Genomic DNA, 41671 nt, shown 5'->3' with positions numbered 1-41671 from the left:
TTTTCAAAGTAAAGCTGCCCGCTGCTTCTATGGCTGAAGAACCTCCAATAAAAAATTCAAATTCTCCTGGCTCAGCAACAAATTCCAATTGGGCATTATAAAATTTCAAATCCTCTTCTGTAATCTTAAAAGTGACAGTTTTTGACTCACCCTTTTTCAAAGCGATCTTCTGAAAACCTTTTAGTTCTTTGACCGGTGGAGTTACGCTTCGAACTTTGTCATGTAAATAAAGTTGCACCACTTCCTCCCCATCAAAACCTCCGGTATTGGTGATCCTCGCACTTAATTCTATGGAACCATTTGAAGTGAGTTCGTTACTATTTGCCTTTATATTTTCATATTTAAAAGTCGTATAACTAAGCCCATGGCCAAATGGTATCAATGCTGAATTTTTCGTATCCAGGTAGTTGGTCTTGAATTTTGCAAAATCTTCAGAAGGTGCTGGTCTACCCGTCGTTTTTACTGAATAGTATACAGGAATCTGTCCTACATTTCGAGGCCAGGAAGCTGTGATCTTTCCGGATGGATTATAATCACCAAAGACAACATCGGCAATAGCATTTCCAGCTTCCACTCCTGGATGCCATACCTGCAAAATACTTACTGGTAATTCCATTTCTTCTGAAATATCCAGAGGTCTACCACTCATTAGCACTAAAACCATTGGCTTACCAATCTTAGCCAACTCACGGATCATTCTTTTCTGACTTTCAGGAATCTTAATATCTGTTCTGCTAGCAGCTTCTCCACTCATTTCTGTGGCTTCCCCGACAGCAGCTACGATCACATCTGCATTCCTGGCAGCATCCAGCGCTTCCTTCAGCATAGCTTCCGAAGACTTTTCTGAAATCATAATTCGTGGTCCAAAGACATTCACTTTTTTGGCAAAACTGGTATCATTTGAAATATTAGCCGCTTTTGCATACGAAATTGTAGCCTCTGGAGCTACATTTTTAAAGCCTTCTAATATTGAAACTGATAAGGAAGGATCTCCGGTTGGAGCCCAGGTTCCCAGCATATTATTTTTATTGTCTGCGAGTGGTCCCACCAGAGCGATCTTTGCCGATTTTGAAATTGGTAAAACATCCTCATGCTTTTTCAGTAGAACAAAAGAGCCTTTAGCAGCTTCTCTTGCCAGCGTTCGGTGTTCTTTAGTCAGAATATCGGTAGCCGGTCTGTTGCTGTCCAGATATTTGTAAGGATCTTCAAAAAGTCCCAGTTTATGTTTTGCTTCCAGGATCCTTCTGGCAGCGATGGTAATCTCTTCTTCGGATACTTTTCCTTCTGCAACAGATTTTCCGAGTGTAGTCAGAAATCCTTCTCCAACCATATCCATATCAAGACCTGCTTTTAAAGATAGGGCTGAAACGGCCTGCAGATCACCTAATCCATGAGCGATCATTTCGTTCACTGAAGTATAATCTGAAACCACAAATCCATCAAATCCCCATTTTTCTCTGAGTAGCTCGGTAAGCAACCACTTGTTCCCTGATGCCGGGATTCCGTCCACATCATTGAACGAACTCATAACACTGGCTGCTCCTGCATCTAGAGCGGCTTTATATGGTGCCAGGTATTCATTGAACATTCTAAGTCTGCTCATGTCCACCGTATTATAATCTCTTCCAGCTTCCGCAGCACCATAAAGTGCAAAATGTTTGACAGTAGAGATCATGGTATTTGGCAGAGCAAGATCTTCTCCCTGATAACCTTCTACCATCGCTTTCGCGATCTGGCTACCCAAGTAAGGATCTTCTCCTGCGCCTTCAGCAATTCTACCCCATCTTGGATCACGGGCTATATCCACCATTGGTGAAAAGTTCCAGTTGATCCCGTCTGCAGTAGCTTCTTTAGCTGCAACCTCGGCTGTCCTTTTAATTAATTCCATATCCCAGCTGGAAGCAGTTCCCAGCGGAATTGGAAAAGTCGTTTTATATCCATGGATGACATCTGAACCAATTAGCAGCGGGATCCCCAATCGTGTATCATTAACAGCATATTCCTGCGCCATTCTAATTTTATCTGGACCAGATACCCCAAAAAGACCTCCTACTTTTCCTTGCTTTATCTTATCCTCAACATTCTTACTAACTACGGCTCCTGTAGCTACTCCACCACCGGGTGTTACCAGGTTCAACTGACCAATTTTTTCCTCCAGGGTCATTTTTGCCAGAATCTCTTCCACTTCCGGGATTCTATCCTGTGCCTGCATGGATATTCCAAAAATGGCTACACATAATATGGATAAATAAGTTCTCTTCATTTCTTCTGATTTTCTAATTTGAATTCGGTTATTCTACAGTTATAAAATGGGTCTTTTCTGAAATTCCATTTTCATTGAAGGATTCAATAGAGAAGAAGTATTTTGTATCTCTATCCAGATTTCTCATAAAATGATCTGTTTTGCCATACACCAGCCAGGAATGATACAATTTATCTGGAGCTATTCCCCACCTGATATTGTATCCCTGAGCACCAACAACTTTCTTCCAGCTTAAACTGGCGTTACGTCTGTCATCCTCTCTATCAACTTTAAAATCCTTTACTTTTTTTGGTGCAGCTCCATAGCCTTTTCCAAATACTCTTATTTCTGAAAGTGCCAGGTTATTTCCCGGTACTTTGACATTTCGATATCTCACGTACTTCGCCTTCACGGGTTTATCTAAACGCAGGTACGCATTAGGAGCATCTTTCTGACTATTACTGCGATCTACGATCAGTTCCCAATTCTTTCCATCTTCGGAAGTTTCTATCGTAAACTGATGTTTTAATCCTTCAGTTCTGGTATAAATCCCTGACTCGTGATCATGAAAATTTAGCTGAAGTGCATAGATATCTCCGGGAGATTTCATTTCTAATTCTACCCATTGTTCCGCGTTATTACTTTCAGCAACCCAGTAAGATTTGGGACTTTCATCTGTAAGCAATTCCGTGGTAATTCTATTATTAGCATCCCTGCCTGCTTCGATTTCTTCAATATCAAACTCCCCGTCTGTAGACGTACTTTTTCGCACCTGTACCTTAGATGTTGAAACCGTGGTTTTGGCCTGGTAAGAAAGCAGCATCCATCCCGTATGTTCTCCTGGCTTTGTTGGATGATCTGGCGCTAAGAGGGGATAATCACCATAACTGGTATTGGAATGCATCAGTCCTTCTTTATCAAAATAGGTAGGAAACATCGCGAGTCTTCTTTCCCAGTGAGAATTGGACGCCAGCGCCATGGTAGAAAAATGCCAGTATTGTCCATTTGTCTGCTGCACTGTAATCCCATGTCCTGCGCCGTTGGTAAAACCTCCCGGTTTAAAACTCATAGGATTATTTTTCATGTATTTGAAGGGTCCTAATGGCGTTTCACCAACATAAGCTCCATCTGCATATACATTGAACTGCGTGCCGGGTGCAGCATATTGCAGGTAATATTTACCATTATGTTTGGTCATAGAAGCTCCTTCCATATAACCTTCTTTCAAAGTAGGATGAAAGTTATTCTCGCCAAACCGCTCCCATCCATGCTCCTCTTCTACCAGATTAAAAAGTTCCTTCTGATTGCCGATCTCCAGGAACCGATCGTTTTTATCCAGCATTTTAACCTTTAGAGGATGAACGTTCGAAGATCCCCAATACAGGTAGGTTTTGCCATCATCATCAATGAATAATTCTGAATCCTGAATATTATTAGAAATTGAAGCAACCGGTTCCCACTCACCTTTCTTAGGATCATCTGTATAAATAATGCTTCCGTAGCCTGCAGGATCACCAGCAAAATAGACCAGCGAATCTTTATAGTTGAAAGCCGTAGGAGCATTCGAACCTTCAAAATACCATTGCTTAGGTTTTATAAATTCCCAGTTTACCAGGTCTGTAGAATGCCAGTAGCCAAAAGAACGGGTTACGAACATAAAATATTCACCACGGTATTCGATCACCGCGGGATCTGCCCCAGAGCGATAAGAAATATTCTTACTGGAATTATAAACCATATAGGTATAATCGATATCTAATGGATTACAGTAGGTTTCAGGCATACTCTCCTGTGCTGTCAGAACACCTGAACACATTAGGATTGCACCTAAGATATATTGTTTAATTCCAATCATATTATTCATCAAATGAGGATGACTATTTTTTTTGATTCTGACTATGTGAGAATAGCCACTTCAGTAGATAGGGCTCTGAAAAGGCTGAATCCCAGCTATTATGATTATCCTCAGGATACAGGGAAAGTTTAGCATTCCCTCCATGATGATTTATCGCACGTGCCATCGCTTTGGAGTATTTTGGTAACACTACATCATCCTGTTCTCCATGGAAGATCCAGATATTAAAGTTTTCAGGATACTCAGCTGCGATCTCGGTATTTGCACCACCGCAAATGGCAAATGCTGCCGCGAACATTTCAGGTTTTTTAAATATGATCTCAAACGTCCCCATTCCACCCATACTCAATCCACCCACGTAGAAGCGATCACTATCTACGAATGATTTCTGCGCCATTTCATCCATTAATTCCATGACCATTTGCAAAGACGAGGTGCTTTCAACTTTATTTTTAAAATCGAATTCGAAGGGTTTAATATCTCTATTCACTTCAACTTTTGCCCAGTAATCATCTTTTGGTGCCTGCGGAAAGATGACAATAGCGGGAAATTGCTCTCTCACCGAATCTTTCAGAAAAAGATCACCGCCATGAACTAATTGGGATTTATTATCATCGCCGCGTTCTCCCGCACCGTGAAGCACTAAAACGACCGGATACTTTTCAGTTTCACTGAAGTCCTTCGGAAAAAGGATTCGGTAATTCAAAGTATCAGTTTCCGAAACAAACTGCTCTTTTTTATAATCTGAATCTTCCTGAGCAAAGCCTATCAAACTGAAAAAGCATACTAAAAGTGTTAATCTAAATTTCATATCTTCTATTTAGTAAATTGAAAATCAAGCTTTTTTAATCCTTCCTGAACTTCCGGAGCCTGCATGAAAAGATCCCAGATAAGTCCGCTTCGATAATTTTCGATCATTACTACCATTGGACCCTGATCTATGGCAAGGTATCTCTGGCTTACCCATGGCTCACCCTCCAGGCTATAAGCATCATAGAAACCAGCAGGCCCCCAGAGCAGGTCATTTTGATCCTCAAAGAAAAACCTCATCGCTGCCAGAGATTTTTCAGGAGTGTATGGAATAGAACTAATCGCTGCTGTAGGTGAAACCACATCACGATCATTATCTGGTGAATGTGCTGTGTAACCAGTAGAATTATCCTGATTTCGGGTATAACTTGCGGTTAATCCCCAGGAATTTTCAGCGTAAGTTTTAGAGCTATCAGCTTTTGAAAGAGCATACTCGTAGTTGATGAGTGTATGATTTACATTAAGATCCCAGTAATTTGCATACCTGTCGCTTAGACCTTTTGGATTCAGCCCCAAATACGAATAATGAGCCCAAAACAATGGACCTCCCATATTGCCACGAGTATTATGTTTTAAAATAAGAGGATAAGAGAAGGCTTCAACTCCTGTAGTGATCTTACCGCTTCGTGCCCAGCCATCGTGGTATGAACTGGCTTTAATCGCATGATCCGGACTGGACGCGGCCAGGATATAGGTGATAAGACATTCATTATAACCTTCGATCATAAAATCCATCTCCCATCCGTATTCTGGTGACCAATGCCAGTAAATACCATCCTTATCATTTGTATACCAGTTCCATTCGATACCTTTCCAGAGTTTATCAAATTTTGCCGCTACTGCTTTCTCCTCTGTAGTTCCATTTTTATAATACTCGCGCACCACGATAAAGCCCTGTGCTAAAAAAGAAGTTTCAACAATATCTCCACCATTATCTTTTTCCCCAAACGCCTGAATTTCTCCAGTTTCACCATTTAGCCAGTGAGACCAGGCACCATGAAATCTGGGAGTACTATCCAGGAAATCTGCGATCTTATTAAACCGTATCAATGCTGAATCCTTCGGAATAAAACCTCGTTCTACTCCGGCAACAAGCGCCATGAGTCCGAAACCAGTTCCACCCGTTGTAACCACATGCCTATCATCTTTTGGATAATTACCATCTGGATGAAAGCGTTCCCGGGCCATTCCACTATTTGGTTCTGCGAAATCCCAGAAATACTTCAGGGTCTGCTCTTGAACCGTGTCTAATAATTCAGCTTCTGTTAGTTTCGGCGAATTATTGCTTGCTTCCTCTGAAGTTTCAGTCTTATTCGTTACGTCCTTACAACCTATTAATAGAAAAAGGCTGAGACTTAGAATATATAAAGATCTATACAACATTCAATTACTTTAAAAATGATTCAGGATCTAGTAACTAAAACCCAGTTTATCCAGTCCTGCAGATATTTCAGGATTAGACATAAAAAGATCCCATAATAGTTGTGTTCTGTGGTTTTCTATCATCGCAATGACAGGCCCCTGGTCGATGGCCAGATAACCATCGGCATACCAGTCATATTCTTCAGAAAAAGCATCATAAAAGCCCATATTTCCCCAAAGATCATCTCTCAGTTCTTCGTAGAAGTATCGTAATGCTGCCATTGACTTTTCAGGAGTATAAGGAAAAGAGGATAATGCCGCAGTGGGAGTGATCACTCCCAGATCATTCGTAGGGCTATGAGCGGCATATCCATCTTTAGAATCTGAGGCTGTAAGGCCCCACGAATTCTGTCCGTAGCCTTCAAAATCCTTCGGATTCGTAACGGCATACTCGTAATTTATTAATGTATGTGCGGTATTCTGTTCCCAGTAATTAGCGTATTGATCTTCCAGGTTTCTTGGATCCAGACCAATAAAGGAATAATGACTGAAAAATAAAGGTCCGCCATAGGAAGGTCCAAGTGGCAGTCCAATGGAATAATGCTCACGGTTATTCACCATGTTCCCATTAGAAGCCCAGCCATTGGTATAAACTTCTTTATCTATAGAATGGGTAGGTGACGAGGCTGCAAGCACATATACGATTAAAGATTCATTCCAGCCGTTGATCTGCAGATCCTTTTGGAAAGCGAAATTTGGAGACCAGTGCCAGTACAGTGTATTTTCTTCTTTAGTATACCAATCCCATTCCACTGCTTCCCATAAACTTGTAATTCTAGCATCGATCTCATCGTTATCAAAATATTCACGACAAATAAGCAAACCCTGTATTAAGAATGCTGTTTCAACCAGATCTCCTCCATCATCAAATTCACCAAATGTTCTTGTTTGAGCGGTGTTTCCCATGTACCAGTGAGAAAATGCACCATGATACGTTGGCACCGTTTCCAGAAAATCAAGAATCTTTACTATACGATCCTGAGCTTCAGTCTTACTAATCCAGCCACGTTCAACTGCGACAGGAAAAGAGGCTAATCCAAATCCTGTACCACCAGTAGTTACGATATTAGGTGAATCACCACCATAAGCCTCATCCTGGGAACGCTCTCTTGCCATCCCGCTATTAGGTTCAGCAAAATCCCAGAAATATGTAAAGGTTTGTTCCTGAACTTTATCAAGAAGCTCCTCATCTGTGATCGAAGGAACTTCAGCCACGTCATCATCTGTTGGGTCTGGGTTATATGGTTCCTGATAACCTGGACCAGAGTCATCTGAACAAGCTGATATAAGCAGGATATTCAGAAAAAGAAAAACCGACGGAATTTTGATTTTGAGCATAATAAAGCTTTGATCTGGTTCAAAATTTTGAAATTTTAAATCAGAAATTAATGATTATGTGGATTTAAAGAAAGGCTTCGGAGTGGTACTCCGAAGCCTGTACACAAATTATTCCTGAGCCATCATGGATTCGATTTCACCTTCAGTAAGTACTTTATTGAAGAAGGTTAACTCGTCCATATAGCTGGTGTCGGCAAGGTGACCCCAGCCAGTAAATCTTGGAGCTCCAGACATGATAGAAAGAAAATCTGCTCCCGTCCAGTCGATTGGTGAAGCAAGGGTACCTGTATTTACGGCTTCACCGTTAAGATAGATCACGCTTTCCGTTTCTGAAATAGTGAAAGCTACATGCACCCACTCTCCAGCGGTTACGTCTACTACTCCACCATCATTCCAGCTTTCTCCTTCGCCGGTTCCAACGTTTAGTTTGATACGTTGCTCTTCAGCATTTCCTTCTCGAAATAATCTAAAACCTTTGGTACGGTTGTTCTGAGCATCAGGATTTTCTGAGTCTGCAGCAGCCATCGTTAAAATTCCAGCACGGTCGTTCGTTGCGTCTGCCTTGTACCAGAAAGTGGCACTAAACTGCGAGGATGTAAGTCCTTCCGTAGAAGCAGTTAAATAAGAGTCTGCGGCACCAGCATATGCATTCGATCCTACGGCAGCTTCACCGGCATAGCCTGGATTTCCTACCGTAGCGATATCACGATTACTCGCAGCATCCTGGTAAGAACCATCGAATGAAATTTTCAAAGTTTCAGAAGAAGCATTAATAAGGTTTGATATCTCATCCTGACTAAGCGCTTTGTCAAAAATCCTTAATTCATCAATTGCGCTGCTGTCATGCTTATGATCCCAGTAACTAAAGGTTTCGCCACCAGCACCAATAGTAAGTTGCTCAACTCCTGTCCAGTCGATTGGCGCAGCAAGATTCCCGGTATTCATTGCAACTCCGTTTAGATAAATGGTTGATTGAGACTCGGTCACCGTAAAGGCTACATGCACCCATTCTCCGGCATTTACATCAATAACTCCACCGTCATTCCAGCTTTCTGCTGCTCCGGTTCCTATATTCAGTTTAATTCTTTGCTCATCAGCACTTCCTTCTCTGAATAATCTGAATCCCTGAGTACGGTTTTCATCTGCTCCAGCTACAAGAATCCCTGCTCTGGATGGATCTCCACTAACTTTGTAATAAAAAGAAGCAGTAAACTCTGTTCCAACAGATCCATTAAATGGGAATTCCAACCATGAATCTGGTGATCCTGTGAAAGAATTGGAACCTCCAAAAGACTCTCCGGCAAAGCTAAGATTGCCAGTTACTTCTGAGCTTCTAAGCGTAATTAGGTCTACGTAATCACCATCGAAAGGCATATATAAATGCTCATTTTCGAATTTTGGTGTATACGGTGGTTCCTTACTAAAGTTCACCGTTTTAGATGTTACATTACCTTCAAGGTCTGTTGCTCTAACTGTGACAGTATGTTCTCCATTGGTTACATTATCAAATATAACTTCCCTGTTAACGATCCTGTAATCCATGAATTCACTCATGGTTGCGATCACATTGTCATTCACCAAGACTTCTACCATGGCTACTTCAATATCATCCTCAACTCCAAATTTGATAACGATACTGGAAACTTCATCCAGTACCTTGATCACATTACCATCTGCCGGAGATGATATAGTTACCTCTGGAGCTCCCTGATCTGGACCAGGATCAACTTCTGTGATTGGATCGATTCCATCATACTCACAAGATGTGATCGTGAAGAAAAATGATAGCAACCCAAGAAAATATATGCTGAATTTTTTCATTTTTAGACTAGTTTAATTGGTTCAAAATATCATTCATCACTGTATTCCTGTCAACTGCCGTAGCGTTTAGAGGTAAAGCGTCAACCTGAGCCTGTGGATAAGGCAAATATTCGTTTGCTGCAGAAAAGTTTCTGCCATCATAGCTCAGCTCATCATACTGGTCTAATCTAATAAGGTCATAATAACGTTTTCCCCATTCCATTGCCAGTTCAGCAAATTTCTCATCTAGTACATCCTGAGTTGTTACGCCGGAAATTGATGATATTCCTGCTCTTTCTCTTACCATGTTGACCGCTTCATCTGCTGAGATAGCTGAGGCTGAAGCACCCTGAGTTACGGCTTCCGCATACATTAATAAGATCTCAGCATAACGAATTACAATATTATTCTTCCCTGCACCATAGTCATTTCTACCATCAGTCAATTGTACTGAAGGTAGATAATGCTTTCCGCTGGCAAATAGTGCACGTGCGTAATCGTTGATCACATCACCAGATTCTGTAGTATTATCTATAAAACCTGGTACTCTTACACCGTTTGCCTCTAATGCAGCAATACCCCTGTCTGTAAATAGAACCGAAGTTTCGAGACGTCTTTCTTCTCCTCTGTTAATCATAAACTCGATCCACTTCATACTTGGCTCATAGAATCCCCAACCACTACTAGCATTTTCTCTTGCAGGTGTCCAGTTGGAAGGACCGAATGGTGCGTATAGATGATAAACTTCTCCTCCACTCTCCTGTCCAAAATCTGAATACTGCATCTCCAAAAGACTTTCATCACTCAGCTCTCCTGGTTTTTTGAATAGCTGATAGAAATCATTGTAAAGAGAGAATCCGCCGTTAGTGATGATCTCTCCTGTTGAAGTTGCGACTCCCTGGTAATCTTCCAATTCCTGGTAAGCCAATGCCTGTATAGCTAAGGCAGTATATCTGGTTACTCCACCAGGAATATCTGTTCTCTGGTTAGGTCTCATATCCGGCAGGTTTGGAATTGCTTCATCCATCTGGTCAACGATCCACTGCATAACTTCAGCTTTAGAAGCTGGTCCAGCTTCTACTTCACTAGCCGGTTGATTTGAAGTAATGATGAACACATCTTCCCAGGTTCTAGCCAGGTTCAAATGAAACCAGGCTCTTAGAACGCTGATCTCTGCGATATACTGATCTGCTTTTGCTCTATCATTACCTTCAGCAAATTCTTTAAACGATTCTACCTGAAGGATCGCAGTATTCATATTAACGATATCATTATAATGTACATTCCACAGAGAATTGTACATCCAGTAATCTTTATCGTACGTAAATTGATCTGTCGCAGAAAATGGCTGTTGATCACCTTCTCCTCCAGCATTCACATCATCTCCTCTCACTCCCAAAAGCAAAGGTTCTTCCCATCCCCTCGTTGAAAACTCATAATAAGCTCCAATCACGGGCTGGATCATATCACTGGTATTTGTATAATCTATATCGCCAGTATTTAGCTGACCTTCCCGCGTATCCAGCTTATCGCTACACGAAATTGCAGTAGCAAGGAAAAGCATAGAGAATACGCCAAGAATTACTGTTCTATCAATTCTTTTCATATCGTGTTTTTTAAATTTTAATGTTTAGTCCAATAGTATATACTGAAGGTATTGGATAGGTTTGTCTGTCTACTCCATTTGATACTTCAGGATCAAAACCATTGTAATCAAAGAAAGTGAAAGGTCTTTCTGCTGTAAAATACAACCTGGTTTCAGGTAATGATGGACTTTCAATAGTATATCCAAACTGGATATTCTGTATTCTGAAGAAATCTCCCTCTTCTACCCAGAAGTCGCTCAATTTCTGGTTCCACACCTTACGCAATCCTGCAGATGATGGATACGTATTACTTGTTCCTTCACCATGCCATCTGTTAATTGCAAGATCTGCATCCATGTTCGTATCATTTGTGAAGATGATCTCCCCTCGCTTACGGTTTAAGATCTCGTTCCCAACCTGTCCATAAAAACTTGTAGAGAAGTCCCAGTTCTTATAGTTGAATCCTATATTTCCACCAAATGTGAAATCTGGTAGAAACGATCCAAGAATAACTCTATCGGCATCATCAATGACCCCATCACCATTCTGATCCTTAAAAATAAGGTCTCCGGGAACAAGACCATTGTTCACAGCAATTGGATCTGCATCAATCTGGGCCTGATTCTGGTAAACCCCTGTTCTCTCATAACCATAAAAGGCGAAAAGAGGACCACCTTCCTGTGTTCTTTGACGAAATTCAGCTGAACCTGAATCAATATAACCACTTTCATTGGCAATTTCTAAAGCCTCATTGTTGATAGTGGTAAAGTTTGCACCAATCCTATAGCTAAAGTCATCGTTCACAGACTGGTTCCAGTTTACGGCCAATTCCAGACCTTCATTCCTGATAGTTCCTGAATTTTGATTCACACTTCGGTTAATGATAGGAATAAAAACCGGCAGTATGGCATCTTTAGTATCTCTAATGTAGTAATCTGCATCTATAGACAACCTGTTATCTAAAGCTTCAATATTAAGACCGAAGTTCTTTTCTTCGATTATTTCCCAGGTATTGTTAGAGAATACACTGGTAGAAGTTATTCCTGAAACCGGTTGTTCACCAAGGGCAGCAGTAATTACGGCAATGGTATTTGATCCATCACTGGCAGCAACATTATCATTACCCAGTTTCCCCCAGCTCGCTCTAAGCTTCAGAAAATCTACAACTCCGTTATCCTGCATAAATTCTTCTTCAGAAATTACCCAACCAGCTCCAACTGAAGGGAAATAACCCCATGGATCTTTGGTGAATTTCGAAGAACCATCTGCTCTAAAAGTTCCATATAGAAGATACTTATCATCAAAATTGTAGGCAATCCTTCCGAAGTAAGAGATCCCGTAATATCTTCTTCCAATTTCACTTACGTTATTATTGAAAGACTCATTATCTGCAAAATCCAGATACCAGCTTGACTCAAGTTTAATACCTGCGATATCGGTTCCTGTTGCAGAAAAACCATTACTAGCCTCATCACGATAAGAAGCACCAGCCATCACGGTAAGATCATGATCGCCAAACTCATTTTGATAAGTTAGGATATTATCCCAGTATTGATTTGAAAAAGTATTGTTTACTCTTGTAATACTTGATCTTCTTTCTACATTATTTCCTAAAGTATATGGAAGATCTACATAACGCTCTTCCAGTGCTGAATAGTTGTGACTATAGGTCGTTTTGAAATCAAGTAATTCAGGAATCACCTCATATTGAAAATATACACTGGCTAAAATCTTTCTAATCTTAAGCCTATTCTCATTAAAAGTAAGATCTGTAAATGGATTCTGCGTTCCACGGTAACCCAGGTTTTGAGCATTTGAATATGGAATTGGCTGCGCATCTGTATTCGTAGGATCAAGTACCGGCATAATTGGTACCGCGAAATATGATTTAAACCACGCTGCATTTTCGGGATCATATTTTGTAGCATTACTGAAAACCGTATTCACCCCGGCTTTAAAACGATCTGTAACGTCTACATCAATTTTAGATCTAAGGTTGAATCTCTCATATTCGTTTTTCATATCAAGAATCCCTTCCTGTCCGAAATAGTTGGCTCCCAAGGAGTAGGTTACTTTATCTGCTCCACCGGTGATTCCAATACTATGGTTTTGGATGATCCCATCACGAAGTACTTCTTCATACCAATCTGTATTTACGGCAGGTACATTAGGATTGATCCTGCTACGGCCATAACGTTCCATGGCATTTAATACAAATTGCACATCTGGAGCAGAGCCAGATTCGTACGCCATCGTAGTAAACTGCTCGGCATTTGCCATTTTCAGAACATTCTGAGCTCTTTGTATCCCGGTATAGCCATCGTACGCTATTTGTGGCTTTTGATTCTTCTTACCAGACTTGGTTTCAATGATTACTACCCCGTTAGCCGCTCTTACTCCATATATAGCGGAAGACGAAGCATCTTTTAGAATGTTTATTGACTTGATATCCTTTGTATTCAGGAAGTCGATATTGTCATATAGCGTACCGTCTACTACATAAAGTACATTCGTTGCATCCTGGTAAGTACCAAGACCTCTAATTCTTACTGTAGGTGAATCTCCCGGAGAGCCGGCACTTACTATTTGCACCCCAGAAACTTTACCTTGTAATGACTGCATCACGTTGGAAGTAGGAGTCTTTTCAATTTCTTCGGAATCTACTGAAACGATCGCTCCCGTAAGGTCTCTTTTCTTCTGAGTACCATATCCAACTACTACAACCTCGTCTAATTGACCAGCATCTTCTTCAAGATAGATATTATAATCATTACTAGAAGTGACCTGAACGGTTTGCTGTTTAAATCCTAAGAAAGTTACTCTGAATGTATCACCTTCTTCTACACCTTCGAGGCTGAAGTTACCATCGAAGTCTGTAACATCAAAAATATCTTTGTCTGTTACTTTAATTTCTGCACCTGGTAATGGAACACCACCTGTGTCTGTAATGATACCAGAAATGGTTTTTGTTTGCTGTGCGTGAGCGAGTATAGAACATACTCCAAAAATCACACAGGCTAATAGTAATTTTACCTTCATACTTGTTGGGTGTTTATGCTTATTTGAAGTCACAATATACATCCAAGCTCAAATTTTACGCAAACGTTATAGTACACATCTACTACTTCAAGTATGTTCTCAGTGCAACTATCTTGTTATCAATACTCTATAATAGTTTTGAAGTAATATGAAAGTAAATATTTTTCGTGTTGATGTAGTATTGTAGTACTTAAATTTTGTAATATTTATGACTATTTACTGATAATTTAGAAATTCTTTATCAGGAATTTTGTCAAATTCACATCACTTTCGAGCGCCATTTTCTTCCTTAAACGATACCTGTGAACCTCAACACCCCTGACAGAAATTCCCATTAACGGAGCAATTTCTTTTGAACTCAAGTTCATTTTTAAATATGAACATAACTTTAGATCCTTCCCAGATAATTTTGGATACTCCGAAAGTATATCCTTAAAGAAATCTTCATGAACTTCATTAAAGTTAGTTTCAAAGACTTTCCATTCATCTTTACTCTTAACCGCCGCATTGATTTTGTTCATAATATGTTTCATCCTGTACTGGTTGGAGAAGGAATTTTTATCCTTGGAAAGTTCATTTTGTATCTCCATAAGAACTTCATTCTTCTTTGCAGCCATCATGGTAGTATTAGCCAGTTCTTTTCTTTTCAGGTCAATTTCATGAACCAGGCGATCGTGTTCTATTCTAGCTAATCTTTCCTGGTGCTCATCTTCAAATTTTTCTTCCAGCTTCTGCTGATGTTTTCTCAGTTTTCTCTTGTTAATTAGAAAGACCACGGCGATAAGGGCCATAAACAGTAATACGTACAATGCTTTCATCCAGGCAGACAAATACCATGGAGGAGCGATTCCAAAGGAGTATTTCGCCAGAACCTTCTTGTTATCCTGCTCCCTTTCATGGATGATATCTAGCGCGTAATCACCATAGGAAAGATTTCTAAGATTCAACCAGCCGTCGCTACCTATTCTACCGCTATATTCTTCATCTCCCTTTAGTTTATAGGATAGCTCGTTCAAATTAAGATTTGGAGCTCCAACCTGTACGCTAATATTTCCTGATGTTCTGTACTTCAAGGTAGGTGAAGAACTAAGGTCGTAGTAACCATTATTGTCACCGAACTTTTTTATGAATGCCATCGATTCCCATTCTTCAGAATCAGTCCTTTTAAAGGCTGCAAAATCCAGCTTAGCGAAGCCATCATTTAGGGTTATATAATAAGTGGAGTCATTCAGTCTGGTCAAATTTTCATTAGCCTTTACCAGCCTGTTATCCAGCACACTTGCAGAAAGCCCGAGTGTATTCTTGTCGAAATCTGTAAATAGTATACTACCATTTTCTTCATTATTGAAGACGAAAAAATCGCTTGTATCCTGAAGCAACCTCAAACCTCTAAAGTCTTCGAATTCTTCAAATTCTTCAAAAGTCTCCTTGAATGGATTATACCTGTACCAGTTCTCGTTGACAAAGCAAATGATCTGGCCATTCAGTTTGAATAAGTTTACTCTGTAGTTATCAGTTTCCCCTAGTGCAGGAAGTTTCTGGACTTCTGTTTGTTGCAAATTATTATGTGTAATTCTGTACAAACCTTCGTAAGGATGGGCAGCCCATAGTACCTGATCATTCTCAAATACAATTTGCTTCACTGGAAAGTTCACTCCTTCCACTTCGCTTACTTCTCCAGTATTCTGATCGTAAATACTAATTCCCGTATACTCTCCCAGCAAATAAAGATTTTCACTACCGGGCACTTTCTCTATACAGAAACTACCCGTTCTTTTCTTAACCGGAATGAACTGATCCTTTTGTACCTGATAGATGCCTGTATTGTGATTCACAAAAAGTTGATCATCCAGAACTTCAAGATTCCAGACATGGTCCTGACTTCCTTCCAATAAACTCATCTTTCCATTCTGAAAAGTGTGTACACCGGTATTACTAGCCAGATATGTTTTGCCCTCAAACTCTTCAATATCATAAACAGCGCCTAGTTCACCAGAATGATCTGTAAAGAATTTTAAAGGTGAATCAAGATCAAGTTTATCTATTCCTTTGTCCAATGCCAGCCATAAATTCCCCTGATGATAGCTCATCCCTAAGACCGTGTTGTTTTGTAAACCTTCAATACGATTGTAAAACCGAAGTTCTTTAGTATCAAGATCGTATTCCGCTACGCCATTTTTGATTGTTCCAATAAGAACTTTTTCTTCTGAAACGCTCAGAATATGGTTAAGCTCAGATTCTGAAAGAAATTCATTCAGTTCTATGTCCTCGATCTTTGATAATTCCCCTTCAGAATAAATAAAAAGAGAATTTTTACTTCCTATATATAAGGTATTGTTTAGAGCGAATAATTCTACAATATTTAATCCTTCCAGGGCTGAAAGATCTCCTTCCAGTTCCAGCCTGGTATTATCATTCGTTAAATAAAATATTCCTTTGCTTCTTTCGGCAATTACCAACCGACCTTGAAAAACCTCCATTGCCGTGGAAATATGGTTCTGAACTTTTAAGATCTCATTATTCTCATATTTGAAAACACCTCCAAAAGATCTGAAGTAAATAGCTTCACCCAGGGATTCGATGCTCCAGAATTCATCACTCTGCAATTCCAGTCCGGTCATTAGTTTACTCAACGAGTGATAAACCATTTTACCCTTTTCATCGGTCTGCCAGTAACCAAATTCCCTGAAAGATCCTGTATATATTCTATCTCCTTTTGGAAATACCGATCGAATGATGGAGCCACTTTCAAGTTTATGTAATTCCCAGCTTAATCCATCAAATTCTAAGAGGCCCTGATTATTTGCAGCAAATACTACCCCGCGATCATCCACAGCAATATCCCAATTCTGGCTGGCAGCATCATATAAAGCAGGATTATAGTTTTGTATAGGTGGCAGTAATTCCTGAGAATAAGTAGCATTCAGAGTTAAACATATAATAATCAGTATTTTAAATATTTTATAAATCATTTCGTACAGGTAAATGTGCATGCTATGAGCAGGTGAAAATTAAACAATTCCTATAAAACTTTTGTATTTTTCCTCTATACAAAATCTATCTCAATGCTACATCGAAGCTTGCCTATTTACTTTCTAACTCTTTTAATCTCTATCTTTTTACAATCCTGCCAGGAAAAAACTTCTGAAGATGTGACTGCAGATAAAAAACCCAATATCATCTTTATCATGACAGATGATCACGCTGCTCAGGCTATAAGTGCCTATGGACATCCAGTAAGTCAATTGGCTCCCACTCCAAATATTGACCGGATTGCCAATAACGGAGCTCGCTTTTTGAATAATTTCTGCACGAATTCTATTTGTGGACCCAGCAGGGCTGTGATCCTAACTGGAAAATTTAGTCACATAAATGGTTTCAGAATGAATGGGGACATCTTCGATGGTTCTCAACCTACATTGCCAAAATATTTGAAAGGTGCAGGATATAATACTTCTATAGTCGGAAAATGGCATTTGCATGGTAAGCCAGAGGGTTTCGATCACTGGCAAATCCTCAATGACCAGGGAAATTATTACAACCCCGAGTTTATTACCAAAAATGACACCAGCGTTGTTGAAGGATATGCAACAGACCTCATTACCAATATGAGTATAGAGTGGTTACAGAACCGTGATTCCGAAGAGAAGAAAAAACCATTCTTCCTGATGGTTCATCATAAGGCTCCACATAGAAACTGGATGCCACCAATAAGGCACATCAATACCTACGATTCTACTCAATTTCCACTTCCAGAAAGTTTTTACAGTAAACATCAAAATCAGCTTGCCGCAAAGCACCAGTTACAAACTATTTATAATGACATGTATGAAGGGCATGATCTCAAAATGACCATTGAGAAAGGCAGTGATTCATTAAGACATAATCCGTGGAAAACAGATTTTGATAGAATGACAAAAGCTCAGCGTGCCGATTGGGATAAAGCCTACCGACCTAAAAATGACGCCTTTCATGAAGCTGATCTTAAAGGAAAGGATCTTGCGGAATGGAAAGGGCAAAGATATATGCGGGATTATATGGGAACTGTACAGGCAGTCGATGAAGGCGTTGGAAAAATCCTCGATTACCTGGATGCAGAAGGACTTACCGAGAACACCATTATCGTTTATACTACAGACCAGGGATTCTATTTGGGAGAGAAAGGTTTTTTTGATAAGCGTTTCATGTATGAAGAGTCATTAGCCATGCCTTTGCTTATACAATACCCTAAGGCGATTTCAAAAGGAACTGTCATCGACGCACTGACTCAAAATCTCGATTTCGCTCCAACCTTTTTGGATTACGCCGGCGCTGAAATTCCTGAAAAAATGCAGGGTAAATCTCTTATGCCTCTACTTTCAAATTCTGAAGAAAATAAGACCTTCAGAAATGCCATTTACTATCACTATTACGATTTCCCCGCTTTTCATATGGTTAAAAGGCACTACGGAATAAGAACGGACCGATATAAGCTGATCCATTTTTACGATGATATTGACGAATGGGAACTTTACGATCTTGAGACAGATCCAAAAGAGATGGAAAATCTATATGGTGATCAAAAGTATGCTGACATTCAGAAGAAACTACACTTAGAGTTAGAAAAACTTCAGAAGAATTACGAGGTGACCAAAGAGGAGTTCGCCACTACGCCAAATGCTCAGGTGAAAAAAGCCTATGAAAATTTTGCCCGTCTTGCTGATGAGGAGCCAGATTCTTATGAAGGGTATCAATATTTGAAAAAGAATTAATCTTTTGAGTTAATAGTTTATCGTTTAGGAGTCAGTATGGTTATGGAATATTTCCTATTTTTGGATAAATTCCTAATTATGGATTTCGATCGTATAAAAGAAAAATTAAATATCCTTGCCGATGCTGCTAAATATGATGTTTCATGTTCAAGCAGTGGATCCAAGCGAACCAATACTAAGAAAGGTTTGGGTGACTCATCAGGAATGGGTATTTGCCACTCTTATACACAAGATGGCCGGTGTGTCTCCTTATTGAAGATCCTTCTTACGAATCATTGCATATTCGATTGCGCTTATTGCGTTACCCGAAAATCCAATGATATTAAAAGAGCTGCTTTTAAAGTACAGGAAGTTGTAGATCTTACCATAAGCTTTTATCGTAGGAATTACATTGAAGGTCTTTTTTTAAGTTCTGGAATCTTTAAGAGTCCAGATCATACGATGGAAAGACTGATTCGGGTAGCCAAGAAGTTACGAGAAGAAGAGAACTTTAATGGCTATATACATCTCAAGAGCATTCCCGGAGCCAGTGATGAATTAATGCGAGAAGCTGGACTCTATGCGGACAGGCTAAGCGTAAATATTGAGATCCCAACAAAATCAGGTCTTAAACTACTTGCGCCCGAGAAAAAACATGAGGACTTCATGAAGCCAATGGAGAAGGTGAAGAATGAGATCATTCAGTACAAATCTGAATCGAAACTTATCAAAAGCACTCCTAAATACGCTCCTGCGGGTCAAAGTACCCAGATGATCGTTGGAGCTACCGGTGAAAGCGATCGGGATATCATGTACTCATCGGCATTCTTTTATAAAAATTATAATATGAAGCGGGTTTATTATTCTGGTTATGTTCCTATTAGTAATGATCCGCGGTTACCTGCATTAGGAACCCAGGTTCCAATGATGCGCGAAAACCGACTCTATCAAACAGATTGGTTGATGCGCTTCTATGGGTATGATGTTCGGGAACTTTTGAATAATGATTTCCAGCATCTTGAAATGGACATAGATCCTAAACTGAGTTATGCACTCCGTAACCGACATTTATTCCCTGTAGATATCAATAAAGTCGACAAACAGCTACTATTACGCGTTCCAGGAATTGGCTTAAAATCGGTAAGTAAAATTCTTCAGGCACGAAAATTTAGAAAATTAAACTGGGAACATCTTCGGAAGATCGGTATCTCTATGAATCGCGCTAAGTATTTCATTACCTGTGATGCCAGAGAAAAGGAACTTAAAGATGTAAGCAGTGAAAACTTAAAGCAATTAATTATTCAGAATTCCTTCAGTAAATATCGAAAGGAATTTAACCAGCAACTTAGTTTATTTTAATGAAAAGCGTTGTACTGAAATATGATGGCAGTTTTCCGGGTTTTTTGACCTGTGTCTTTAATGCTTATGAGCAAAAGCTGGAAGTTGCCGAGATCATTCCTGAAGGAGAAGATCAAAAACAACTCTTTAGTGATACTCTGGAAGTAATTACTGAAGATTTCAAGGTACAGAGAGTTTTAAAATCTTTGAAGAAAAAGTTGTCTTCAAATGGTTTTACGAGGTTATACTATTCCTTCCTGAGTGAAATTCCTGGGATCGAACTGAAGTTGTATGATATGATTCGATATGTCTATAGTTCTCAGGAGAAGGCAGAACTGGATTACTCTCATCCATCAGTGCTGGATATTTCCAAAGCAGCAAAACAGGTTGGACGCGAAAAGCATAGAATGGAGGCATTTATAAGATTCAGACTTACTAAAGATGACCTATATTTCGCGGTGATCGAACCAGACTTTAATGTTTTGCCTGTGATCACGGAGCATTTCAAAAGCAGGTATGCAGACCAGCGATGGTTGATTTATGATCTTAAGCGAAAACTGGGAGTGCATTATGATCTTCAAAAGGCAGAATATGTTTCGATGGAATTACCTGAAGATATAGGTATCTCAGGCGGAAATCCCGACTATTTTGCTGAAGGAGAAATCTACTTTCAGCATTTATGGAAAGAATATTTTGACTCCACAAACATCAAAAGTCGAGTAAATATGCGGCTTCACATACAACACGTTCCTAAAAGATATTGGAAATATTTAAGTGAAAAGAGTCCTTTTGCATAATAAAATTTTGTTTAAATTTGTGTCTTCAACTAATTAAACATTTTACAATGAAAAAATTTTTATTATTATTTGCAGTTGCATCAATGAGCCTTTCTATCTATTCTTGTAGAGAAACTACTGAAGAAAACATGGAAGAAGACATGGAGCAAGCAGGTGAAAACGTAGAAAACGAAATGGAAGAAGCTGGTCAGGAAGTAGAAGATGCTGCTGAGAACGCTGAAACCGAAATGGAAGAAGAAGTAGAAGGAACTGACGATATGAACGGTGATGATGATATGTAATCATTTTCTTTCTTAATATGATTAAAGCCATTCATTTGAATGGCTTTTTTTAGTTTAACCCTAAAATTATAAATAATGAAAAAGACTGTAATGATCCTGGCCTTAGCTGCAATGAGTATTTCTATGTATTCCTGCCGAGAAACAACCCAGGAAAAGACTGAAGAAGCAGCGGAAGCGATTGGAAATGATATTGAAGATGGTGCCAGAGAAGCTGGAGAAAAGATCGAGCGTGGAGCTAAGAAAGTTGGTGAAGAGATCGATGAAGAAATTCACGATACTGACGATGTAAATAATGAGGAAGAGACAGATGACACTGTCCAGTAATACAAAAAGCGGCACGATGTGTCGCTTTATTTCTTTCGTTCTATAACGTAATTTACCATTAATTCTAAACTATCCCGGTATTCAGATTCTGGGTAGTCCTGTAATAATAGAAGTGCTTCTTTCTGAAACTCTTTCATACGTTTAACTGCGTAGTCCAGTCCTCCATTAACCTTCACGAAATCAATCACATCTTTTACCCTTTTACGATCCTTATTGTGATTTTTGACAGAATTGATTAACCACTTCTGATCTTTTTCAGAAACAGTATTTAAGGTATAAATTAAGGGTAATGTCATTTTTTGCTCCTTTATATCAATTCCCGTAGGTTTCCCGATCTTCTCAGTACCATAATCAAAGAGGTCATCCTTGATCTGGAAGGCCATACCTATAAGCTCTCCAAATTTACGCATCTTTGCGACATCACCGCTGTCTGGCTTTACAGAAGCCGCACCAAGACTACAGCATGCTGCGATTAGCGTTGCAGTTTTCTGTCTTATAATATCATAATAAACTGCTTCGGTGATATCAAGTCTTCGGGCTTTCTCGATTTGCAACAGTTCACCTTCACTCATTTCGCGAACAGCTACAGAAATGATCTTCAGCAGATCGAAATCATTGTTATCAATGGAAAGTAATAAACCTTTACTCAACAAATAATCACCCACAAGAACGGCGATCTTATTTTTCCATAAAGCGTTTATACTGAAGAAACCTCTCCTTCTGTTGGAATCATCTACAACATCATCGTGTACGAGCGTGGCAGTATGTATTAGCTCAATTACAGAGGCGCCACGATAAGTTCTCTCGTTCACATTACCTTCAGAAACCATTTTGGCAACCAGGAATACGAACATGGGACGCATTTGCTTCCCTTTTCGGTTTACGATATAATGAGTGATCCTATTTAGAAGGGCTACTTTGGAAGACATGGATTCGAAGAACTTTTTTTCAAAAAGTTCCATCTCTTTTTCTACCGGTAGCTTTATTTGAGAGATGACCTTCATTAAGGCTGTAAATATAAGAGTTTTAAAGAGGTTTTATACTTTATCATTAAGCCGATTTATTCGCCAGCTGCCCACAGGCTGCATCAATATCCTTACCTCTTGAACGCCTCACCGTTACTGTAATATTGTTTCTTTCCAGCATTTGTTCGTACATTCTCGTAGCTTCCCCAGCTGCCTGCTGGAAATTACCATCATCAATTGGATTGTACTCAATAAGGTTCACTTTACATGGAACATACTTACAGAAACGCACCAGCGCCTGTGCATCTTCCCGGGTATCGTTAATATCTTTCCAGACAATATATTCGTAAGTAATCCGGCTTCCGGTTTTTGAATACCAGTATTCAAGAGATTCTCTAAGATCTTCCAGCGGGAAAGTTTCATTGAATGGCATGATCTGCGTCCGCACTTCGTTTCTAGCTGAATGTAGGGATACTGCCAGTTTGATCTTAGCTTCATCATCTGCCAGCTTCTTGATCATTTTAGGTACACCAGATGTCGATATTGTTATTCTTTTTGGCGACATGCCCAGACCTTCAGGAGAAGTGATCTTTTCAATAGACTTCATTACGTTATTGTAATTCATCAAAGGCTCACCCATCCCCATGAATACGATATTGGACAAAGGTCGGTCAAAGTATAACCTGCTTTCATTATCGATTGCAACCACCTGATCGTAAATCTCATCTGGATTGAGGTTACGCATACGTTTTAACTTGGCAGTGGCACAAAACTGGCAGTCAAGACTACAACCTACCTGTGAAGAAACACAAGCCGTAGTCCTCGTTTTTGTTGGGATCAATACAGATTCTACTGTAAGAGAATCATGTAATTTTACCGCATTTTTTATCGTACCATCGCTGCTACGCTGCATACGATCCACACGAATATGATTGATCACAAAGTTCTCATCCAGCATTTGCCGGGTAGACTTAGAGAGGTTTGTCATATCCTCAAAAGAATGCGCTGCTTTACTCCAAAGCCATTCATAAACCTGAGTTCCACGAAAGGATTTATCTCCCTGTGACACAAAAAACTCCTGCAATTGCTGCTTGGTTAATGCCCGTATATCTTTTTTCCTGTCTTTCACGCTGCTAAATTACAAAGTTATTACCGAAGCTTCAGTCTTTTACCAGACAATAGCTTACAAAAAAGGCCATAAACCGAAATCGGATTATGGCCTTAAAAATTTATTTTATTCTTATTATATGATCAGCATTGCATCACCATAAGTATAGAATCTGTATTTTTCTTTTACTGCTTCTTCGTAAGCCTTTTTCATAAAGTCATGACCGGCAAAGGCAGACACCATCATCAACAACGTAGATTTTGGCGTATGGAAATTAGTGATCATACAGTTTGCAATATTGAAATCGTATGGAGGAAAGATGAACTTGTTAGTCCATCCACCAAATTCGTTTAAAGTCTGGTCTGAAGACACAGCACTCTCAAGCACCCTCATTACAGTTGTACCAACGGCACAAACTCTACGCTTATCGCGTTTCGCCTGGTTGATGACATCTGTAGCGTTCTTCTCAATAAAAGCTTCTTCACTATCCATCTTATGTTTGGAAAGATCTTCAACTTCCACCGGGCTAAATGTTCCCAGCCCAACGTGAAGTGTAACCTCAGCAAAATCAACACCTTTGATCTCCAAACGTTTAAGTAAGTGCTTGGAAAAGTGAAGTCCTGCAGTAGGAGCTGCAACTGCACCTTCGTTTTTGGCGTAGATCGTCTGGTATCTTTCTTCATCTTCAGGCTCTACTTCTCTCTTTATATACTTCGGAAGAGGAGTTTGCCCAAGTTCCTTTAATTTCTGTCTGAAATCACTGTATGATCCATCATAAAGGAAACGAAGCGTTCTACCTCTTGAAGTTGTATTATCAATTACTTCAGCAACAAGACTTTCGTCTTCGCCGAAGTATAATTTGTTACCAATTCTTATTTTTCTTGCAGGATCAACAAGTACGTCCCACAATTTTGTTTCAGGATTCAGTTCTCTAAGAAGGAAAACTTCAATTCTGGCCCCGGTTTTCTCTTTATTTCCGAAGAGCCGCGCAGGAAAAACTTTCGTATTATTTAGAACCATCACATCTTCCGGCTCGAAATAATCAATTATATCTTTAAATTTTTTATGTTCAATCGTCTGCTCCTTACGGTTTAGAACCATTAGCCTTGCTTCATCCCTGTTTTCAGAAGGATATTCAGCCAAAAGTTCCTGAGGCAGTTCAAAATTGAAATTAGAAAGTTTCATTCCCATAGTTCCTGTTTTAAAAGCTGCAAATATACAATCTCAACATAGGCGTTGTCAAGTAAATGGCGGTTTATTTATAGAATAATTCTATTCTCGATAGGTGTAGCCAAGTTCTTTAAGATCTTCCCAGAAATCTGGATAGGATTTAGAGACGACCTCAGCATCCAGAATGCGCAGATCTGTCTTTAATGCAAGGGGAGCAAAAGCCATCGCCATTCGATGATCATTATAAGTTTCGATCTCAACGCCCTGCCTCAAATCAGGATTCGGAATTAGTTGCAAACTATCTCCCGTAATTCTCACTTCTGTACCAAATTTCTCAATTTCATTTTTGAGAGCTTGCAGCCTGTCAGTTTCTTTGATCTTCAGAGTATGTAAACCTGTGAGCATACACTCGGTTTTAGTCGCGAGACAGGTAATGGCGATAGTTTGAGCGATATCTGGAGAATTGCGAAGATCTTCCCGAAGGCTTCGCGCACGAGTCTTTCCTATCTTCTTCAGCGTGATACTATTTTCAGAATAAATGGTTTCCACACCAAAGTGCTTATAAATTTCAGCAAGGGAAGAATCTCCCTGCCTGCTTTCCTTTCGGTAGTTATTAAGTTTAATTTCCGCAGTTTCAGAAATAGCTGCAAGACTATAGAAGTAGGAAGCAGAACTCCAGTCTGATTCCACAGGAATACTTACCGGTTTTACAGATTCCTGAGGTTCAATAAAAATTCTGTCCTTTACAAATTTACCATGGATACCGGCCTGTTTGATAATCTCCAGCGTCATTAGAATATATGGCGTGGAAGTTACGGGACCTTCCAGAATGATCTCGAGCCCTTTCGGCAAGGTAGCTCCTATGAGCATTAATGCTGAAATATACTGGCTGCTTACATTAGCTTCCAGCTTCACTGAAGATGCATATAATTTTTTTCCCTTGATAAGTAAAGGCGGGTAACCGGTCTCATTTTTATAAGTGATGTCGGCGCCCATACGTTGTAAGGCATCCACCAGTAATCTAACTGGTCTCTCCTTCATTCTTTTACTTCCGGTAAGCTCAACTTCACAGCCTTCCTTCACCGCGAAATAAGCCGTTAAAAAACGCATTGCCGTTCCTGCGTGGTGTATATCTATGATCCCGTTCCCTTTTTCAAGGGCCTTTTTCAATACTTTAGAATCATCACTATTCGAAAGATTGTCGATCGAAATTTCAGGGTATAATGCCTGAAGAATGAGCAAACGATTCGATTCACTTTTAGAACCGGTGATTTGAAGTGCTGCTTTTAGATTCTTTTCTTCGGTATGTAGGGATAGATTCATGAGAGTTCGTAAAGATGAATTACGAAATTACTCTTTCTTTTCTTTACTGCGAAACTGTCCAAACGACAAAATAAACCCATACAGGAACGAGGCGATCAACTGTCCAATGAAAAAACGAGCTAATTTCCCATTTGCCGTGCGCTCTTCAAAAAACCTCGTAAATTCGAAACCGCCGTATTCAAATAGCATCGTGATCACATTATACAATACAAGAAAAGATAGACCTAACCAGAAAACCGACTTCCAGAAAGGACGTTCAGAAACCATTTCTTTGAACTTCATTATTGCAGTTTTTCGTTGTTCTTATGTCTGTCCTTATCCCGTTTTGTCTTAAGGTCGAGCTTTTTATCAAACGCATTCTGCAAATTAATACCAGTCTGGTTCGCCAGGCAAAGCACTACAAATACCACATCTGCCAGCTCCTCACCCAGGTCTTTATCCTTATCGCTTTCTTTCTCACTTTGCTCCCCATAACGACGGGCAATGATACGGGCAACTTCTCCAACTTCCTCTGTTAACTGAGCCATATTGGTAAGCTCGTTGAAGTATCGCACTCCGTGTTCCTGTATCCAGTTATCTACCGCTGTCTGCGCGTTCTTCAAGTCCATCTGCTGAAATTTTCTTCAAAACTATGCTTTCATTTTGTTTTTTGATAATGTTGTCGTAAAACTTTTGAATGTATTCATAGTCTGTCGCAGCAAAAATTGTTTGCGCCAGGTTCACTTCAGATTCTATTCTAATTACATTGTTCATGTGCTTTACAAGATACTTGAACTCTCCGGCAGCATCTTTTAATTGTACGATAGCACTCTGCGGAAGCGATTCCACCTCATAGCCTTCAGGAATCAACATATTCACCTGGTGGTGCTTCTTCATTGGAAAATCAAAGTATACTGGTAATGTTCTGGTTTCAGCTTTAAAAGGATTTTCTGAAGTTACATTGAACAACATAGGCTTTACGTAGATCTTATCTCCAATTACATCCTGACCACTTTGGGTATTAAACTCATAAGTATTTTGAATACTTTCTCCAAGTTTTTCAAAGTTTTCAATCTTTACTTCGGAAATGGAATAATTGCTCAATCCCGATTCCAGGTTTGCCGTAGCATCGCTCAAATTCCCATGATTTAATCTGAAGTTTCTGGCATAAAGAGCATCTAGATTATTGAAGTATTTACCTGAAATTCCATCTTCTGCCAGCTGAACATTCAGTCTGGTTTTATTTTCTGAAAAATATAAAGGTTGCAGGTTTACCCATTCCGAAGTTCCATCTTCACGAATCAATCTACCCTGCCAGTTTCTTGCTCTTTTAGGCAGTTCCCCTGGAATTGCCAGTGGATCACTAGCATCCATCAGGATCACATTATCACCAATTTTAGCGGCAGCAATCAAGTAATTAAACCCATTTTTTGTTGGAAACAGCGGAGTTCCATTGCTAACGGTACTTACCAGAACTGGATTTGCATCGATATTAGCATACTTCAGCATGGAAACCAGTAAAAGGTTAATATCACCGGTATTTCCCGTGCCTTCCTCGTAAGCATCACGTAGCCCATTTTCAGCTATATAACCCACGTAATCATTCCAGGTCATCTTCTGCTTCACAAAATTGAAGATCTTATTCATTTTTTGTTCCTGGTTGGTCAATGTGCCAAGCAAAGCATCGATCTCATCATCAAAAAATCGCTGATTGCGCAGTTCTGTGTTGAATCCGCTATCATTATAAATGGACTTGGAAACACCTTCCCAGGTTTGAGAATAGTTATCGATGGGAGAATTTGGAAACTTGGTAAACTTTAATTCCCAATCTAAAAACGCCGCGTAATTCTCCATATAATCTACGTGACTTTCAGTCTTCAGGGCAGGAATATCTTCCTGGTCGATCTCATAAGTATTCTGCATATAATCTAACACACTGTTGCTAGTGGAATGACTAACTACTTTTCCACCGTACGAACTATTTCTTTGATTATTGGAAAAGGATCTTTTAAATGGTTTGGTTCCCTGATTGATTTTAGCATAGAAAGCTGCTTTTGGATTGTTATAAACTCCAAAATTTAAATATTCCGGGATCGTCACGCTTATGTTCAGCTTGTCTATTGGGATTGTATACTGCAAATTAATACGATCCATCGAAGTCGTGATCCGGTCGCTGATTTTCTTATACTCATATTCGATCACCGTTCCTTCTTTTACTGCCGGCATAGTGAACGTAGTAAGCTCGCGATATTTGCTTGCCTCATTCTCATAGATATCCTTACGATCAAGCTTGGTTTCCTTAACTTTTCCATTTTCCAGGTTATAACTAACTCCTCTCACTCCAGAGACGTTTTCCTCGTAACCTCCTTTATAAGCACTAATCTTATGCGTTGCCCAATCAAAACCATCTTTATTGTAGATTTTGATACGCTCGTGATATTCGGTTACCACAAAGAATCCTGAGTTAGGTTTGTAATCGTAGTATGTACGCTGATATTTATATAAAACGGCAGCATTCGCATCAGGATCTTTGTCGTGTTGTTTTTGGGCAACTTCACTTTTAGATACTTTTCCAAATTTATAATTTTGCGCATAGGTCGTGCTACTCAGCATTAAGAAACTGAGGATAAAAAGGTATTTGGTCATGGTTAGGATTTTTCGGATTTGGCGATTACTGCTTTTAGATTATTTAAGGTGTTTACTTTGTCGATAAACTGGGTGAAGTTCTGGAATTGCTCACTTGGCCACTCCCCTTCGCGAATAATGAGAACTCTCTCTACTTCTATACTTTTATCTTCTTCGGAAGCGCTAATGTTTATACTGAATTCTCCAAATTCTGAAGCGATCTCGTCACTTCCAGGTAATGCTTCGATCTCATAACCTTGCGGAATCTTAAAGCTGAAGTGATCTTTGTAGGTTTTTCCACGTTCGAAGACAAAAGGCATGGTTCGCTCCTGCGGAGTTTTCTTCATTATGTTCCCCTGCTGAATAAAATTGAGCGGAACCAGTAATCTTTCTCCGGCAGGACTCGCCAGTCTGCTACCACTAAACTTCAGTTTCTCCTGAAATTGAATAGCTACCCGATCATCTTCAAAAGCAATGTTCTCAAAATGCAGATTCTGAAGTCTGCCCCACTCATTTCTATAGTATTTTTTAAGATCATCTTCAGTTTCTCTCTTTAATCCGTAGCGATCACCGTAAGGAATACCTTCTGAGATTCTGGTGAATTCCGCATCGAAATTGCCATTTTCGTCCAGCTGAATCTCGCATTCTATCGCCTGTACATTATCTGAAGCTGTATATTTTCTGGTACGTATGATCTCTCCACCGTCTTCTGATACCCTTAGCGCGTAACGGTCATCTGTGAAGTCTCCCATATAGTTGAAAGGAGTAGTCTGGCTCGTACATTCCAGCCATAGATCTGTATCATCTTCTGAAGGAATATTCAGGATCACATGATTTCCCTGCATGATGGTGAAATCAGGATTGATATGACGCTTTGAATCGCCACCATAGATTACGGTATAATAAGATTCGATACCCTGACTTTTAAGCAAGGCTTTCGTATAATTCGTTAATCCCTTACAGTCTCCATATCCAAGTCTATCCACGTTCATGGCAGTTTCAGGTTCCCAGCCACCAATACCATACTGTACAGAAATATAACGGGTATTTTCCTGAACGTACTGGTAAATAAGTCTGGCTTTTTCTTCAATACTACTGGCAGAGCTGGTCAAATCTTCCATTTTTTTAATGGTGCTCTCTGGCAGGTGATCATGTTCTGCAACAAGATTATCGTACATCCATTTTCCAAAATGTTTCCAGTCCCTGGTTTCTCCGGCAACACCCTTCAGCTCAAATTTTTCCAGGCTAAATAGAAGGTTGGGTGTAGTACTGCGTAAAGACGGTTCGAAATCTTCGTGTTTCCTCGCTTTCATATTCCGAAGTTTATAAAGAAAATGATTCTCAACTGAATGATCTTCTATAGCAACCTTATCGAAATTGTTTTCCTGAAATCTTAGTGCATGCGCATCTGGATTTTCAAGTTCGAAAATAGATTCTTCTATACTTACATTATAACCTTCCAGAGGAAACCACTGATCGAGAAATACGGTGTCTTCATTTTCGAATTCACTGGTATATATAACGGTATATGGATAGTTTCGAGCGTTATAATCCAAATAACTAACTCTATTGTCTGCAAATAAGGTCCCTGACCCAAAAGCGCTAACATCAGAAAAATCCTTTTTTCTAAACTTTTCAACTTCATTCCCCATGGCATCAATTATGATGGCCTGCTGTTTTTCTATCCCATCACCCTCATCGTAGTGCTGGTAGGCATCGATGAAATATTCCCCATTCTCATTCAAAACAGTGACAATTCGGGTAGTGTGTACTACCACCTTGTCTATGTCTTCAACAACAAGTTTTGTGTGCATCTTGCGAACGACCGCATCTGCATTTTCCAATAATTCCGGGGAAATTTTTAAAATAGAATATTCTTGCTGGGAATACATGAAAGACATGCAGACCAGCAGCAAAAAAGTGATAATTCTTTTGCGCATTAAGCTGAAAAATAGGTTAGTTCAGCGCGCAATATATAAAAATTTAACGCTTTTTAACGCTTTTCTTTCGAATCTATGATAATTGTTACTGGTCCATCGTTGAGTAAGGCTACTTTCATATCCCCTCCAAAGACTCCTACCCCCACACTTTTACCAAACTCTTTTTCGAAGGACTTTACAAAGTCCTGATATAATGGTTCTGCAATATCAGGTTTAGCAGCATTTATAAAACTGGGCCTGTTCCCTTTTTTAGTACTGGCGTGTAGTGTAAACTGACTTACTACAATAGCATCTCCATCTACAGTTTTGAGAGACTCATTCATTTTGCCCTGATCATCCCCGAAAATTCTCATGTTAATGATCTTACGGCAGAGCCAGTCGATATCTTCCTGGGTATCGCCCTCCTCTATTCCAAGTAGGATCAATAAGCCTTCGCGCATTACCGCACATACCTTATGATCTACCGTGACCGAAGCTTCTGTGACTCGTTGTATTACTGCTCGCATTATTTCTGGTATTGATCTACTCTGTAGTTTTCATCTTCACCTTCCATGATCTGCAAATAACTCTTGTACCTGGACCAGGCGATCTCTCCTTCTTCGAGAGCATCTTTTACAGCACATTTTGGTTCATTAAGATGCAGACAATTATGAAATTTACAGTGCTGTTTTAGCTGAAAAAATTCCGGGAAATAATCGCCAATTTCTTCCTTTTCCATATCCACAACCCCAAAACCTTTGATTCCGGGAGTATCAATGATTCTCGCATCAAATTGAAGGTCGAACATTTCAGCGAAAGTCGTGGTATGTTGTCCCTGGCTGTGCTGCCTGCTAATTTCCGAAGTTTTAAGATCGAGAGTAGGCTCTATAGCATTGATAAGAGTAGATTTTCCGGTACCACTATGACCAGAGATCATACTGGTCTTACCAATCATCTTATCTTTTACTTTATCTACGTTTTTACCTTCTTTAGCTGAAATTCCTATACACTCATAGCCTGCACCGCGGTAAAGTTCTGCAAGGTATTTCACCTCAGCAAGTTCCTCGATGCTATAAGTGTCCACTTTATTGAAAAGCAGCACCGCCGTAATAGCATAGGCTTCCGCAGTAACCAGAAAGCGGTCTATAAAAGTCGTTAAAGTAGGCGGATTATTAAGGGTAATAAGCAAAAAAACCTGGTCGACATTTGAAGCAATAATATGAGTTTGCTTTGAGAGATTAACCGACTTCCGGATAATATAGTTTTCCCTTTCGATGATCTTTTTGATCACCCCGGTTTCCTCCTCGCCATCTTCCACATCAAATCTTACGACATCTCCCACAGCCACAGGATTTGTACTTTTAATCCCCTGTATCCTGAACTTTCCTTTAATACGGCATTGGTAAAATTGGCCATTCTCGGCTTTTACATGATACCAGCTCCCGGTAGACTTATAAACAACTCCCTGCATTAAGCTAAACTATTCATCTCTAATAATTTCTTTCCGCAAATTTAGGCATTAATTTATGAAGCTACCGGGTAGCGTGAAATCATCCCCTATACATCAAGGATTTTCTGTTGGTGATTAATAGACTCCTGGTGAATAGCTTTAAATAATCTTAAGACAAATTCTTCGCTCAGGCCTTTATCTTCACCTTCCAGTACCATTTTCCCAAGGATCTCGTTCCATCTTTTGGTTTGAAGGATCGCTACGTTCTGGTCTTTCTTCACCTGCCCTATTTCTTCGGAAATTTTCATACGTTTAGACAAGATCTCCAGAATCTGACTATCGGTAATATCAATCTTAGAACGCAAAGCTGTTAGCTTATTCTGAAAATCCTGACTTGCAGAGATCTCTTTTCTAACCTTTAGATCTTCCATCATCTGTATCAAAGCAGCTGGTGTAATTTGTTGTGCAGCATCACTCCATGCTTTATCTGGAGTATGGTGAGTCTCCACCATGATACCGTCGAAATTAAGATCTAGTCCTGTTTGACAAAGATCAAAGATGATATCTCTTCTTCCTGCGATATGAGATGGATCCAGAATCAAGGGAAGGTCCGGGAATTTATTCTGTAATTCAATGGGAATCTGCCATTCCGGGTTGTTACGGTACTTGGTTTTCTCGTAAGCAGAGAAGCCACGATGTATCACACCAAGGTTGTTGATATCTGCCGTGTGTAAGCGCTCAACCGCTCCCAGCCACAAAGCAAGATCTGGATTTACAGGGTTTTTAACCAGTACGATCTTATCTGTTCCTTTCAAAGCATCTGCGATCTCCTGTACAATAAACGGAGAAACCGTTGTTCGCGCCCCAATCCAGAGAATATCTACATCATGTTTTAATGCAAGATCAACATGGTTCGGGTTTGCAACTTCAGTAGTAGTTAGCATTCCGGTTTCCTCTTTCGCCTTCTGAAGCCATTTTAGACCCAGTGCTCCAACACCTTCGAAATTACCAGGGCGAGTTCTTGGTTTCCAGATTCCTGCACGTAAAACAGTTGCATCACTATCTTTTAACTGGTGAGCGATCGTTAATACCTGCTCTTCGGTTTCTGCACTACAAGGCCCTGCGATCACCAACGGGTGAGACAGGTTGAAGTTGTCTAACCAGCCTCTGAGTTCTTTTTTATTTTCCATTCTCCTGTAATTTTAATTCTTCGTTCTTATTTATTCCGTTTAATACTTCTTTTATATGATTGGTTCGATCCATTTCCTGATAAAGCTGATCGAAATTGTCTTCCTGCATCAATTTTCTGAAATTCTGAAGATTCAGAATATATTCATCCAGAGTTTCCAGTACATTTTTTTTATTCTGACTAAAAATTGGCGCCCACATTGCCGGTGAACTTTTAGCAAGTCTCACGGTCGAGGCAAATCCACTTCCCGCAAGGTCGAAAATATCCCGCTCGTTCTTTTCCTTTTCCAGCACTGTTTTTCCCAGCATAAAGGAACTGATGTGTGATAAATGAGAGACATAAGCTATATGACGATCATGTGACCGGGCATCCATATATCGTATTCTCATTCCTATCTTCTGAAATACCTCCAAAGCTTTTTCCTGAAGCTTGAAAGCGGTCTTTTCTACTTCACAAATAATATTGGTCTTATTTCTGAATAATCCGTGAATTGCAGCCTGCGGACCAGAAAACTCCGTTCCCGCGATTGGATGTGCTGCCAGAAAGTTTCTTCTCTTCGCGTGATCCTCGACTACCTGACAAATATTTTCCTTAGTCGATCCCACATCGATCACCACGCAATCATCTTTTACTCTATCCAGTATCTCAGGAAGCACCTTTATGCTGGCATCTACTGGAATTGCAAGATAAACAAGGTCGGCTTCATGTATATCCTCGATTGTAGACATCTTATCTATGAGGCCCAAATCAAGCGCCTGCTTCAGGTGATCCTCATTTCCATCGATTCCGGCTATACTAATCCCTGGAATACCCGCTTTTAGATCCAGCGCGAAACTTCCGCCTATTAATCCAATTCCTACTATAAATACTTTCATGATCTAATTCTTTTTAAAGCTTCATCGATCATTTCTTCCGTAGCACAAAGGGAGAAACGAACATAATCTCTTCCCTGCTCACCAAATATAAAACCCGGTGTTACGAACAGATCTTTATCGTACAATAATTCATCAACCAGGCCTTCTGCGCTTTTACCTGCTGGAGCCTTCGCCCAAACAAAAAGTCCAGACTGTCCCGGTGCTGCTTCACAATTCAATGTTTTTACCAGTTCCAGTACCTTCTTCTTTCTTGAACTATACAACTCGTTTAAATTTACAAACCATTCATCTGAAAGTTGAAGTGCCTTTACTGCCCCGGCCTGCAAAGGATAAAACATGCCGCTATCCATATTAGATTTTACTTTTAGAACAGCTTCAATATTTTTCGGACACCCGGCGAGCATTCCAACTCTCCAGCCAGCCATATTAAAACTTTTACTTAGCGAATTAAGTTCCATCACGTAGTCGCTCCTTTTATCGGAATCTAGAATACTCAAAGGTTCTGTATTCTGAATGAAGCTATATGGATTATCATTGACTACCAGAATCTCATTCTTTTCAGCAAAAGCGGTCAGTTTCTCAAAGAAGTCTGTAGTCGCTTTCGTTCCCGTAGGCATATGCGGATAATTCACCCACATGATCTTCACATTTTCAAGTCCCTGTTTTTCTAATTTTTCCAGATCTGGCAACCAGTTCTGCGATTCGTCCAAAGTATATTTCTGAACTTCTGCCTGTAGTAATCCAGAAACCGAAGTATAGGTAGGATAGCCTGGATCCGGAACTAAAACTTTGTCACCTTTATTCAGGAACGCCATAGAAATATGCATGATCCCTTCCTTGCTTCCCATGAGCGGAAGGATTTCATTTTCAGCATGCAGATCTACATGATAATACCGAGAATAAAAGTCTGTCATGGCATTTCTTAGTTCCGGTATTCCTTTATAAGGCTGGTATTGATGCGCTTTGGAATGTTTTAGCCCATTTTGCATCGCATCTACTACTTGCTGCGGCGGAGCGAGATCCGGACTTCCAATTCCAAGATTGATCACCGGTTTCCCCTGTTCTCGCAAAGCTGCCACTTCCCTTAATTTTTTGGAGAAGTAGTATTCCTGTACGCTTTCCAGTCTTTCTGCTGTCTTCATGACAATCTGCTTTTGTATATTCCTAATATGTTCAGGTCTTCGGTCATTAATTTCAAAACATCCATCGCACGATCAAAATCTTCTCTTTTATCAAAGATCACATCTACGAAAAAAGAATATTTCCAGGGCTCATCTATAATTGGCAATGACTGTATCTTGGTTAGATTCAAATAAGAATCCCGTAGAATATTGAGTACTGAAACTAAACTTCCACGGTCGCTCTTGAGATCAAATTTTAAGGATGCTTTATCAAGAATTTCACCATTCGACTGTTGTTCTTCTGTTCCCAGAACTAAAAATCTGGTGGTATTGGATTTGATCGTATGAATGCCTGAAGCTAGAATTTCGAGTCCGTACATACTTGCCGCCGCAGGACTTGCTACCGCCGCAACTTTCAATTTTTCTTCGGAAGCAATTCTTCGGGCAGCCTCTGCAGTATCTGCATCTTCGATCAACTTAATATGCGGATGCTTCTTAAAAAATTGTTTGCATTGCAACAAAGCCATAGGATGAGAATACACTTTTTTGATATCCTCTATTTTCTGACCTTCTACCGCCATCAAATTCATATTAACCGGAGTATAATGTTCTCCAATGACCTTCAGCTTGTATTCGTCAATCAAGGCATAATTAGGAAGAATAGAACCGGCAATACTGTTTTCGATAGCCATCACAGCTTCTGTCGTCCCACCTGAGGCAAGCGCTGTAGTGAGTTCCTGAAATGACATATGTTCAGCCACTGCAGTTTGCTCTCCAAAATAGTCCATCACTACGAGGTGGTGAAAAGACCCTTTAATACCCTGAATTCCGACTTTTCTCATTTTTTTCCAAAAAAAAAGTCCCGATCTAAGATCGAGACTTTTATATAATTTTAGCTTACTTAATCATATAGCATTCCCGATTCTATTCCTGGTATAGAAATAAAAATAATAGAATGCGTTCCAGTTAATTAAGCTTGTCATTTCATTAATTATGAATCACTAAAGTAGTACTAATATTCAAGACTCAAAATTAAACGGTATCCAAATTAGAACTTTTCCCATATTCGGAAAATTGATGTGAATTATTTACAGATTACGATCTAATACCACAAAATTGACTGCTAACATTGAAAGATAATCAGTCAGTTCTCTGAAGAATTATTCCTAATTTTGATCACCATCTATGTCTATACAAGTAAATAACATATCAAAAAGCTTCGGAGATCAGCAGGCGCTGGAAAATATAAGCTTCGAAATTGGTCCTGGAGAGATCGTTGGATTCCTGGGACCGAATGGTGCAGGAAAATCAACTTTAATGAAGATCCTTACGGGTTATCTTTCTGCAGATTCCGGCGAGGCCAGGATCAATGATTTCGCGCTGGATACTCAGCTGGCAGAACTTCAGCGAAGTATTGGGTATCTGCCGGAGCACAATCCTTTATATACTGAAATGTATGTTCGGGAGTACCTGCAGTTCCATGCATCAATATTTTCAGCTTCTAAAGACAGGATCGAAGAAGTCATTAAACTTACCGGGCTTTCTCCTGAAGCAAACAAAAAAATAGAACAGCTATCGAAAGGATACCGGCAACGTGTTGGTCTTGCGGCTGCGCTTTTGCATGATCCTGAGGTATTGATCCTGGATGAACCTACTACAGGTCTTGATCCAAATCAGCTAGTTGAAATAAGATCTTTAATTAGTTCTATTGGAAAAGATGGCAAGGATGGAAAGCGGGGAAAAACCGTATTTCTTTCTACACATATTATGCGTGAGGTAGAAGCGATCTGTGACCGGGTCATCATTATAAGTAATGGAAAGATAGTTGCTGATAAGTATCTAAAAGATCTTAGAAATGAAAAAGAACAGGTGATTTTTGTCGAATTCGATTATAGAATTGAAGAAGTTGCGCTCCAAAAGATCCCTGGAATGATCTCTGCAAAAAATACCGGCGGCTTTACCTATGAGCTAATTTTTGATTCCAATAAAGACATGCGTCCAGCTGTTTTTGATTTCGCCCATGATAACGGACTCAAAACACTACAGCTAAATCAAAAGACCAAGAACCTGGAAACCCTGTTCGCTGAACTTACCCAAAAATAACATCGATCGAATACAAGTTCAATGTTAAAGGACACCAGTTCTAGCTCCATCCTGTTTTGGACGATTTTTCGTTAGGGATTGCAGCGGCATCCTTTTAACACGAGGCTGAGCACGTCGAAGCATTGTGTTGAAAGATAAAGCGGAAAGCCCGGCCCGAAGGGAAACGCCCATATTTTTAAAGATCTCTACAATAGTTACCTGGAAACTCTAGTTGCTGAACTCTCCAAAAAAATAACATTAATCAAGCACAGGTTCCATAAAAGCTACAGTTGTAACTCTAAACTGCAATGTAGATGTTTGCGTTAGGGATTGCAGCGGCATCCTTTTAACGCAAGGCTGAGTTTATCGAAGCCTTGTGTTGAAAGATAAAGCGGAAAGCCCGGCCCGAAGGGAAACGCCCAACCCTAGAAAATCATTGAACTATTCAAAAATCAATCTGCCTTCAAAATGCTCAGTAACATCAACATTTGCCGGCCTGTTTACCGAAATGATATCTCCGTAACTAAAAAGATCGGCTTTTAATGATTGCTGCGGATTAATGATCAACTTATTCGTCCCACGATGTAGAAGGTCGTAATGCTGCACGACAAGATCTCTTGCTTCCAGCCTGGAATCTCCTGCTGCAAAGAAGCCGTCAAAATTTTCCACGCTTCCAGAAAGAAAGAAATGCGAATAATTATCGCTGGTAATCCGGAAGTTCTTAACTTCAAAATCCAGTTTAAAATCACCGTTGGTATATACCTCAATGTCTTTATCCTGATTTTCGGAAACCAGCCAAAGCTCATTCAGGCGCAGAGTTCCTACACTTTCTATCATCAAATTTCCTGCATGTCTCAAGTAAGTAAGATCGGGAACAGTGACATAAACTTTGGTTATATTAAAATCCCGAACAAAATTACAATCGTTCTCGTTTCTTAAAATCAACTGACCGTTGATCACTTTAGCCGAGACCTCATTTCGAAGATTTTCACCGGTTTCAACAATAACTTTTTGCGATTCTCCCTGTTCGATAAACAATTTGATCTTATCATACACCAGGATCTCGTCAAAGCTTTCAAGCACTATTTCTTCGGAAGTGATCGCGCCAGCTTTCTGAAAACAATCATTGGCATCTTCAGAATCACAACTCCAGAGAACTATTCCGAAGAATAAAAATATCAGTTTTCTCATAATCTGTAACCTATTGAAAATTCAACTGCTTCCGCATTTGCTCCATGGGATCTAACTGTGACCGAAGCCCACCAGTCTTTAGAAAAATCACGTTGCAAACCCATTCGGTTATAAACTCTGTCCACATAATCATCATAGGGATAGTATGCATAATAACCTAGATGCGTGATCAGGGACATTTTATTAAAAGTGAGTTTGTGACCCAAAAATAATCCCACTCGCTTAGCATCCTCATCGCCTGAAGTTCCTTTCTGCGGAAATGCAATCGACTGATACCTGATAAATTCTTCCAGGGATCTTGAAAAGAAAAGCTCTGCACCTCCATGCAGCGTACTTTTATGATTCAGAACTTTATCTGCATACGCTGAAACCGTCAAAAATGGCAATCTCGGAGAACCTATCACTCCTGAAGTGTTCACACCACTTCGAACAGCGAAATTATAATGAAAAGGTTCGGTATATTTTTCTTCTTCTCCTCTCGGGATATAATTAGGATGCTCCTTATGGTCCAGCAGGTAATTAACTCCTACATTAAAAGTGAATGTATTCGTACTATGATTTGGAGAACCCATATCTGCATTGGAATAATGTATAATGGTCACTCCGGCATTCAGTCCCAATCCGCCCACGATCTTTTCCTTGTGAATATTTCCCATTAAATAGGTAGAACTTAAAAAGCGGGTTCCATAGGCATTATTCTGATAATTGGTATCAGCATCGTAAGGATCTGTAGTATATGCAATCCCCTGGCCTATTCGAAACATCAGCAATCGCTGTAGGAAATAGAAGCTAAAATGGCCATAAACAGAATAATTCTCACCGAGATACTGATTTTTCATATTCTGATAGATAAAAGAATATCCAAAATCAGGATAATTATACCTGCTTTCCCATTTTTCGAGTCCGTAGGTTTTCCGGTTCACGCTCAGTAAAAAACCTTCTTGGTGCTCATCGATCAAATGTGCAATATCCGGGTTATGTTCGAGGATACTTCCATAAAAATAACTGGCATCGAAGGAATAATATTTTTCAGGTTTTTCTTCCTGAGCCTGTATGAACAAACTGAAAAACATGAGGAGAGCGGGGAGAATTCTTTTCATACGGAAACAAATCTAACATATTTACGAATATTATTCCGTTAGAGTTTGAACTTAGAAAACCGCTTCAGCAATTTGCCTGATATTGGTACTTTTCCCCATGGAATAATAGTGTAAAACAGGCGCTCCACCTTTGATCAATTCCTTACTTTGCTGGATGCACCATTCTACACCAACCTGCCGGACCTCTTGATTATTTTCACATTTTTCAACTTCGTGAATCAGGGCTTCTGGAAGATCCACGTGAAATCTATGCGGCAGTAAATTCAATTGTTTTTTAGTCGCTAAAGGCTTCAATCCCGGAATAATAGGCACGTTAATCCCCTGATCGCGGCACTTTTCAACGAACTCGAAATAACATTGGTTATTAAAAAACATCTGGGTCACCACATATTCTGCTCCTGCATCTACCTTTTGTTTTAAGCGCCGAACATCAGAATCTATACTTGGAGCCTCCATATGTTTTTCCGGATAACCAGCAACGCCAATACAAAAATCTGTGTTATGACCTTTTTCTATGACCTCATCCAGATATTTCCCTTCGTTCATATCCTTGATCTGTTCCACTAGTTCACTGGCAAATTGGTGTCCGTTTGCTTCCGGCTTAAAATAAGTTTCGCTTTTTACTGCATCCCCCCGAAGTGCCACTACGTTCTTTATCCCCAGAAAATCCAGATCGATCAAAAAATTCTCGGTGTCTTCCTTTGAAAAACCTCCGCAAAGAATATGAGGCACCGCATCCACTCCATATTTACTTTGTATTGCAGCACATATCCCAACAGTTCCGGGACGTTTCCTAACGATCTTTTTTTCCAGGAGTCCGTTTTCACGTTCAGAATACACATATTCTTCACGATGGTAAGTCACGTCTATAAATGGCGGATTGAATTCCATCAAAGGATCGATATTTTCGTAAATCGAATTGATATTAAATCCTTTTAAAGGCGGTAGGATCTCAAAAGAGAATACTGTTTCTCCCGTGGTTTTCTCCAGATGTTCGGTAATCTTCATGATTTTGGTAATAATTTCAATTTGGGCGTTGCCCTTCGGGCCGGGCTTTTCACTTTATCTTTTAGCACGATGCTTCGACAGGCTCAGCTTCGTACTAAAAGGATGCCGCTGCAATCCCTAACGCATATTTTTCACTTCACATTTTTTTTCGTTCTGAACCTGTGTCAGAATCTTCAAAGAAGCTGAAATCGATGATTCACGGAGTTAAGTTGATTCCGCTTCACTGAGATCTTTTCTGACTTCTCTAATTTCCTATTGGTCTAAATACTAACTTCTTAATACTAGTCCGCTATGTTAGGATTCAACCATTTTTCGGCTTTGCGATAATCAATTCCTTTTCTATCGGCATAATCCTTAACCTGATCTTCTTTAATTTTTCCGAGACCAAAATACTTAGCTTCAGGATTGGCAAAATAATAACCACTTACACTTGCCGCTGGCCACATTGCAAGGCTTTCAGTAAGCTCCACCCCGATTTTTTCCTTTACTTTAAGAATCTCCCAGATCGTTAGTTTTTCCAGATGATCCGGGCAAGCAGGATAACCAGGCGCTGGCCGGATACCTTTATATTCTTCTTTGATCAGGTCTTCGTTGCTCAGGTTTTCTTCAGAATCATAACCCCAATAGTTCAGCCGGACTTCTTTATGTAAATATTCAGCAAAAGCTTCGGCTAATCTATCAGCCAGAGCTTTGATCATGATCGAGTTGTAATCGTCCAGATCCTTTTCGAATTCCTGAGCTAATTCCTGCGTTCCAAAACCTGTAGTCACGCAAAAACAACCTATATAATCCTGAACACCATTGTCTTTTGGAGCTATAAAATCTGATAACGCATAATTCGGCTGATCTCCATGTTTTTTCAATTGCTGACGTAATGTTCTGAAAATGGCAGTTTTCTGTTCTGAATCTTGAGAAAATTTTACTTCAATATCATCGTCTTCAACAGAATTCGCTTCAAATAATCCAAAAGTAGCTTTAGCCTTCAGCAGTTTTTCCTTCAGAAT

The 41671-nt window shown here is 39.7% G+C and carries 33 protein-coding genes; 6 read left to right on the top strand and 27 right to left on the bottom strand.

The window, feature by feature from the left end:
* From bglX to ACNI3T_RS10195, 9 genes are all read right to left on the bottom strand, one after another.
* Positions 1–2263 (bottom strand): beta-glucosidase BglX (gene bglX, locus ACNI3T_RS10235; protein ID WP_418227704.1); only part of this gene is annotated, 2263 nt, incomplete at its 3' end.
* Between the two features lie 28 nt (positions 2264–2291).
* Complete coding sequence (locus ACNI3T_RS10230; protein ID WP_418227703.1) at positions 2292–4106, bottom strand: family 43 glycosylhydrolase; 1815 nt, start codon at positions 4104–4106, stop codon at positions 2292–2294.
* Positions 4107–4119: 13 nt separating this feature from the next.
* Positions 4120–4908: a carboxylesterase family protein gene (locus ACNI3T_RS10225; RefSeq protein ID WP_418227702.1), complete on the bottom strand. Its 789-nt coding sequence runs from the start codon at positions 4906–4908 to the stop codon at positions 4120–4122.
* A 5-nt stretch (positions 4909–4913) separates the two neighbouring features.
* Positions 4914–6290, bottom strand: coding sequence for a glucoamylase family protein (locus ACNI3T_RS10220; protein WP_418227701.1), 1377 nt, complete (start codon positions 6288–6290; stop codon positions 4914–4916).
* A 27-nt stretch (positions 6291–6317) separates the two neighbouring features.
* Positions 6318–7667: a glucoamylase family protein gene (locus ACNI3T_RS10215; protein WP_418227700.1), complete on the bottom strand. Its 1350-nt coding sequence runs from the start codon at positions 7665–7667 to the stop codon at positions 6318–6320.
* 108 nt (positions 7668–7775) lie between these two features.
* A complete protein-coding gene (locus ACNI3T_RS10210; RefSeq protein ID WP_418227699.1) occupies positions 7776–9488 on the bottom strand; it encodes a LamG-like jellyroll fold domain-containing protein in 1713 nt (570 codons plus the stop codon).
* A 7-nt stretch (positions 9489–9495) separates the two neighbouring features.
* On the bottom strand, positions 9496–11073 hold the full coding sequence (locus ACNI3T_RS10205; RefSeq protein ID WP_418227698.1) for a RagB/SusD family nutrient uptake outer membrane protein: 1578 nt from the start codon (positions 11071–11073) through the stop codon (positions 9496–9498).
* Positions 11074–11083: 10 nt separating this feature from the next.
* Positions 11084–14092, bottom strand: a complete 3009-nt coding sequence (locus ACNI3T_RS10200) for a SusC/RagA family TonB-linked outer membrane protein (RefSeq protein ID WP_418227697.1) — start codon at positions 14090–14092, stop codon at positions 11084–11086.
* 227 nt (positions 14093–14319) lie between these two features.
* Positions 14320–17064: a helix-turn-helix and ligand-binding sensor domain-containing protein gene (locus ACNI3T_RS10195; protein ID WP_418227696.1), complete on the bottom strand. Its 2745-nt coding sequence runs from the start codon at positions 17062–17064 to the stop codon at positions 14320–14322.
* 93 nt (positions 17065–17157) lie between these two features.
* Here ACNI3T_RS10195 and ACNI3T_RS10190 point away from each other — a divergent pair, with 93 nt between their 5' ends.
* The 5 genes from ACNI3T_RS10190 (at position 17158) to ACNI3T_RS10170 (ending at position 21562) form a co-directional block, all read left to right on the top strand.
* The gene (locus tag ACNI3T_RS10190; protein WP_418227695.1) at positions 17158–18843 is read left to right on the top strand and encodes a sulfatase family protein; all 1686 of its coding nucleotides are present in this window, start codon (positions 17158–17160) and stop codon (positions 18841–18843) included.
* 78 nt (positions 18844–18921) lie between these two features.
* Positions 18922–20181 carry a putative DNA modification/repair radical SAM protein gene (locus tag ACNI3T_RS10185; RefSeq protein ID WP_418227694.1) on the top strand — a complete coding sequence of 420 codons (1260 nt, stop codon included), beginning with the start codon at positions 18922–18924 and terminating at the stop codon, positions 20179–20181.
* Positions 20181–20957, top strand: coding sequence for a TIGR03915 family putative DNA repair protein (locus tag ACNI3T_RS10180; protein WP_418227693.1), 777 nt, complete (start codon positions 20181–20183; stop codon positions 20955–20957). Before ACNI3T_RS10185 ends, ACNI3T_RS10180 begins: the two co-directional genes overlap by 1 nt.
* Positions 20958–21004: 47 nt before the next feature.
* Positions 21005–21238 carry a hypothetical protein gene (locus tag ACNI3T_RS10175; protein ID WP_418227692.1) on the top strand — a complete coding sequence of 78 codons (234 nt, stop codon included), beginning with the start codon at positions 21005–21007 and terminating at the stop codon, positions 21236–21238.
* A 75-nt stretch (positions 21239–21313) separates the two neighbouring features.
* Positions 21314–21562: a hypothetical protein gene (locus ACNI3T_RS10170; protein ID WP_418227691.1), complete on the top strand. Its 249-nt coding sequence runs from the start codon at positions 21314–21316 to the stop codon at positions 21560–21562.
* 26 nt (positions 21563–21588) lie between these two features.
* Here ACNI3T_RS10170 and ACNI3T_RS10165 read toward each other — a convergent pair whose 3' ends face one another.
* The 14 genes from ACNI3T_RS10165 to ACNI3T_RS10100 all read right to left on the bottom strand — a co-directional run bounded on the left by ACNI3T_RS10165 (position 21589) and on the right by ACNI3T_RS10100 (position 36128).
* Entirely contained in the window at positions 21589–22566 is a 978-nt protein-coding gene (locus ACNI3T_RS10165; RefSeq protein ID WP_418227690.1) for a polyprenyl synthetase family protein, read from the bottom strand.
* A 46-nt stretch (positions 22567–22612) separates the two neighbouring features.
* Positions 22613–23656, bottom strand: coding sequence for a dual-specificity RNA methyltransferase RlmN (gene rlmN / locus ACNI3T_RS10160; protein WP_295180542.1), 1044 nt, complete (start codon positions 23654–23656; stop codon positions 22613–22615).
* Positions 23657–23770: 114 nt separating this feature from the next.
* Complete coding sequence (gene queA, locus ACNI3T_RS10155) at positions 23771–24820, bottom strand: tRNA preQ1(34) S-adenosylmethionine ribosyltransferase-isomerase QueA (protein ID WP_418227885.1); 1050 nt, start codon at positions 24818–24820, stop codon at positions 23771–23773.
* A gap of 87 nt (positions 24821–24907) precedes the next feature.
* Positions 24908–26128: a 3-phosphoshikimate 1-carboxyvinyltransferase gene (gene aroA, locus ACNI3T_RS10150; protein WP_418227689.1), complete on the bottom strand. Its 1221-nt coding sequence runs from the start codon at positions 26126–26128 to the stop codon at positions 24908–24910.
* A gap of 27 nt (positions 26129–26155) precedes the next feature.
* Positions 26156–26410, bottom strand: a complete 255-nt coding sequence (locus tag ACNI3T_RS10145; protein ID WP_418227688.1) for a hypothetical protein — start codon at positions 26408–26410, stop codon at positions 26156–26158.
* A complete protein-coding gene (locus ACNI3T_RS10140) occupies positions 26410–26736 on the bottom strand; it encodes a nucleotide pyrophosphohydrolase (RefSeq protein WP_418227687.1) in 327 nt (108 codons plus the stop codon). Before ACNI3T_RS10140 ends, ACNI3T_RS10145 begins: the two co-directional genes overlap by 1 nt.
* A complete protein-coding gene (locus tag ACNI3T_RS10135) occupies positions 26702–28753 on the bottom strand; it encodes a DUF3857 domain-containing protein (protein WP_418227686.1) in 2052 nt (683 codons plus the stop codon). The genes ACNI3T_RS10140 and ACNI3T_RS10135 overlap by 35 nt, the downstream gene beginning before the upstream one ends.
* 2 nt (positions 28754–28755) lie before the next feature.
* A complete protein-coding gene (locus ACNI3T_RS10130) occupies positions 28756–30672 on the bottom strand; it encodes a DUF3857 domain-containing protein (RefSeq protein WP_418227685.1) in 1917 nt (638 codons plus the stop codon).
* 53 nt (positions 30673–30725) lie between these two features.
* Entirely contained in the window at positions 30726–31178 is a 453-nt protein-coding gene (gene dtd, locus ACNI3T_RS10125) for a D-aminoacyl-tRNA deacylase (RefSeq protein WP_418227684.1), read from the bottom strand.
* Positions 31178–32122 carry a ribosome small subunit-dependent GTPase A gene (gene rsgA / locus ACNI3T_RS10120; RefSeq protein WP_418227683.1) on the bottom strand — a complete coding sequence of 315 codons (945 nt, stop codon included), beginning with the start codon at positions 32120–32122 and terminating at the stop codon, positions 31178–31180. The genes dtd and rsgA overlap by 1 nt, the downstream gene beginning before the upstream one ends.
* A gap of 86 nt (positions 32123–32208) precedes the next feature.
* Positions 32209–33291, bottom strand: coding sequence for a bifunctional 3-deoxy-7-phosphoheptulonate synthase/chorismate mutase type II (locus tag ACNI3T_RS10115; RefSeq protein ID WP_295180528.1), 1083 nt, complete (start codon positions 33289–33291; stop codon positions 32209–32211).
* Positions 33281–34165: a prephenate dehydrogenase gene (locus ACNI3T_RS10110; protein ID WP_418227682.1), complete on the bottom strand. Its 885-nt coding sequence runs from the start codon at positions 34163–34165 to the stop codon at positions 33281–33283. Before ACNI3T_RS10110 ends, ACNI3T_RS10115 begins: the two co-directional genes overlap by 11 nt.
* On the bottom strand, positions 34162–35307 hold the full coding sequence (locus ACNI3T_RS10105; protein WP_418227681.1) for a pyridoxal phosphate-dependent aminotransferase: 1146 nt from the start codon (positions 35305–35307) through the stop codon (positions 34162–34164). The genes ACNI3T_RS10110 and ACNI3T_RS10105 overlap by 4 nt, the downstream gene beginning before the upstream one ends.
* Positions 35304–36128 (bottom strand): prephenate dehydratase, encoded by an 825-nt coding sequence (locus ACNI3T_RS10100; protein WP_418227680.1) that lies wholly within the window; start codon positions 36126–36128, stop codon positions 35304–35306. Before ACNI3T_RS10100 ends, ACNI3T_RS10105 begins: the two co-directional genes overlap by 4 nt.
* A gap of 343 nt (positions 36129–36471) precedes the next feature.
* Here ACNI3T_RS10100 and gldA point away from each other — a divergent pair, with 343 nt between their 5' ends.
* Complete coding sequence (gldA, locus tag ACNI3T_RS10095; protein WP_418227679.1) at positions 36472–37389, top strand: gliding motility-associated ABC transporter ATP-binding subunit GldA; 918 nt, start codon at positions 36472–36474, stop codon at positions 37387–37389.
* A 420-nt stretch (positions 37390–37809) separates the two neighbouring features.
* Here the strand turns inward: gldA and ACNI3T_RS10090 are convergent, their stop codons facing one another.
* The 4 genes from ACNI3T_RS10090 to ACNI3T_RS10075 form a co-directional block, all read right to left on the bottom strand.
* On the bottom strand, positions 37810–38559 hold the full coding sequence (locus ACNI3T_RS10090) for a head GIN domain-containing protein (RefSeq protein WP_418227678.1): 750 nt from the start codon (positions 38557–38559) through the stop codon (positions 37810–37812).
* Positions 38556–39659 (bottom strand): acyloxyacyl hydrolase, encoded by a 1104-nt coding sequence (locus ACNI3T_RS10085; protein WP_418227677.1) that lies wholly within the window; start codon positions 39657–39659, stop codon positions 38556–38558. Before ACNI3T_RS10085 ends, ACNI3T_RS10090 begins: the two co-directional genes overlap by 4 nt.
* A 51-nt stretch (positions 39660–39710) precedes the next feature.
* The gene (metF, locus tag ACNI3T_RS10080) at positions 39711–40667 is read right to left on the bottom strand and encodes a methylenetetrahydrofolate reductase [NAD(P)H] (RefSeq protein ID WP_418227676.1); all 957 of its coding nucleotides are present in this window, start codon (positions 40665–40667) and stop codon (positions 39711–39713) included.
* Positions 40668–40948: 281 nt separating this feature from the next.
* Positions 40949–41671 (bottom strand): vitamin B12 dependent-methionine synthase activation domain-containing protein (locus ACNI3T_RS10075; RefSeq protein ID WP_418227675.1); only part of this gene is annotated, 723 nt, incomplete at its 5' end.

The organism is Christiangramia qingdaonensis, assembly GCF_048381525.1.
GTDB lineage: Bacteria > Bacteroidota > Bacteroidia > Flavobacteriales > Flavobacteriaceae > Christiangramia.
This window is presented reverse-complemented; position numbering and strand designations above follow the sequence as displayed.

Bases quoted from the DNA above. Each gene is read 5' to 3' on its own strand.
- ACNI3T_RS10180 (WP_418227693.1), top strand. From the start codon at position 20,181: ATGAAAAGCGTTGTACTGAAATATGATGGCAGTTTTCCGGGTTTTTTG.
- ACNI3T_RS10140 (WP_418227687.1), bottom strand. From the start codon at position 26,736: ATGGACTTGAAGAACGCGCAGACAGCGGTAGATAACTGGATACAGGAA.
- ACNI3T_RS10145 (WP_418227688.1), bottom strand. From the start codon at position 26,410: ATGAAGTTCAAAGAAATGGTTTCTGAACGTCCTTTCTGGAAGTCGGTT.
- ACNI3T_RS10085 (WP_418227677.1), bottom strand. From the start codon at position 39,659: ATGAAAAGAATTCTCCCCGCTCTCCTCATGTTTTTCAGTTTGTTCATA.
- ACNI3T_RS10170 (WP_418227691.1), top strand. From the start codon at position 21,314: ATGAAAAAGACTGTAATGATCCTGGCCTTAGCTGCAATGAGTATTTCT.
- ACNI3T_RS10105 (WP_418227681.1), bottom strand. From the start codon at position 35,307: ATGAAGACAGCAGAAAGACTGGAAAGCGTACAGGAATACTACTTCTCC.
- ACNI3T_RS10220 (WP_418227701.1), bottom strand. From the start codon at position 6,290: ATGTTGTATAGATCTTTATATATTCTAAGTCTCAGCCTTTTTCTATTA.
- ACNI3T_RS10130 (WP_418227685.1), bottom strand. From the start codon at position 30,672: ATGCGCAAAAGAATTATCACTTTTTTGCTGCTGGTCTGCATGTCTTTC.
- queA (WP_418227885.1), bottom strand. From the start codon at position 24,820: ATGAAACTTTCTAATTTCAATTTTGAACTGCCTCAGGAACTTTTGGCT.
- ACNI3T_RS10225 (WP_418227702.1), bottom strand. From the start codon at position 4,908: ATGAAATTTAGATTAACACTTTTAGTATGCTTTTTCAGTTTGATAGGC.
- ACNI3T_RS10165 (WP_418227690.1), bottom strand. From the start codon at position 22,566: ATGAAGGTCATCTCTCAAATAAAGCTACCGGTAGAAAAAGAGATGGAA.
- ACNI3T_RS10185 (WP_418227694.1), top strand. From the start codon at position 18,922: ATGGATTTCGATCGTATAAAAGAAAAATTAAATATCCTTGCCGATGCT.
- ACNI3T_RS10090 (WP_418227678.1), bottom strand. From the start codon at position 38,559: ATGAGAAAACTGATATTTTTATTCTTCGGAATAGTTCTCTGGAGTTGT.
- ACNI3T_RS10230 (WP_418227703.1), bottom strand. From the start codon at position 4,106: ATGAATAATATGATTGGAATTAAACAATATATCTTAGGTGCAATCCTA.
- metF (WP_418227676.1), bottom strand. From the start codon at position 40,667: ATGAAGATTACCGAACATCTGGAGAAAACCACGGGAGAAACAGTATTC.
- ACNI3T_RS10190 (WP_418227695.1), top strand. From the start codon at position 17,158: ATGCTACATCGAAGCTTGCCTATTTACTTTCTAACTCTTTTAATCTCT.
- dtd (WP_418227684.1), bottom strand. From the start codon at position 31,178: ATGCGAGCAGTAATACAACGAGTCACAGAAGCTTCGGTCACGGTAGAT.
- aroA (WP_418227689.1), bottom strand. From the start codon at position 26,128: ATGAATCTATCCCTACATACCGAAGAAAAGAATCTAAAAGCAGCACTT.
- rsgA (WP_418227683.1), bottom strand. From the start codon at position 32,122: ATGCAGGGAGTTGTTTATAAGTCTACCGGGAGCTGGTATCATGTAAAA.
- ACNI3T_RS10215 (WP_418227700.1), bottom strand. From the start codon at position 7,667: ATGCTCAAAATCAAAATTCCGTCGGTTTTTCTTTTTCTGAATATCCTG.
- ACNI3T_RS10115 (WP_295180528.1), bottom strand. From the start codon at position 33,291: ATGGAAAATAAAAAAGAACTCAGAGGCTGGTTAGACAACTTCAACCTG.
- ACNI3T_RS10210 (WP_418227699.1), bottom strand. From the start codon at position 9,488: ATGAAAAAATTCAGCATATATTTTCTTGGGTTGCTATCATTTTTCTTC.
- ACNI3T_RS10200 (WP_418227697.1), bottom strand. From the start codon at position 14,092: ATGAAGGTAAAATTACTATTAGCCTGTGTGATTTTTGGAGTATGTTCT.
- ACNI3T_RS10110 (WP_418227682.1), bottom strand. From the start codon at position 34,165: ATGAAAGTATTTATAGTAGGAATTGGATTAATAGGCGGAAGTTTCGCG.
- ACNI3T_RS10100 (WP_418227680.1), bottom strand. From the start codon at position 36,128: ATGAGAAAAGTCGGAATTCAGGGTATTAAAGGGTCTTTTCACCACCTC.
- gldA (WP_418227679.1), top strand. From the start codon at position 36,472: ATGTCTATACAAGTAAATAACATATCAAAAAGCTTCGGAGATCAGCAG.
- ACNI3T_RS10205 (WP_418227698.1), bottom strand. From the start codon at position 11,073: ATGAAAAGAATTGATAGAACAGTAATTCTTGGCGTATTCTCTATGCTT.
- ACNI3T_RS10175 (WP_418227692.1), top strand. From the start codon at position 21,005: ATGAAAAAATTTTTATTATTATTTGCAGTTGCATCAATGAGCCTTTCT.
- ACNI3T_RS10135 (WP_418227686.1), bottom strand. From the start codon at position 28,753: ATGACCAAATACCTTTTTATCCTCAGTTTCTTAATGCTGAGTAGCACG.
- ACNI3T_RS10195 (WP_418227696.1), bottom strand. From the start codon at position 17,064: ATGATTTATAAAATATTTAAAATACTGATTATTATATGTTTAACTCTG.